Origin of the sequence: Bradyrhizobium sp. UNPF46 (genome assembly GCF_006658625.1) — a bacterium.
Lineage (GTDB): Bacteria > Pseudomonadota > Alphaproteobacteria > Rhizobiales > Xanthobacteraceae > Bradyrhizobium > Bradyrhizobium nitroreducens.
Genome location: NZ_LFJB01000021.1, coordinates 169,739 through 227,409 on the forward strand (window position 1 = coordinate 169,739; position 57,671 = coordinate 227,409).

The window sequence follows — 57,671 nt, forward strand, 5'->3', positions numbered from 1 at the left end:
TGACCCAGCACTTCTCGTCCTTCTTCTGAAGATCGAGCAGCGAGGTGAAGCCGGGGTCGTCCAGCCCCTTCCCGGCCTGCACCGTCCCCATGTGATCGATCACATAAGGCGTCGGCAGCGCAGTGAGGATCGGCGCGAACTCGGCGATCGTGCCCGGCTCGAAATAGACGTCGATGTGCCAGCCGAGTTCGGCAACGCGATGCACGATGCGCTGGAACTTGTTCATGTCGCCGACGCCGCCGAGGCGCTTGAGGAAGGCGAAGCGGCAGCCGCAGATGCCGGCCTGGTCGAGCGCCCCCAGTTCCTTCTCGGTCATCTCGTCGTTGACGTTGGCGATGCCCTTGTAGGCGCCCTCGCTTCTAGCGATGGCATCGGTGACGACGCGATTGTCGGTGCCGTGCACGGTCGCGTTCACAATTACGCAGCGCTCGACGCCGATCTTCTCATGAACGATCCGGAACATCTCCAGCGGTGCATCGGCCGTATTGTAGGGCCGCTTCTCCGAGAAGGGATAGCGCGACGCCGGCCCGAAGATGTGGGTATGGCTGTCGCAGGATTTCGGCGGCAGCTTGAACGACGGCGTTTTGGGATTCGGGTCCGGCGGCGTAATCGTCGGCATCGCCTTCGGCTCTTCCGCGCGCACCTCGCCCGTGAGCACCGCGCCTGCCAGCCCGGTCAAGAGATGCAAGCACTCCCGCCTGTTCATGTTTCCAACACCCTGTCACATCATCCGCCTGCAAGCGGAAGCGCGGTTGCGCGCCTCCCCTCGGGCGGCTGTTCTTCAAGTCTTGCTGCTGACGACCGGCCGCCGCCGTGCCGGCGCGGCCTGATCGAGCGCCGGCGCCTGGAACGCGGCGACGGTGGCCTGCACCAATTGCTCGATCGCATTGGCGGGATCGCTGCCGTCGGCCTCGCCGCGCGACAGGCGCGAGACCCGGTCCGGCGTCACCAGCGAATAATAAAGCGCGCCGAGCAGGAAGTGGCTACGCCAGACGATGTCGGTGCGCGGAATGTGTGGCAGGCTCTCGTGGATCGCGTCGATGAAGGCGTGGCTGGTGTCGTCGAAGGTCTGCGCGATGATCTTTCGCGCGACCTCGTTACCCTCGGCCGACATCACGGCGCGCAGCCGCGTGAAGCGCGCCCCGCCGCCGGCAAGATCGCTGCCCGAGGTGAAGGCCGGCACCACATAGGCGCGCACGATCGCCTCCAGCCGGTCCTGCAGATCGCGCACGCGCTTTGCCGCCGCGAGCAGCTCCGAACGGCGCAGGTTCATCGGCCCGCAATGGCGCCGATAGATCTCCAGCAGCAGGCCGTCCTTGGTCTTGAAATGATAGGTGACGCTGCCGGGATTGGCCCCGGCCGCTTGCGCGATGTCGCGCACCGAGACGGCGTTGAAGCCGTTGGTGGCGAACAGCTCCTCGGCCGCGGCGAGGATCGCCTCGCGCATGTTCGGCTTGCGGGCCGATTCCTTGCTGGTGGGCTTGCGTACCATGTGATTTGTACTATCGTACAAAAGATCAGGTCTCGTCAACAAAAACCATGGGCGGCGTCTGAGCGGGTCGGAAGACCGGCCGCAAGCACGCAAACGCCCGCAAGGAGTGCTGGGAAATGCTGGGTTTGAACAAGATGATCGGCGGTGTGATGCTGGGCGCTGGTTTGCTGCTGGCAGGCGGTGCCGCGCACGCGGCCGACGCTTATCCGAGCAAGCCGGTCCACATTCTCGTCCCCTACGCCGCCGGCGGCGCGGTCGATGTGCTCGCGCGCACCCTCGCCCAGGCACTGGTAAAAACCTGGGGCCAGCAGCCGGTGGTCGACAACCGCCCCGGCGCCGGCGGCATCGTCGCCTCGCAGGCGCTGACCCAAGCCGCGCCCGACGGCTACACGCTGATCCTGGTCGCGAGCGGCCATCCCCTCAACCAGTTCATCTATCCGAGCGTGCCTTATGACACATTCAAGGATTTCACGGCGATCACGGAAGTGGCGTCCTCGCCGCTGGCGATCGTGGTGGCCAAGGACAGTCCGTACAAGACGCTCGGCGATCTCCTCGCCGCCGCGAAGAAGGAGCCGGACAAGCTCTCCTACGGCATGTCCGGCAACGGCACCTCGGCGCATCTCGCCGGCGAGCTCTTGAAATACATGTCCGGTACCAAGATCGTCTCGATTCCCTACAAGGGCGGCGCGCCGGCGCTGACCGCCGTGATATCAGGCGAGATTCCGCTCAGCATCAATCCGCTCGCCGAAGCCATCGGCCAGCTCGAAGGCGGCCCGGTGCGCGCGCTCGCGGTGACCTCGGCTGAACGTTCGAAGGCGCTGCCGGATGTCCCGACCGTCGCCGAGGCCGGCGTGCCCGGCTATGACGTCTCGGTCTGGTGGGGCGTCCTCGGCCCAGCCAAGACGCCGCCGGAGATCGTTGCGAAGCTCGAAACCGACCTCAAGGCCGCGCTGCAGGATCCGAACGTGAAGTCGACGCTCGGCAAGATCGGTGCTGCCCCGGTGGGCTCCTCGTCCAAGGATTTCGACGCCTACATGCATGCCGAAGCGACCAAATGGGAGCCGGTGCTGAAGGCGGCCAACATCCGCGCGCAGTGAGGCGCGCATGAAGATCTGCTCCGGACGTTTCGCGCGCACCGCCCTGCTCGCGGTTACATTCCTCGGCCTGGCCGACGCGCCCGTGCGCGCCGACGGCGAAGCAAAGCTGCTGGCGCCGAGCGGCACCTTGCGCGTCGGCATCTATCCGGGCAGCCCGACCTCGATGGTGACCGATGCCGCCGGCAAGCCGCACGGCCTTGCCTACGACCTCGGCGGCGAGCTGGCAAAACGGCTCGGCATCGGCATCGACTATGTCAGGTTTCAGCGCGTCGCCGACATCGTCACCGCGATCCATGACGGCAAGGTCGACTTCACCGTGACCAACGCGACGCCGGCCCGCGCGGGCGAGGTCAGCTTCAGCCAGCCGGTGCTGGCGATCGAGCTCGGCTTTCTCGTCCCGGCGAAGTCGCCGATCGACAAGGTCGAGGATATCGACAAGCCCGGCGTGAAGATCGGCGTCACCAAGGGCTCGACCTCCGAGCGTACTCTGCCGACGAAGTTCAAGAACGCCACCGTCGTCCCGGCCGAAAACGTCAAGGCCGCCATCGGCATGCTTGGCCGCGGCCAGATCGATCTCTATGCGACCAACAAGCCCACGCTGTTCGAGATGTCCGACCAGATGCCGGGTGCGCGCATCCTCGACGGCAATTGGGGGCTCGAGCACATGGCAATCGCGATCCCAAAGGGGCGCGAAGACTCTCTCATCATGCTCAACCGCTTCGTTGCGGACGAGCAATCCTCCGGCGCGCTCGACACGATCCAGCAGCAGGCGGGCCTGCGCGGCGCGATCAAGGCCAAGCGCGAATAGCTCACTGATCCGCTGGCGCACGCGTGCGGGCGCGCAGAGCACGCCGACATGTTGCGCGCGCGACTCCAACACCGTCGACCCATCTCGCAGCGAACTTTAATTCCAGTTGCTGCAAGTCAACGCAACAACATGGACAAAGCGTCATTTGTGTTCCGCACGGCCCTGCGCGAGCAAGGTCTGGAGAACACTAAGGACGACGCATGAGCAAACCCGCATTGTTGAGACTTCATCGCTGGATCACTCTGGTCTTTGCTGTTCCGCTGTTCGTGATCATCGCCACCGGTCTGATCCTGTCCGTCGAGCCGCTCGTGCAAACGAGTGGCATTGGCGGTGGCGCGATCGATGCGGGCCGTGTCATCGAGTTAGTGAAACGGTATGATCCCGACGGCAAGGCGCGCGGGCTTTCCATCAACGCGGCCAGCCGGCGGATCACGCTGCAGGGCACGAACGTGCCTGCGATCGATCTTGCCACCGGCGAAGCTGCATCGGTGAGTTCGACCGTGTCGGACATCTTCCTCTGGGCGCGTTTCACGCACGAGAGGCTCATGGGACAGGCCTGGCTGGTGACTGCATCCACGCTGGCGATGGTGATCGTCCTGGTGCTTGGCATCGTCATGGGGCTGCCGCGGCTGCGCAACACGCTCTCGGGATGGCACAAGGGGACCGCCTGGTTCACGCTGCCGCTGATCCTGCTCAGTCCATTGACGGGCCTGTGCATGGCGTTCGGCCTGACCTTCCAGACGGCCGCTCCTCCAACCGCGGGCGGCCGCCCTCTGGTCCTGCCGGACGCGATCCGCATGGTCGCATCCTCGCATGAGCTGTCGCACGTCATCTCGATCGGCACCCGCGGCGGCCGCATGATGGCAAGGCTTTATGACGGCGGAGAGTTGCGCGCCTATGCCATCACCTCCGCGGAGGTCACGCCGCTGCCGCGCAACTGGCCGCGCCTGATCCACGAAGGAAACTGGTCGGCCATGATCGCCTCGCCGCTCAATGTCGTAACCTCGATCGCGCTGCTGACGCTGCTGTCGACCGGGCTGCTGATCTGGGCGCGGCGAACGCTGCGCAAGCCGCGGCCCCGCGCGGGACGACCGGCCGACGCGGCCGTGGCCGGCGCCGGCTGATCGCGTCGAGCATCAGTTGCGGGCATTTGCCCTCATCTTCTCCGGTGGCGCAGGCCGTCGCAGGAAATCAGCGTCAGCGTCGGCCGACGGGATCAGGATCGCGCGCTCGCGCGGCAGCGCCTCCGGCATCTCGTCGCGAATGAAGGCGACGAGCCTCTCCCTGATCTCGCAGCGCAGGTCCCAGGATTGCGGCGCGTTCCGCGCGCTGACCAGCGCCCGCAGCTCGATGGTGCGCGAATCCGCGTCGATCACCTGAAGGTTGACCACGGCCCCGTCCCAGAGCTTGGACTGCTTCACGGCGTCCTCCAGCCAGCGCCGGATGCGCGGGACGTCGGCACGGTAATCGACGTGGAGCGCGATCACGCCGATCAGCGAAGCGGTGTCGCGGGTCCAGTTCTGGAATGGCTTCTCGATGAAATAGGACAGTGGCACCACCATGCGGCGCCAGTCCCACAGCCGGATCACCACATAGGTCGAGGCGATGTCCTCGACCCAGCCCCACTCGTTCTCGATGATCACGGCGTCCTCGATCCGGATCGGCTGGGTGATCGCGATCTGCAGGCCGGCGATCAGATTGCTCAGCAGGGGCCGGGCAGCAAGACCGACGATGATACCGGCCGCGCCGGCGGAGGCGAACAGGCTGACCCCGTATTGCCTCACCGAGTCGAACGTCATCAGCGCGGTCGACACCGTGATGATGACGATGATCGTGTCGGTGACACGCTTGAACACGCGGACCTGCGTGACGTGCTTGCGCGCGACGAAGTTCTCGGAGACATCGCGGAAATTCTGCAGATAGCGCGCCGCGCTCATATCGACGATCCGGATCGAGATCCAGCCAATCAGGGCGATGACGGCCACGACGAACAGGCGCATCAGCGGCGTGCGGATCGTGTCGTCGAGCGGCGCGAGTGGCAAGACCAAAGCAACGGCGGCGAGGCATAGCGCCAGTCGGGCGGGACCGGCAGTCCGGTCGATGAAGAGGCCCAACAGCGGAAGCCGGGTTCCGAAGGCGCGAGTGAGCAGCCACATCGCAAGCCGATAGGCGAACAGTGCAAGCAGGATGGCGCCGACAACGAGGCTGAGACCGACAAACCACGACGGTATCCACCCGAGCATCCCATCGATCTCGGCCATGAGGGCCTGCCAGTTCATTCCTGTCCCCGAGGTTGCATTCACACAGCGGGCTCAACGCCTCCCGGCGGGCTTCGCTCCCCCGCCCCGTGCAACGCAGCATTCCGCTGGTGCAACCGTCGCCGGACTGCGCTAATGTCACTGCATTCATGACTCGACGTAGCGGCAGCGCCGATCTTCCCTTGCACACCGGCCGGGTTCCGCCCTGGCTGGCCAGCCGCATGGCTTCACTCGGGGCGATCGTCACACAGGCGATCGTGCATCATTACGGCCGCGATGCATTTCTGCAGCGGCTGTCCCATCCCTTCTGGTTCCAGTCGTTCGGCGCCGTGATGGGAATGGACTGGCACTCCTCGGGGATCACGACCTCGGTGATCGGCGCACTGAAGCGCGGGCTCGGGCCTCTCCAGGACGAGCTCGGGATTTACGTCTGCGGCGGCCGCGGCCAGCACTCGCGCAAGACGCCGGACGAGCTGATGCAGCTCGGCGACCGCATCGGCTTCGACGGCGCGAAACTCACCCGCGCCAGCCGGCTGGTGGCGAAGGTCGACAGCGCCGCCGTGCAGGACGGCTTCGATCTCTATCTCCACGGCTTCTTCGTCACCGCCGACGGCAAATGGACGGTGGTGCAGCAGGGCATGAACGGCGACAAGCGCCAAGCTCGACGCTATCACTGGCATTCCGAGGCGCTGAAGAGCTTTGTCGATACGCCGCACAGCGCGATCGACGGCCCGCAGCAAGGTGAGATCGTCAATCTCACCGACCACCGCGCCGAGATCTCGCGCACCGCACAGCTCGATCTGTTGGATGATCTCGGCCCCGATCGCATCGTCTGCGAATTCGAACGGCTCATCGGAACTGCGCCTGAGCCGGCGCAGGCCATGCTCCCGCATCTGATCATGCCCGCGCATCACGACGTCAGGCCGAAGGACGTATTCGCGCGCCGCCTGCACGGCACGCTTGCGGCGGCAGCCGAGCGCGGCCCGGTCGATTTCCCGGAGCTGCTGCTGACGCCGGGCGTCGGCGCCCGTACCGTGCGGTCGCTGGCGATGGTCGCGGAAGTCGTGCATGGCGCGCCCTACCGCTTCGCGGACCCCGCGCGATTCTCGCTCGCCCATGGCGGCAAGGACCGGCATCCCTACCCCGTCCCGATCAAGGTCTATGACGAGACCATCCGCGTGCTGAAGGGCGCGATCCAGAACGCAAAGCTCGGGCGCGAGGAGGAGCTGCAGGCGATGAAGCGGCTCGACGATCAGGCGCGGCGGCTGGAGCGAACCGCGCGCGGGCCTTCCGTCGAGACCTACATCGCGGGTGAACGCGCCGCCTCGCCCGATCTCGACGGCCGCTCGGTGTTCGGCTGGGAGCGCGATCTGACGGAAACAAAAAAGCGGACCGGCTGAACACCGGTCCGCCAAGGCCTGTCGTGTTCAGCTCGCCGCAGTCAGCGAACGGACGATGCTTGCTTCGCTGCGCGCAGTTGCCCTTGTTCCCCGCCCCTCGGCCGTCACGGGAAGCATCGCGATCGCGCGCAAGCCCGGTCGCCTGCGCCAGTGAACGTCGGCGGGATCGACGGCCAATCCGAGTTTCGGCCAGCGCACGAACAAAGCTTCCAGCGCGCAAGCCGCCTCGATCCGCGCCAGCTGATGGCCGAGGCAGAAATGGATTCCCGTTCCGAACGACATGTGACGGTTCGGCTTGCGTTCGAGATCGAGACTGTCAGGGCGATCATGCATCGCCGGATCCATGTTCGCCGCGGCGAGCATCACCATGACGCGATCGCCCTTCTTCAGGCGCACGCCTTCGACCTCGATATCCCGCCGCACATAGCGCGGCTTGGAGAACTGCACCGGCGAGACGAAGCGCAGGAACTCCTCCACGGCGAGTCCAACACGGCCCCAGTCTTGCCCCAGCCAATCGCGTAAGTCCGGATTTCTGAGAAGCTCGTAGGCAGACCCGCTGATGAGATGCGTGGTCGTCTCGGAGCCGGCGGCCAGCAGCAGGAACACCATGGAGACCATCTCATCCGGCGTGATCTCGCCGCCCTCGCGCTCGACCTGGATCAATTCGGCAATCAGGCCCTCGCCGCCCCTTTCGCGCGCGATCTGCAATTGTCGTGCGAGATAGGCGCGCATCTTGCGGAACGCCCACAACAGGCGAAAGAAGCTGAGGACATTGGTCAACGAGGACATCTCGTTGGCCCAGGCGATGAATTTCGGACGGTCGGCCCGCGGCAGGCCCAGCAGCTCGGAGATCACCGCGAGCGGCAGGATGCGTGCGTAGCGCTGGACGAGATCAGCCGGGTTTCCCTTCGCGAACAGCTCGCCGGCCAGATCGTCTGCGATGGCGCGGATGCGAGGCTCCATCGCGACGATCGCGCGGCGGCGAAAGGCCTCGTCCACGATGCTGCGCAGCCTGGTATGGTCCGGCTCGTCCATCGTCAGCATGTTGTTGGCGATGGTCCTGACGTATCGCGGCATCCACCAGCGCAAGCCGGCGACGTCGCCATCATCCTTGCGCAGCGTGAAGGTCGTGCTGTCCTTCAGGACCGCTGCGGTCGCGTCATGCGTGGTCGTGATCCAGACATCGCCGACGAGAGGAAATCGCGTCGCGACCACGGGGCCGGACATGCGCAATGCCGCGATCGCCTTGGGCGGATCGCGAAAGAAGGCCTCGCTGGTGAAATCGAGGCGCGGTGTCATGGGATCACCGGTGTGATTGGTGGCGCTTCAGGCAGATGGGATGCGGCGCGGCTCGCGCAAGGGCCGGAACCGCTCTCGTCTCGCGAGAACGGACGCTCGAAACGCGCCTATCCGCGCCCCGGCGAACGCTGGCCGGTCTTGCGCTGCTGCTGGCTGGTGTAGGAATCCCAATGGCTCCAGCTGCCATTGCTCAGGCTCTGCAGATCGGTGCCGAGCGGGCGGCGTGTGCGCTTGTCATGATCGGCGATCACGCGCTCCGACAGCGCGATCTTCCGCTTGAGTTCCGCGATGGTCTTCAGGGTCTGGCCGTTCCGCTTCGACGAAGCGATTTCGCCGATCGTGAAGCGCGCGGTCTCCACCGCCTTCAACTCGGCGCGGTTCTTCTTCAACTGAACCCGGTGCCAGGCGATGTGGCTGTCGCTGTCCGCAACCATGTGGGAACTCCGCTGATTCGCTCCCACAGTGTATCAAGCGCCGAATCGGCGCCGCAACGCCCGGCAGGCGGCGAAAATGCGGTCTTATTGCGCAAGAGGACCGACTTAACGTTCGGCGAAGGCCTTTTCGACCACGAATTGGGCCGGCTCGCCGTGATTGCCCTCGACAAAGCCGCGCTCGCCCAGCAGCACGCGGGTGTCCGCCACCAGCGCCGGACTGCCGCAGATCATGACGCGGTCATGGGCGGCTTCCAGCACCGGCAGGCCGATGTCGCTGAACAGCTTGCCCGAAGTGATGAGGTCGGTGATACGGCCGCGGTTGCGGAAGGGATCGCGGGTCACGGTCGGGTAGTAGATCAGCTGGTTCTGGATGTACTCGCCGAGCAGTTCGTCCTTCGGCAGATGCTCGGTGATCATCTCGCCATAGGCGAGCTCCTTCACGTGACGGCAGCCGTGCAGCAGCACGACCTTCTCGAACCGCTCATAGGTCTCGGGGTCCTTGATCACGCTCAGGAACGGCGCAAGGCCGGTCCCGGTGCCGATCAAATAGAGGTTGCGCCCCTCTTCCAGATTGTCGATGACCAGCGTGCCGGTGGCCTTGCGGCTGACGATGATCTCGTCGCCTTCCTTCAAGTGCTGAAGGCGCGAGGTCAGCGGACCGTCCGGCACCTTGATCGAGAAGAACTCGAGGGTGTCCTCGTAATTGGCGCTGGCGACACTGTAGGCCCGCAGCAGCGGCTTCTCGCCGACCTTGAGCCCGATCATGGTGAATTCGCCGTTGCGGAAGCGGAAGGTCGGGCTGCGGGTGGTCTTGAAGGAGAACAGCGTGTCGGTCCAATGGTGGACGCTCAAAACGCTTTCCTGATTGAAATTGCTCATCTCACCCTTCCGTGTCGCTCGCTTGCGGTTCCGAGGCGGTCAGCTATGCGTCGTTTGTACACGATCATTCGTATACTAATGAATAATCCTGCTTGATCCCGGGGTCAAGGCTGCCCAAGATCGACAGCGTTGCAGTTAGGAATAAGGAGCCCCTTCCATGGCGCATGACGCACCCCAGGCCACCGGACCCTCGAAGCTCGTGATCCGGAATATCGGCCTGATCCTGTCCGGCGCCCTGGAAAAGCCGATCCTGGACGGCGACACCATCGTCGCCGAGAACGGCAAGATCACCGCGATCGGCCGCTTCAAGGACGTCGACATCGAAGGCGCGACCACCATCGTCGACGCCCAGGGCACCACGGTGGCGCCGGGCCTGATCGACAGCCATGTCCACCCCGTCGCGGGCGACTGGACACCGCGCCAGAACCAGATCAACTGGATCGACAGCTATCTCCATGGCGGCGTCACCACCATGATCTCCGCGGGCGAAGTGCACATGCCCGGCCGCCCCCGCGACGTCGTCGGCCTGAAGGCGATGGCCGTATTCGCCCAGCGCGCATTCTGGACCCTGCGTCCCGGCGGCGTGAAGGTTCATGCCGGCGCGCCGGTGATCGAATGCGAAATGGTCGAGGAAGACTTCAAGGAGATGGCCGCCAACGGTGTCAAGCTGCTCGGCGAGGTCGGCCTCGGCGGTGTCAAGGACGGCCCGACCGCACGCAAGATGGTCGGCTGGGCGCGCAAATACGGCATCCAGAGCACGATCCACACCGGCGGCCCCTCGATCCCCGGCTCCGGCCTGATCGACAAGGACGTGGTGCTGGAGGCCGACACCGACGTGGTCGGTCACATCAACGGCGGCCACACCGCCCTGCCCGACGACCAGATCCGCTGCATTTGCGAGGGCTGCAAGCGCGGCCTCGAGCTGGTGCACAACGGCAACGAGCGCTCGGCACTGTTCACCCTGCGCACAGCGCGCGAGATGGGCGACCTGCACCGCGTCATCCTCGGCACCGACGCCCCCGCCGGCTCCGGCGTGCAGCCGCTCGGCATCCTGCGCATGGTCTCGATGCTGTCCTCGCTCGGCGAGCTGCCGGCCGAGATCGCGTTCTGTCTCGCCACCGGCAACACTGCACGGATGCGCGAGCTCGATTGCGGCCTGATCGAGGTCGGCCGTTCCGCCGACTTCGTCATCATGGACAAGGCCCAGCATTCGCCCGGCAAGAACATCCTGGAGAGCGTGCAGCTCGGCGACCTCCCCGGCATCGGCATGACCATCATCGACGGCATCGTGCGCACCCAGCGCAGCCGCAACACCCCGCCGGCCGGCAAGGTGCCGGAGGTGGTGGCGAAGTGACGCAGCCGGAGCGGCTCGCCGCTCCGCATCGCCCCTCGATGGCGTTGAACAAGTCTGCGGCCTGCTGCGTCTAACGCAGGCAGCCCTCGGCGGCGGCAGTTCATTGCTGGACCATCGAGGAGACATGAAGAATTCATCACGGATAGCCGTCGGCGTTGTCGGCGCGGTGACGGGCTACGTCGCCACTTTCGTGCTGTTGTCCTTGTTCGATTTCGGCAACCGGGCCGACCCCATCACATCGGGGCTGCTGGGACTGTTCGTCTATTCCCCCATCGGCGCGATCGCCGGCGCGGTGCTCGTCAACTGGCTGATGGGACGCTCCGACAAGGCCACCAGCAATGGCAGCGTCGCGCGCAACAGCCTGAAGTCGCTCGGAATCGTCGCCCTGCTCTGTGTTGCAGGTATCGGGATCTACATTGCCTACGCCTATGCGACTGCGACGCCCTGGCTCAACCGGAACGGCGCCAATCCCCTGCTTGTGTTCGAAGTCCGTTTTCCCGCCGGCGTCACGGTGCCGACGTCGACCCAGGGCATCACCATCGAATTGCAGACCGACCTCAACACCATGCCGGGCGAAGTGACCCCCGCCGCGTTCCATCGCGACGGCGACCAGGCCGTGATCGCCGGCGAAGTCGAGCTGGCGTTTCGAACCTCGCACCGGCAGCTCGCCGTCACCATCCAGGGCCAGCCGAGCCGAACCTATCCGATCGACTTGACGGCCCGGGCGCCGCATACGCCGGAGTTCGGCACGTGGCGGCGGATCGGCGACGGCAGCGAGATCCGCTACCGCGCCAAATGGCCAGGCAAGTCGTGAGCGCTGGGATTAACAATCTTCCGATTTCGCAGCGCATATAGGTCTGGCGCTTAGGTAGCCGACCACACCGTCTTCATCGATATCAGTCGCCAGTCCCCGCGCCTTGTTCAACTGCCGTGGTGTGGGCAAAGGCGCGAAGCGCCGTGCGCACGATCTCTTCCTGACCGAGAAAGATGGTGGGCACGCTTCGCTTTGCCCCCCCGACTGCACCGCTACGGCACCGCCCTCGACGGCACCGTCACCTTAGCTTGTTCAGCAGCGCCATCAATGTCTCGCGCTCCTTGGCGTCGAGCGGCGCCAGCGTCTCGCGCGTGATGGCGAGTGCATTCGGGGCAAGCTTTTCCGCGAGCTGTTGACCGGCGCGCGTGAGGCTCACCAGAAGCCGCCGTCCGTCCTCGGGATCCTGGCTGGTCTCGGTGAGGCCCCGCGCCGTCAGGCGGTCGATCACCCCCTTGATGGTCGCAACGTCCATTGCCGTGAGCCGGCCGAGCTGGTTCTGCGAGCACGCACCTGTCTCGGCGAGCTTCGACAGCGCCGCCCATTGCGTCGGAGTCAGATTGGTGCCGATATCACGGGAGAAGATCGAGCTGTGGCGCTGCCAGACCTGACGCAGGATGAAGCCGACCTGCTCGTCGAGCACGTAAGGCGGCTTCTGCAACGATTTTGCCGATTTGATGCTCTTCTTCGCCGTGACGCTTCTCGCCATCCGCTCGCCGCCCCTTCCCTTCGCCTTCACAACGACAGATGCGCGTCGCGGATATCCGGACGCGCGTCGAGCTCGGCCATGGTGCCCCCGAAGCAGATGCGGCCACGCTCGATGATGTAGGCGCGATCCGAGATCAACCGCGCGAAATGCAGATTCTGCTCGGAGACGACGATGCTGACGCCCTCCTTCTTCATGGTCAGGATGGCATCGACCATCTGCTCCACGATCTTCGGTGACAGGCCTTCCGACGGCTCGTCGAGCAACACCAGCGACGGATTGCCCATCAACGTGCGGGCAATGGTAAGCATCTGCTGCTCGCCGCCGCTCATGCGGCCGCCCGGACGGTTCTTCATCTCGCCGAGATTTGGAAACAGCGCGAACAGTTTTTCGCGGGTCCAGTATGGCGCGTTCGGACGCTTGGGCTGCTTGCCGACTTCGAGATTTTCCTCGACCGTGAGATCGGTGAAGATACGCCGCTCCTCCGGCACGTAGCCGAGGCCCTCGCGGACGATCTCGTGCGTCGGCTTTGCCGAGACGTCCTTGCCCTCGAACGTGATGCGGCCGGAGCGCTGCGCCACGAGGCCGACGATCGAGCGGAACGTGGTCGACTTGCCCGCGCCGTTGCGGCCGAGCAGCGCCACCACCTCGCCCTCGCCGACCTCGAAGCCGATGTCGAACAGGATATGCGCCGGGCCGTAATGGCTGTTGAGGCCCTCGACAGTCAGCTTCACACTGATGCTCCCTCGCGATGGCGGGCATCGTAGACGAGGCCTTCGCCGAGATAGACCGCCTGGACCTGCGGATTGCCGCGCACCTCGGCCGGCGTGCCCTCGGCGATCAGCGTGCCGCGGTTGAGCACGATGATGCGGTCGGCATGCTCGAACACCACGTCCATGTCGTGCTCGGTGAAGAGCACGCCGATCGACTTCTCCCGCGCGATCTGCGCGGTGAGCCGCATCAGGTCGACGCGCTCGCGCGGCGCCATGCCGGCGGTCGGCTCGTCCATCAGCAGCAGCTTCGGCTGATTGGCGAGCGCAACCGCAAGCTCGAGCCGCTTGAGGTCGCCATAGGCTAGCTCGCCGCAGGGACGGTCCGCGTAGCCGCCCATGCCGACCAGCTCGAGCAGACGGCCGGCCTCGGCGCGGTCGAATTTCGGCGCCGAGCCGAACAGATTGAACAGCTGCTTGCCATGCGAGATCAGCGCGACCTGCACGTTCTCGCGCACGGTCATGGTGGCGAAGGTCGCAGTGATTTGAAACGTGCGCCCGACGCCGAGCCGCCAGACCTCGCGCGGCTTCCTGCCGGTGATCTCCTCGCCGAGCAGCCGAACATGGCCGGTATCGGGCTTGTTCTGCCCGTTGAGCATGTCGAAGCAGGTGCTCTTGCCCGCGCCGTTCGGACCGATCAGTGCGAGGATCTCACCGGCGCGCAGCGAGAACGACACGCCGCGGACGGCGTGGATGCCGCCATAGGATTTGGTCAGGCCTTCGACCGCGAGAAGTGGAGATGCGACGCTCATTCGGCAGACTCGATCGGCTTGGCAATCAGAGGTGATCCCGGCGGCGATGCCTTTCGCCGGCGCTGCGCCAGCATCTCCAGCACGCCGACGATGCCCTTGGGGAAGACGACGACGATCAGCATGATGAAGCCGCCGAGCACGAGCTTCGACAGATCGGTCTGGCTGACCAGCCAGATGTTCAGCGCCTTGTAGACGATGGCGCCGACCACCGCGCCCGACACCGTCTCCACGCCGCCGAGCAGCACCATGACCAGTGCATCGACGGAGAGCGAGATACCGAGATTGTCGGGGAAGACGCTGCCCTTCAGATACGCGAACAGCGCGCCGCCAATGCCGGCGGTCGTGCCTGCGATCACGAAGGCTGTCCACTGGATGCGCTTGGCGTTGATGCCGATCGCTTCGCTACGCAGAAGCGAGTCGCGCGTGGCCCGTAGCGCGTAGCCGAATGGCGAGAACACCATGGCCCGCAGCGCGATGGTCACCAGTGCCGCAACGCCGAGCGCCAGCCAATAGAAGTGCGACGGGCTCGCCGCCCATTTCTCCGGCCAGATACCCAAGATGCCGTTGTCCCCGCCGGTGACGCTCACCCATTGGAACGCGATCGACCAGACGATCTGTGCGAAGGCGAGCGTCAGCATGGCAAAGTAGACACCGGAGAGCTGAACGGCGAAGAAGCCGAACACGGCGGCGCCCATGCAGCCGAGCAGCGGCCCGAGCAGCAGGCAGACGATCATCGGCAGCCCCGCCATCTTGGCAAGGAAGGCGACGCCGTAGGCGCCGAGGCCGAAATAGGCGGCATGGCCAAAGGACGCGAGGCCGCCGACCGACATCAGGAAGTGCAAGGAGACGGCGAAGATCACGAAGATCGCGATCTCCGAGCCGACCGTCAGCGCGTAGTTGCCGGCGAACAGCGGCAGCATCGCCGCGACGACGAGGGCCGCCAGCGAAGCAAGGCGCTCGTTCGACGTCAACGGCCGCCAGGGATTGACAGTGAGGCCCGGCGTCTTGCGCGCGGCCGCCTCGGGCTTGCCGAACAGCCCCCAGGGACGGACGATCAGCACCACCGCCATCACCAGGAAGACCAGGATGATGGAAATCTTCGGAAAGATCAGGATGCCGAAGGCATTGAGCTCGGAGACCAGCACCGCCGCGACGAAGGCGCCGACGATGCTGCCGAGGCCGCCGATCACGACCACGACGAAGACCTCGACGATGATGCGCAGGTCCATGGCGTGATGCACCGCGTCACGCGGGATTTGCAGCGCGCCGCCGAGCGCAGCGAGGAAGACGCCGACCGCGAACACCGATGTGAACAGCCATTTCTGATTGACGCCGAGCGCTGCGACCATGTCGCGGTCCTGCGTCGCCGCGCGCACCAGCACGCCCCAGCGCGTGCGTTGAAACAAGAGCCAGAGGATGCCGAGCACGACGGGGCCGAGCACGATCAGGAACAGATCGTAGCTCGGGATGTTCTGGCCGAAGAAATCCACCGCGCCCTTGAAGCCCGGTGCGCGGCGGCCGACGAGATCGTCAGGCCCCCAGATCAGCACCACGAGGTCCTCGACCATCAGGGTCAGGCCGAAGGTCGCGAGCAGCTGGAACAGCTCGGGTGCGTGATAGATCCTGCGGAGCAGCACCATCTCGACCAGGACGCCGATCAGCGCCACCGCGAGCGCGGCCAGCACGATGCTGCCCCAGAAGCCAAACGCGCCTGAAAGCCGCTCGGTCAGCGTGAAGGCGATGTAGGCGCCGATCATGTAGAAGGCGCCGTGCGCGAAGTTCACGATCCGCGTCACGCCGAAGATGATCGACAGGCCCGAGGCCACCAGGAACAGCGACGCCGCGCTGGCGAGACCGGTCAGAAACTGTACGACGTAAAAGGCCATCGGCGGTCCGGGTTAGGTGTTGCATGCCGCGGCACGCGGGTCCTGGTTCACCTCTCCCCGCTTGCGGGAGAGGTCGAATTGCGGAGCAATTCGGGTGAGGGGGAGTCTCCGCGAATCGTCTGTCACCTCCCTCGCGGAGGCTCCCCCTCACCCCAACCCTCTCCCCGCAAGCGGGGCGAGGGAGAAGGAAGCGATCAATCCTTCGGACGCATCTTCTCGACTTCGGCATCGCCAGGCAGATAGTCCGAACCCTTCTTGTAGGACGAATCCACCATCACGCCCTTGCCGTCCTTCAGCGCGGTCTTGCCGACATACGCGCCAAGCGTCGATTGGTGGTCGATCTTGCGGAAGGTGATCTCACCGAACGGAGACGGCACCGAGAGGCCTTCCGCCGCAGCGATCAGCTTCTCCGGATCGCTCGAGCCGGCTTTCGCCAGGATGGCAGCCGCCGACTTGATGGTCTGGTAGCCGACGATCGAGCCGAGGCGCGGATAGTCGTTGTACTTGGCCTGGTAGGCCTTCAGGAACGCATCGTGCTCCGGGGTCTTGATCGAGTACCAGGGATAGCCGGTGACGATCCAGCCCTCGGGCGTCTCGTCCTTGAGCGGGTCGAGATATTCCGGCTCGCCGGTCAGGAACGAGACGACCTCGCGTCCCTTGAACAGGCCGCGGGTGTTACCCTCGCGCACGAGCTTGACGAGATCGGCGCCGAAAGTGACGTTGAGGATAGCTTCCGGGTTCGCGGCGGCAACCGCCTGCACCACTGGGCCCGCGTCGATCTTGCCCTGCGGCGGCCATTGCTCGTCCACCCACTGGATATCAGGACGCTTCTCGGACATCAGCTTCTTGAACACCGCGACCGCCGACTGGCCGTATTCATAGTTCGGCGCGATCGTCGCCCAGCGCTTGGCGGGCAGCTTGGCGGCGGCCTCGACCAGCATCGCCGCCTGCATGTAGTTCGAGGGACGCAGGCGGAAGGTGTATTTGTTGCCCTTCGACCAGGTGATGGCGTCCGTCAGCGGCTCGGCCGCGAGGAAGAACACCTTCTTCTGGTTGGCGAAGTCGCTGACGGCAAGACCGATGTTCGACAGGAACGTGCCCGCGAGCATCGCAACGCCCTCGCTCGACACCAGCTCATTGGCTGCGGTCTGCGCATCGGCCGGCTTGCCGCCATCGTCCTTGGAGACGACGACGAGCTTCTTGCCGTTGATGCCGCCGGCCGCGTTGACCTCCTCGACCGCGAGCTGCCATCCCTTGCGATAGGGCTCGGTGAAGGCCGGCAGCAGCGAGTAGCTGTTGATCTCGCCGATCTTGATGTCCTGCGCCAGGGCCGACTGAGCCATGCCGCCCGCCAGAAGCGCGAAGGCCGCGCCCACAAAATAGTCTCTCGCTCGCATCCCAACCTCCAGTTTTGAACTCTACGTCTTCAGCGTGTCTTGTCGGGGAAGCTGTGTCCGCCTCCCCGGTTCAAACCTATCTCAGACCGTCTTCGCCCTTGATCTCCGCGACCGTCAGCCCGCCGACGCGCGGCAGCGGCCGGCCGCTGTCGGTGACGGCGACCGCGACCATGATCTCGTTGGCGCGCGGCGCGTCGTTGATCTGCACCTCCATGCCATCAAAATGGCTACGCACGAAGGCGGCGTCCTTGTGCCCCAGCGGAATGTCGAGCGTCGTGCCCGGCCCGCTGCGCTTCTTCGACGACGGGATCAGCGCCGCGCCCTTACCCAGAACCTTGCGTACCGGCGCGCCCATTTTCGGATGCAGGATCGCGGCGGCATGTTCCAATTCGCCGTTCTCGCCGACGGCCGCGGCCTTGCCATAGCTCTGCGCCTTGGCGCCGTCGATGCCAAGCGCGGCCACCGCACGCTTCGACAGGAGCTCGCCGAGCTCCTCGCCGATCGCGATCAGCGGCGAGAGGTCCTCGACATATTTCCCGGCAAAGGGATTTTCGATGACGGCGATGGCGGCAGCGCGCCGGGTCGGCGGCGAGACCTGGCGGCCCATCTCCATCTGCGTCTCTTCGACGACGGTGACGATCTTGCGGATGATCGCGCTCATGTCTCGCTTCCCTGTTCAGGCACCGACCGCGTTCTCCAGCAGACGCGGACGCGTTCCTTGCTGTTCTATATCCTTAGCTCCGATGACAAGCATATCACCACAAAGCCGCAGCACGGCATCCTCAATCAATCCGCGATCGAACAATCGACGTGCACATTCCGCGCCAGATTCGAGGGCGGCCGCGATCTCGTCCCGTGACAGTTCGCCGACATGTCGGGTGACAAGGCGCGCGCCGAGATCGCTATCGGGCTGAAGCTCGCAGGCGGGCTGCCTGACGATGGCGGGATGCCCCGGCAGATCGACGGCGTTGGCGATGACCGTCGCCGCGGCATCAGCCCGTGACGCGGTCGCGGCCAGCACCGTCACCGCGTCGGCAATCCCGAGCGAAAAGCTGCGGCCGTGGCGTCCGCTGGTCGCGATGCCCCGCACCGGATCGTCCGCATCGACCCTCATGGCGCGCATCACGCCGTCACGATCGGGGCGATCCATCAGACCGATCGAAAAATGCTCGCCTCCGCCCAGATGAAGCGCGATGTCGCCGCCATTGTTGACATAAGCCTGATCCAGCGTCGCAGCGCCCAGCATGGCGGCGAGAATTTCCTCCGCCACGCTGCCGGCAACGGCAGCCATCGGCGTGATGAAACCGTCAGCGGCAAAGGGCGCGACCGCGGCGTGCATCCTGCGCGCCACCACGCCCTGTAGCGAGGTCCACTCCTCAGCAGCCGCCCGAAGCGCCGGCAGCTCCGCACAGAGCTCGTCGAGCAACCCGTTGAACCGCTGCGCCGCAGCCTCGTAAGCCGCACGCACCGCGTCCGCGCGCCCCCTCGCCTCGATGATCAGATCAATCGGCCCATCCTGCAAATGCAGCCGCCGACCATCAGACAGCAATGCGATTTGCGGGAGCCTTGTCATGTCCGCGGTCCCGGAATCGGGTTCTGCCAGGGCAACTGCCTGATATCCTCACCGTTCTGCACTTCGGACAACGGCTTCACATGATCCATGTGACCGCCGAGCGCGGCGTAGTCGGACAGCTTCATCGTGAACTCGATCGGCGCGACCAGCGCCGGCGTCGGCACATAGCCAAACGCGCCTGCCGGCATCTGCGTGACATCGACCATGTAGGTGATGCCGCCGCCGGGCCAGACATAGACCGGCGCGCCGCCGCTGGTGACGCGGGTCAGCGCGTCCTTCACCGAGCGGGTCAAACGCACCGGATTGTCAGTGACACCGGCGCGCAACGAACCACCCGCGCCCGCCATGAACAGAACCGTGCACAGCGCCGGCTCGCAATTTTCCTGGATGCGCTCGACCGAGAACTTCAGGTCGGCCGGCATCTCGGTTTCGACCGGGTTCAGGGCCTCATCGAGCACGTAATAGGACGAATGCTCGCCGGTGGTGGAGACCATCAGCATGGTCAGCCCGGCCTTGGCTTCCTTCTTGTCGAAGGGCCCGAGAATCGCCAGCGGATCGGAGATGTTGGTACCGCCCCAGCCCGTGCCGGGATCGGCGACCTGGAAATAGCGGCCGGGCGTCGAGCGCCGGCCCTTCATCTTGATGCCGGTGTCGGCGATGTCGAGCAGCTTGCCGGCCTGATGCTCCGAGAGCACGCCGGTGATGTGGTCGTCGACGACCACGACCTCGTCGACCTTGCCGTGCCATTGCTTGGCGAACATGCCGATCGTCGCCGAGCCGCAGCCGACGCGCATGCGCTCTTCCCTCACGCCGTTGACGATCGGAGGCTGTCCGGCCTGCACCACGACGCTCGCGCCGCCGTCGATGGTCAGTTCCACCGCCTTGCAATTGGCGAGGTCCATCAGCGTGTCGCAGGTGACGCGGCCCTCCTTCTTGGAGCCGCCGGTCAGGTGATGCACGCCGCCGAGCGACAGCATCTGCGAGCCGTATTCGCTGGTGGTGACATGGCCGACCGCCTCGCCTTGCGCGCGCACGGTCGCGGTCTCCGGTCCGAGATAGCGGTCGGTGTCGATCTTCACCTTGACGCCGCAATAGGAGAAGATGCCTTCGGTGACGACTGTCACCATATCGACGCCGTCGACCTCCGCAGAGACGATGAACGGCGCCGGCTTGTAATCGGGATAGGTGGTGCCTGCACCGATCGCGGTCACGAAGGTCGAGGGCTCGTGGACGATCTTGCCGTCCCAATCTTCCGTCCGGCTGAACGGGACCAGCTTGCCGCCATGGGAGACCGTGCGCTCCAGGATCACGTGTGGATCGACGCGGACGAGCTTGCCGTCGTGATTGGCGTAGCGGTCGCAGGCCCCCGCCGCACCCGGCTTGATGTAGCACATCACCGGACAAGCATCGCAGCGGATCTTGTCGATGACGGCGCTCGTGGTTTCAGTCGTCATGTCGGAGCCAGCGGACTTGCGGTTATCATTCGTATACGAACGATGTTGCGCGCTGATCCCTGGAACTGTCAAGCGGCGGTGCAGTGCAAAAGATACAGCTGCCGCATAAAACCTCATTTGCCTATCCGCGCTGTCCACAAAGAAGGCAGCCGCGCTGCAGTGCGGCATGCGCGGCTTGCACGTTTGTGTACAAACGGTATCGTCGCGATGTCGAATTTTATGCGGGCTTGGGACGAGGGATGACGCAAACACCGATCCGCTTCACCGTGAACGGCAGGATCCACGAGGTCACGGCAGGGCATCAGACGCCGCTGCTCTACGTGTTGCGCAACGATCTCGCGCTCAACGGCCCGAAATACGGCTGCGGCCTTGGCGAATGCGGCACCTGTACTGTCCTGATCGACGGCGCCGCGGCGCGCTCCTGTGTGATTCCGGTCGGCGGTTGCGCCGGCCGCGATATCGTGACGCTCGAAGGGCTCGGCACGCGCGACAAACCCGATGTGGTGCAGCAGGCCTTCATCGACGAACAAGCCGCGCAATGCGGCTATTGCCTCAACGGCATGATCATGACCACCAAGGCCCTGCTCGCGATCAACCCGCAGCCGACCGAACAGGAGGCGCTGTCGGCGCTGCGCTACAATCTCTGCCGTTGCGGCACCCATGTCGAAATCCTGCGCGCCGTGATGCGGGCATCGGGCCAGCTCGCCGAGGCCGCGGACTGATGGCCTCCCCTGTTTCGAACGGAGCTGAGCGCCAATCCGGTTCGCTCGTCGTCGTCCGCACCGCGGACGAGGTCACATCCGAGACCTTCATCCGCATCACCGCGGACGGTTCGGTCTCCGCCTATAACGGCCACGTCGATCTCGGCACCGGCATCCGCACTGCGCTCGGCCAGATCGTGGCCGAAGAGCTCGACGTGTCCTTTGCGCGCGTCGTCGTCGTGCTCGGCGACACCGCCTTGGTGCCGAACCAGGGCGCGACCATCGCCAGCGAAACCATCCAGATCACCGCAGTCCCGCTGCGCAAGGCCGCGGCCCAGGCGCGGCAGTTCCTCATTGCGCGCGCGGCGGAGCAGCTGGAGCAGCCGGAGGGCGATCTCAGGATCGAGGACGGCCTCGTGCGCGGGCACGACAACCGCAGTGTCAGCTATGGCGAACTGATCGGCGGCGAAGACATCCGGCTCGAGCTTGCCGACGACGTCACCGTCAAGGCGGTCGGCGACTACGCCATTGTCGGCCAGTCGGTCCCGCGCGTCGATCTCCCGGCCAAGGCCACGGGCGAATTGACCTTCGTCCACGACATCCGCGTGCCTGGCATGCTGCACGGCCGCGTGGTGCGGCCGCCCTATTCCGGCGTCGATGCCGGCCCGTTCGTCGGCACAAGCCTGATCGCGGTCGATGAATCATCGGTGCGCGACATTCCGGGGCTCGTCGCCGTGGTGCGCATTGGCGACTTCGTCGGAGTCGTCGCAGAGCGCGAGGAGAATGCGATCCGCGCGGCGGAGCAGCTCAAGGTGAGCTGGAAGCCGACGCCCAGCCTCACCGATCTTTCCGACGTCGAGACCGCGCTGCGCGCCAATCCGTCGACCCCGCGCACGCTGATCGACAAGGGCGACGTCGATGCGGCGATCTCAGGCGCGGCCAAGCGGATGCAGCGCACTTATGTGTGGCCGTATCAGATGCATGCCTCGATCGGCCCGTCCTGCGCCGTTGCCGACGTCCAGGACGGCAATATCCGCGTCTGGTCGGGCACGCAGAACCCGCACGTGCTGCGCGGCGACCTCGCGCTCCTCGTGGAGCGTCCCGAGAGCGAGGTCGAGGTCATCCGGCTCGAGGCCGCCGGCTGCTACGGCCGCAACTGCGCCGACGACGTCACCGCGGACGCCCTGTTGCTGTCGCGTGCGGTCGGCCGCCCCGTGCGCGTACAGCTGACGCGCGAGCAGGAGCACGCCTGGGAGCCCAAGGGCACCGCGCAGCTCATCGACGTCAATGGCGGGCTCGATGCCAGCGGCGGCATAGCCGGTTACGATCTCGCCACGCGTTATCCCTCGAACGCCGCGCCGACGCTGGCGCTGCTGCTGACCGGTCGCATCTCCCCGGAGCCGGCCGTGCTCCAGATGGGCGACCGCACCGCGATCCCGCCCTACGACTACGACCACATGCGTGTCGTCGCCCACGACATGGCACCAATCGTGCGGGCCTCCTGGTTTCGCGGCGTTTCGGCGCTGCCGAACACCTTTGCGCATGAATCCTACATCGACGAGGCCGCCACTGAAGCCGGCGTCGACCCGATCGAATACCGCCTGCGCTATCTGAAGGATCCGCGTGCCGTCGATCTCGTCAACGCGGTCGCCGAACGCGCGGGCTGGACCCCGCGCCCGGTGCGCGAGGAGAAGGACGGCGAGGTCGTGCACGGGCGCGGCTTTGCCTATGCGCTCTATGTCCACAGCAAGTTTCCGGGCTATGGCGCGGCGTGGTCGGCCTGGGTCACCGACGTTGCCGTGAACAAGACCACCGGCGACGTCAGCGTCACCCGCGTGGTCGCGGGGCAGGACTCCGGATTGATGATCAACCCGGACGGCGTGCGCCACCAGATCCACGGCAACGTCATCCAGTCGACCAGCCGTGCGCTGATGGAGGAGGTCTCGTTCGAGCGCGGTGCGGTGGTGGCGCGCGAATGGGGTGCCTATCCGATCATTCCCTTCCCCGACGTCCCCAAGATCGACGTCTTGATGTTGCCGCGGCAGGACCAGCCGCCGCTCGGCGTCGGCGAGTCCGCCTCGGTGCCGAGCGCGGCGGCAATCGCGAATGCGATCTTCGATGCCACCGGCGTGCGCTTTCGCGAGCCGCCGTTCACGCCGGAACGCATTCTGAAAGGGTTGCACGGCGAGACACCGGCGACGCCGAAGGCTTTGCCCGCGTCCATATCGCCGCCGTCCCGCATCTGGGAGAACCCGTTCGCCAAGCGCGCCGGCATCTTCGCGGCGATTGCGGCCGTCTGCACCGCCGCGATCGGCATCGGCGCGGCGCTACTGCCAGGGCGCGCCATCGCGCCGATCGCGCGGCCCGATGCCTCGGTCTATTCCGCGGCGACGATCGCGCGCGGCCAACAGCTTGCCGCACTCGGCAATTGCGCGGAGTGCCACACCAACATTGGCGGTGTACTCAACGCCGGTGGCCGCGCATTGGAGACGCCGTTCGGCACGATCTATTCGACCAACATCACGCCCGATGTCGAGACCGGCATCGGTGCCTGGTCCTATCCCGCCTTCGAGCGAGCGATGCGCGACGGCCTGCACCGCGATGGGCGGCAGCTCTACCCTGCCTTCCCTTACACGCACTTTGCGAAGACTGGCGACGCCGACATGCAGGCGCTCTACGCCTATCTGATGGCGCAACCTTCGGTGCGCGCGACGGCGCCGACGAACGAACTCGCATTCCCGTTCAACCTGCGTCCTCTTCTGGCAGGCTGGAATGCGCTGTTCCACGACACGAAGGAGTTCAAGCCGGATCCCGCAAAATCGGATGCCTGGAATCGCGGCGCCTATCTCGTCGAGGGTCTCGGCCATTGCAGCGGCTGCCATTCGCCGCGCAACGCGCTCGGCGCCGAGCAGCGCAATGCCTATCTCGCCGGCGGCTTTGCCGAGGGCTGGGAAGCGCCGCCGCTGACCTCGCTCTCGCACGCGCCGATCCCGTGGAGCGAGGACGAGCTGTTCGCCTATTTGCGCACCGGCCATTCGCGCTATCACGGCGTCGCCGCCGGCCCAATGGCGCCTGTCGTCAGGGACCTCAAAGCCTTGCCCGACCAGGACATCCGCGCGATGGCGGTCTATCTCAATTCCTTCAACGACTCCGCCGCCGATGCACCCGCGCTCGCCGCAAAACTCGAAAGCGCGACGCAAGTCACCGTCGCCTCGTCCACCGGCGCACGGCTCTATCAGGGCGCCTGCGCCGTCTGCCACGAGGTCGGCGGCCTGCCGCTGTTCGGCAGCCGGCCCTCGCTCGCGCTCAACAGCAATCTGCACAGCGCCACATCGGACAATCTCGTGCAGGTGATCCTGCACGGGATCGCTCATCCCGTGTCGAGCGATCTCGGCTACATGCCCGCGTTTGGGAATAGCATGAGCGATGCGCAGGTCGAGGAGCTGGTCACGTTCCTGCGCAAGCAGTTCGCGCCGGACAAGCCGGCATGGACCGGCGTGCGCGAGACGATCGCGCGCGCGCGGGCGTCGGCGCACTAACGTTCTTTCCGTCATTCCGGGGCCCGAGCGTAGCAAGGGAGCCCGGAATCCATAATCACCAGCCGGGGTTATGGATTCCGGGCTCGCCGCTTCGCGTCGCCCCGGAATGACTCGAAACACCAGAGCGTTTTCGAGCGAAGCGGACACCGGTTCGCGTGAGGAAAACGCGTCAAAACAAGAATCTAGAGCTTCGGTTCTGATTCAACCAGAACCGAAGCTCTAGCCGTGCTTTTTCAACTCCACCGGCGGCGTGCCGTGGGTGTGGAAGGATTCGATGGTCTTCAAGCCCCAGGCCTGGCCCTTCTTGCGCTCCTCCTCGGTCCACACGATCGGCTTCCAGTCGGGCGCGAGAATGAGGCGCGCGCCGGCATTGGCGACTTCGACGCGGTTGCCGCCGGGCTCGTAGACGTAGAGGAAGAAAGTCTGCTGGATCGCGTGCTTGTGCGGCCCGGTCTCGATGTGGATCCCGTTCTCCAGGAAGATATCGGCCGCGCGCAAAATTTCCTCGCGGCTGTCGAGCGCGTAGGTGACGTGGTGAAAGCGGCCGGGCACGCCGGAATGGTCGAGCGAATAGGCGAAGTCGTAGCTCTTGTTCGACATGGTCAGCCACATCGCCGCTTCCCGGCCGTCATTGAGCACGATCTGCTCGGTGAGCCGGCAGCCGAGATAGTTCTCGAAGAACTCGCGGTTGGCCTTGATGTCCACGGCAAGGCAATTGAGATGGTCGAGACGCCGGACGTTGACGCCGCGCGCAGGAAAGCGCTGCGCCTGGTTCTTCAGCGCAGGTCTAAGCTCCGGCGGCGCCTGATACCATTCGGTCTCGTAATAGAGCTCGACGATGTGACCATCGGGATCGCGGCAGCGGAAGGTCGGGCCCTGCCCCATGTCGCCGTCGATCCAGCCGATATCGAAGCCGGATCCCTTCAGCGCCGCGACACGGCGCTCCAGCGCCTGCTGGCTGCGCGCGCGCAAGGCCATGTGCTCCATGCCCGAGGTCTTCGACGCCGTGAGCTTGAGCGAATAGCGCTCGTAATCGTCCCAGCCACGCAAGTATACCGACTCGCCCTTCTGGCCGCTGACCGTCATGCCCATGACGTCGACGAAGAATTTCAGGCTCTCGTCGGGCTTCGGCGTCAGCAGCTCCATGTGGCCGAGATGGGCGAGATCGAGGATCGGTTCGGGCTGCATGATGTCCTCCAGGCACAGCAAGCGATCCTCAGGCCGGATCGCGTCATCGGACGCCGAGCCGCAACGCGCTCACACATCCGAAGGCGGCGCCGAGGCCGCCCCTTTATTTGTACTAATGTACAAATGATTAGGTCTCGTCAACAAATCAAACACTCTACCTCAACTGGACGAGGCTACGCCGAGACCAATGTCCTGCGAACGGAGGGCCCAGCCTCGCCGGATGGTAAAATATTCCTTAACTGCCGGCGGCTCCAACGCCCTGGAATTGCAGCATTTTCCTGCATTTTCTGCCCAAAACCGTGCCATCGGAACAAAGTTATTGGCCGAATTGTCGCGGATTTAACGAAGCGGCCGCGGCTGCCGTTTAACCGTTTGTGCAGCCGGGCCCCGCATAGTCAGGATTAAACTCCTCGCTCATGCCAGGTTCATTCATCGTGACATCCTTTGGACGCGTGATTTCGGTTCGCGGATCGCTCGCCCGGGTCGGGCTGCTGGCGGAAAGCCAGATGCCGATCTCGGAAGTTCGGGCTACCGTCGGCCGCTTCGTCAGCATTCGCTGCGCCAGCTCGGTCATCGTCGCCATGATCACCGAGGTCTCCTGCGAAAACCTGTCGAGCGCCGACAATTACATCGCCATCGCCTCGGTCGACCTGCTCGGCGAGATCCTCAACGCCGCCGACAAGGCCAAATTCCAGCGCGGCGTCACCAACTATCCGACCATCGGCGATTCCGTCGACCTGATCACCAGCCAGGAGCTTCGCACGATCTACGCGCCGACCGGGTCGGACCAGATCAATGTCGGCTTCCTGCAGCAGGACCGCTCCGTCATTGCCTATGTCGACGTCGAGGAAATGCTGTCCAAGCATTTTGCGGTGCTGGGATCGACCGGTGTCGGTAAATCGACCGGCGTCTCGCTCCTGCTCAACGAGATCCTGAAGGCGCGGCCGAACCTGCGCATCTTCCTGCTCGACGTGCACAACGAATACGGCCGCTGCTTCGGCGATCGCGCACTGGTGCTCAACCCGCGGAACCTGAAACTGCCGTTCTGGCTGTTCAATTTCGAGGAAATCGTCGACGTGCTGTTCGGCGGCCGCGCCGGCGTTCCGGAGGAGCTCGACATCCTCGCCGAGGTGATCCCGATCGCCAAGGGCGTCTATACCCAGTACCAGAACGCCGACCGCATCGGCCTGAAACGCATCGACCCCAAGCAGATCGGCTACACCGTCGACACGCCGGTGCCCTATCGCCTGGTCGACCTGATGTCGCTGATCGACGAGCGCATGGGCAAGCTCGAGAACCGCTCCTCGCGCATCATCTATCACAAGCTGATCTCGCGCATCGAGGCGGTACGCAACGATCCGCGCTACGCCTTCATGTTCGACAACGCCAATGTCGGCGGCGACACCATGGCCGAGGTCATCAGCCATCTGTTCCGCCTGCCCGCCAACGGCAAGCCGATGACGGTGATGCAGCTCGCCGGCTTCCCGGCCGAGGTGATCGATTCCGTCGTCTCGGTGCTGTGCCGCATGGCGTTCGACTTCGGCCTTTGGAGCGACGGCGTCTCGCCGCTGCTGTTCGTCTGCGAGGAAGCGCATCGTTACGCCTCCGCCGACCGCAATGTCGGCTTCGGGCCGACCCGCAAGGCAGTGTCGCGCATCGCCAAGGAAGGCCGCAAATACGGCGTCTATCTCGGCCTCATCACCCAGCGTCCGGCCGAGCTCGATGCCACCATCATCTCCCAGTGCAACACGCTGTTCACGATGCGCCTCGCCAACGAGCGCGACCAGGCGTTGCTGCGCGCCGCGGTGTCCGATGCCGCCGCGAACCTGCTGTCCTTCGTACCCTCGCTCGGCACGCGTGAGGTGCTGGCCTTCGGCGAAGGCGTCGCGCTGCCGACGCGCCTGCGCTTCAAGGAGGTGCCGCCGCACCAATTGCCGCGCGGCGAAGCCACCATCTCGAGCGTGCCGTCGGTCACCTCGGGTCACGACATGCATTTCGTCAGTGCCGTGCTCGAACGATGGCGCGGCGCCACCTCGCAGCGCGACGTGCCGAACGATCCGGTGTTCTCGGCCCCGCCCGCCAAGACGATGTCCAGCGTCGAAGCCCCGATGCTGCAGCCCTCGATGGGGCTCGATCCCGACCGCTTCTCGCTCTTGAAGAAGCCGCTGCGGTAACCCGCTGACCGGTCCCGGACGCGCCGCGGCGTGCACGCCGCCGCGCAGAGCCGGGACCAACGCCGCAATCACCGTCCTCATCAGCGGAGGCCTTGCCATGCCTCTGGAGCGGCTCGCCCGCATGGACTAAGTATTGCCGGCTCGAAGCCGGCTTTCCGGCCCATGCCGACGAAGCGACGGACAGGACATGACCCAACTGGATTGGCCAGAAATTCTGCTGCGCCTCGGAAGTGCAGCGCTCGCCGGAAGCGCGATCGGCCTGAACCGCGATCTGCACGGCAAGCCGATCGGGCTGAAGACGCTCGGCATCGTCGGGCTCTCCACCGCGACCGTGGTGCTGCTCGCGGTCCAATTCGCCGAGCCCGGCAAGATCACCGATGCGGCAAGCCGTGTGATCCAGGGCATTCTGACCGGCATCGGCTTTCTCGGGGCCGGCGTCATCGTCCACGAGAGCGACCGTTTCCGCGTACGGGGCCTGACCAGCGCGGCCTGCACTTTTCTCGCCGCCTGTCTCGGAATTACCTGCGGCGCCGGCGAATGGAAGATCGTCCTGGTCGCACTGGTCTTCGCTTTTGTTCTGCTCACAATCGGCCGCCGCGTCGAACGCTGGCTGCACCGGATGCTTGGCGGCAAGGATGATCCGCACCAGGCGGAGGCTTCACCGAAGACTCAGGACCGCGGCTAGAACCGCAACCGCCGCGCCCAAATCGGCTTTAGCAGCTCGAGCACCGTCAGCAGCAGGAGTCCCGCGCCGAGCGTAACCATGAGGTCGTCCAGATGCAGGGGACCGAACCGAAACAGGCTGGACGCCGGCGGCCAGAACAGAGCAGCTGCCAAGATGGATGCGATCGATACGAAGATCCAGAGCAGTGCCGGGTTCGGACGGAAGAATGCGGACAGGAACGATGCGCTGAACGACCTGTTGGCCAGCACCAGCGCGAGGACGCAAGTGACGAGCGCGATGAAGGCGAGCGTGCGCGCCTCGTCGGGCGGAACGCCGGAACGAAGCGCGACGACGAAGATCGCGGCAATCAAAGCAAATGCCATGGCACCCTGGAGAACGCTCCAGCCAACCAGGGCCCAGGAGAACAGCTCCGCATCGGCGCGCCGCGGCGGGCGGGCCATGACATCGCGTTCCTCCCGCTCGGCTTCGAACACGAGCGAGCAGACGGGGTCGATGATCAGCTCCAGAAGCGCGATGTGGACGGGACCGAGAATCACGGGCAGCCCGAACACCAGCGGAAGCAGCGCGAGCCCCGCGATCGGAACGTGGACGGCGAAGATGAAGGCCATCGCCTTGCGGAGATTGTCGTAGATCCGGCGTCCCAGGCGGATGGATGCAACGATGGAGCCGAAATCGTCGTCGAGCAGGACGATCGAGGATGCCTCGCGGGCGACATCGGTGCCACGGCCGCCCATCGCGATCCCGATATTCGCAGCCTTCAGCGACGGCGCATCGTTGACGCCGTCTCCGGTCATCGCTGCGATCTCGCCGCTGCGCGTCATGGCCTGAACGATCCGCAGCTTCTGCTCCGGCAGGATCCGCGCAAAGATGTTCACGCTCCTGACGAGTGCCTCCAGCTCGCGATCGTCGGCGAGCTTGATCTGCTCGCCGGTTACGACGTCGTTGACGTCGAGCCCGGCCTGCCGGGCGATCGCCATGGCGGTCGCCGGATAGTCGCCCGTGATCATGACGACGCGAATGCCGGCCGAGCGACATTCGGCGACGGCTTCGGGGACGTGCGGACGCAGCGGATCGGCCAGCCCGACGAGACCGAGGAAGTGAAACGCAAAGCCTTCGTGCGCGGCCGGCAGAGCCTCACCGTCACAGGTCGCGGCTGCCACGCCCAGCACGCGAAGACCATTTTTCGCCATCGCGGCGACCGAGGCCTGCATCGCCGCCTGCTGCGCACCATCCAGCTTGCACAGCCGTGCGATCGCCTCGGGGGCACCCTTCGCCGAGACGAAGGCTCCCTCGCGATGTGGCAACTGCCAAACCTGGCTCATCGCCAGCAGTTCGGGACGCAAGCCGTAGGTGCGGATCAAAGTCCGGGCGCCCGCGGTTTCGTCCTCCTTCGGCAGACCGGCCTGCACGAACGCGTGCAGGGCCCTCTCCATCGGGTCGAAGGGTTCCGGCGAGCTGGCCAGGACGCTGCAGCGCGCCAGCTCGAAGAACTCTGCGCCCACAGGAGCGGGCTGTAGCGAGGCAACGCGCAGACTCGTCCCATCGCGCAGCCTCAGCTCCGCGACCGACATCCGGTTCTGCGTCAGCGTGCCCGTCTTGTCGGTGCACAGCACCGTGGCCGAGCCAAGCACCTCGATCGCGGCCGCGCGCCGCGTCAGCACGCGCGCCTTCGAGATGCGCCAGGCGCCCATGGCCATGAACACCGTGAGGACGACGGCAAACTCCTCGGGCAACATGGACATGCCGATGGCGATGCCGCCGAGCAGCGCCTGCAGCCAATCCCCGCGCAATGTTCCGTAGAGCACGACCGCGGCCAGGCTGATCGCAGCGCCGCCGAGAAAGCAGAGCCGCACGAGCCGTGCAGTCTGCTGTTGCAGCCGCGGCGGCTCCGCCTGCAGGCCATGCAGCGACAATCCGATCTTTCCGATCTCGCTGCGAGGGCCCGTCGCCTTGACCTCGGCCAGCCCCTCGCCGCGTACCACCAGCGAGCCTGAATAGACGAAGGGCAAGTCATCGCCACCCGGACGATGGTCAGCGAACGCGGCATCGGCGATCGGCATCTTGACGACCTGCTTGCGCACCGGGACCGACTCTCCGGTCAGCAGCGACTCGTCGACCGCCAGATCCTGCGCTCTGACGAGCACCGCATCTGCCGGAACCCGGTCGCCTTCGGCCAGGACAAGGAGATCGCCACGGACGACCTCGCGGCCGGCGATCCGCTGCCGCTCACCGTCCCTGACCACAAGCGCTCGCGGACTGGTCAGCTCCCGCAGGGCTTCCAGCACGCGTTCGGTGCGGGTTTCCTGCACGATGGTGATCACGACGGAGATGGCGCCGAACGCCAGGAGCAGCAGCGCCTCGCGGAGGTCGCCGAGCAGCAGGTAGACCAGCCCGCCGCACAGAAGCAGCGCGAGCATCGGCTCGCGCAACACCTCGATCACGATGCGCAGCGGCGTGCGCCGTTCGGCCCGAGGCAGTTCGTTGAAACCGTCCTGTTGCAGTCGCAGCCGGGCCTCGGCTTCGCTGAGCCCGGATGACCTGCCGCGTTCTTCCTTGCTCACGTCTTCCGCCGCAGGCTCCAGAGGCTGCCCGCCCCGACGATCGCGGTGACAAGCAGGACAGCGACGAAGGTCTGGATGATGGTGAAGTTCAGGGCGTCACGCGCGACGAACAGCGCGGTGACCGCGCCGGCGATGATAAAGACGATGCGAAAGATGATGCTCATGGCCGTGCCTCCAGTCCTGCATGACTTGGAGCCCGGGCCCTCGACGTCGGGGCGCAACGCTGCCTCTGCAACCATGCAGGCAAACTCTAGCCGGTCACCGCTGTGCAGATTTGCGACAGGTCAAGCCTGCTCCGGCCATCGCCGCATCTGACCGATCGGCGGGTGCGACCCGATGTCCCGCGGCGGATCGCTCAGCCGCGGCATCGCTCATGGCGGCAAGGCGCCATGCAGCTAGCGCTTCGCCATCAACTCCAGCGCGGGCGCAAAGCGCTCCGCGAACGTCAACGACTTGGCGTGGTGGACTGCGGCAAACGATGCCGAGATTCCTGCCGAAGCGACCGCGAGCAATGCAATGACGAAAACCAGACGGCGCATGTCCGCCTCCTGTGTGAGCTCGACTACCCCATAGAGATGGGACGGCTGTGTTTCAGGACGGTTTCATGGGCGCGGAAATTGATTTCGCTCAAGCGCCTGTGATGGGATTCGGCTTATCTGGGCACAAGCGATCACCAACTAACAGAAATCGACGTGTCTTGCAGCGGAGCGCCGGTCGAGTCGGGAATTTTCCACCCGCGGCAGCGATCCTAGGCAACGCGACAAACCGCACACGTGGGAACGTGGAGACACCGAGGACTACGCAAATGAAGATCGTGATCCAGAAGCTCAATGGCCTGTGGCACCTCATCGTCGGGTCGTACCAGATCCGAACGCCCTTCCTGGACACCCAGGACCGCGCGCTGGTGGTCACTTACGCCCGCCGCGCCTACCCCGGCGCCCGGATCTTCCAGCGCGACTGATGAGCGATTGCCCCTAATCTTCATCCTCCGGGCCGCACCAGCCGGGCAGATAGATCGCATCCTTGCTTTTCGCCGCGGACATCGCCTTCTCCAGCGCCTTGTCGAAATCGGCCGCGATCACCTTTCGCGAGACCTTTCGGCGCAGGAAGTCGGCCCACAGGAATTCGGAGAACGGCGTGGTGTCCTTGGCGAAACCACCCATGCGGCGCAATTCGCCGGCGAGACTGCGGAACGGATCGTCCGTGAGATCGGCGATCGATTTCGGCAAATCGCGGAACGACCGCCGCTCGCCCTTGGCGTCGTAAGGGTAGACCCAGCGCTTGTTGTCCATCACGCCCCAGAACGCCTCGCGCTCGACCATGCGCAGGTCGCCGACGACGGTCACCAGCACCTCCTTGACACCCTCGTCGTGCAGCGCGCGGCCGAGATGATGATGGTCGATCACGTAATAGCGCGCGTCGGGGCCATAGACGACGGGGATCATATGCTTGCCGAGCAGATCGGCCTGCTTCTTCTTGTCATGCTCGCGCCAGCGCTTGCGCTTCTCCTGGACCTCGCGCATGCCGACCGTCATCTGCGTCGGCCGGAGCGACAGGATCGGGACCGGATGCACTCTCGGCTCGCGCGCGTTGGTCGTGGTCATGGTCGAAGGCCCCTCGGATGGATGCAACTGACGGCTCAGGTTCCCTGACTATGACATGGGCCCCGCGGCGGCAAAACGTGTTCGGAAGGGCGCGCAGATCACAAGCCGATGTAGAGCAAACGAAGACGTGAACTTCATTGCCGTTGCTCTGCCGGTTATTGCAGCGCAACGCCCGCCGACCTCGCGGCCGGTTCCGCGACCGCTGCACACCGATCCATGTAAAAATAGTGCGAGGCAACGAATACACGCCTGCATTGAAAAGATTTTCTGCAACGCGTTTATCCCGTATGCTATCTAAAATCGCTGCTTCGGAGTGATCCCCACCCCATGAACAACCAGCGGCCCATAAGCTCTGACGACGAGCACCGGGTGCTCCAGTTCAGGCCGCGCACCTCGCCTTCCCCTGCGGTCCACCGCGGCAGCGGTACCGTGCAGCCGTTGCGCGTCGCGCCCGAACCGCTCGACTTGTCACGCTACGAGCAGCCCCGCCCCGAGCCGGACGATTTCCGCCATCGCATGCTCGCCAATATCGCGGCGCTGGCCTTCACCATCGCGCTGACGGCCATCGGAATTTGGCTCGCGGTCAGCATCGCCGACCTGCGCCGAACCCAGGATTGCGTGCTGATGGGCCGCCGCGACTGCGTCAAGATCACGACGCCGCATATCTAGGCCCGATCCGGCCGATCGGTTTGGCGGAAGGGGCTCGGGCGGGCATCCCCAGCTCCGTCTCCCCACCTGCCCGGCTCCATTGAACTCGGGGCGGCGCTCCGATATACGGGCTTTCGACCCGGCCAGAGGGGGGTTGAGGGCGTCATCAGGGGCGCGATGCCCACCCACCGTGCCACTCTGGATAATCTGACAAATATCCGCAATATATCAAAGGCTTAGTGATGTCCTCCACATTCGATCAGGTCGCCACGATCATCGCTGAAACCTGCGACATCCCGCGCGACACGATCACGCCGGATAGCCATGCCATCGACGATCTCGGCATCGACAGCCTCGATTTCCTGGACATCGCATTCGCGATCGACAAGCAGTTCGGCATCAAGCTGCCGCTGGAAAAGTGGACCCAGGAGGTCAACGACGGCAAAGCGACCACCGAACAGTATTTCGTGCTGAAGAACCTGTGCGCCCGCATCGACGAACTGGTTGCGGCCAAGGGCGCGAGCGCCTAAGCGCGCGGTCATGCAACTCGAATACTTCCACATGATCGATCGGATCGTCGACCTCAAGGTCGACGAGAAGACGATCGTCGTCGAAGCCCAGGTCCCCAAGGAGAGCACCGTCTTCGAGGGGCACTTCCCGGGCTATCCCCTGATGCCCGGCGTGCTCCTGATCGAATCGATGGCGCAGGCCTCGGGTTTTCTCCTGCTCGGCGTGCTCAAGTTCGAGCGCATGCCTATCCTTGCCGCCGTCAAGGAGGCCAAGGTACGGGGTTCCGTGTTCCCCGGCGATCTCATGAGCATCGAGGCGAGCCTGACCCACGAAGGCTCCGGCTATGCCATGACCGAAGCCAAGATCAGGGTCGGCGGCAAGATCCGCGCGAATTCCTCGCTGACTTTCACGCTGATCCCCTTCCCCAACGCGGATATGCGCGGATACATGGCGAAGGTCGCCGAGCGCGTCGGCTTTCCGCAACAGGTCGTATCGCCATGACTGACACCGCTTCGAAGCCCGGCCAGACGGAAGTCTGGATCACCGGCATTGGACTCGCGACCTCGCTCGGCGAGGGCCTCGAGGCCAATTGGGCCGCGCTTTCCGAGAAGCGCATCAACGTCGACGACAAGGGCTTTGCGCCCTACATCGTGCATCCCCTGATGCCGGTCAGCTTCGACGCCCAGATCCCGAAGAAGGGCGACCAGCGCCAGATGGAAGCCTGGCAGCGCATCGGCACCTATGCCGCCGGCCTGGCGCTCGATTCGGCCGGCATCAAGGGCAACAAGGACATCCTGTCGAAGATCGACATGGTGGTGGCCGCCGGCGGCGGCGAGCGCGATCTCAACGTCGACACCGGCGTCCTGACGGCCGAGGCCAAGGGCGCCAACGCGCCCGGCTTCCTCAACGAACGGCTGATGAGCGATCTGCGCCCCACTCTGTTCCTGGCGCAGCTCTCCAACCTGCTCGCCGGCAACATCGCCATCGTGCACGGCCTTGGCGGCACCTCGCGCACCTTCATGGGTGAAGAGGTTGCCGGCGCCGATGCCGCCCGCATTGCGCTGGCGCGCATCGCCTCGGGCGAGAGCGACATCGCGCTGGTCGGCGGCTCGCACAATGGCGAGCGCAAGGACTTGCTCGTCCTCTACGAATTCGGCGATTTCAACCTCAAGGACAAGTTTGCGCCGGTATGGGCGCGCAAGGATCACCCCGGCTTCGCGCTCGGTTCGGCTGGCGCGTTCCTGGTGCTGGAATCGAAGGCCCACGCCGAAGCGCGCGGCGCAAAGCCGTTCGCGAAGCTGTCGAGCGTCGTCGCCGACCTCGCCCGCCGCAAGCAGCCCGGCGACATGACCGCGACGCTGGAAAAGCTCTGGGCCAAGCTGCCGAAGCGCGAAGGCAAGGGCGCGATCATCACGGGCGCGACCGGCGCGGAGCCTGCGACCTCGGAGGAGCGTGGCTTCCTGAAAGGCCATTCCGACTTCCCGGTGCGCTCCACCGGTACGATGTTCGGGCACACCATGGAGACGCAATTCCCACTGGGAATCGCGCTCGCCGCGCTGTCGATCTCGCGCGGCGCCCTGTTCCCGCCGAACGATTCGACCGGGACCGAGATTGAAATGCAGGGGGCGCCCACCCAGATTGTGGTCGTGGGAGCCGGACACTGGCGCGGCGAAGGCATGGCGCTGGTCGAAGCTGTCGGCTGAAGCGCAGCGCGCTTCGGCCGGATGTTGTTTTGAGCATGATCTCGTCGGACAACCGCGTCACACTTTTCCGGATCATGCTTTAGCTCTATCGGGGGATCGACATGACTGCACCACGCGACAAACTCGGGCGCCCCGTCGTCGTCGTTACCGGCATGGGCCTCATGACCTCGCTCGGTGCCGGCAAGGCCGACAATTGGGCCAAGCTCGTGGCCGGCGAATCCGGCATCCGCACCATCACGCGCTTTCCGGTCGACGGCCTGAAGACCACGATGGCCGGTACGGTCGACTTCGTGAACGTCGAACCGTTCTCCTCCACCGGCCTGTCGGAGCGGATGGCGGAGCTGGTGACGGATGAAGCGCTTGCGCAAGCCGGCATCGGCGCCAAAGGCGACTTCCCGGGTCCCCTCTTCCTGGCGGTCGCGCCGGTCGAGGTGGAATGGCCGCAGCGCCGCGAGCTCGGCCGCGCCGTCGGCAAGCCCGACTTCACCTATGACGACCTCCTGCGCATCTCCGGCGGCGGCAAGTACAGCGCCTATCATCATCGCTTCATGTTCGGTTCGGTCGCCGCATACCTCGCCGAGACTTTCGGCACCAAGGGCTCGCCGATCTCGCTGTCGACGGCGTGCGCCTCCGGCGCGACCTCGATCCAGCTCGGCGTCGAGGCGATCCGCCGCGGCGAGACCGACGCCGCGCTGTGCGTGGCAACCGACGGCACCGTGAACCCGGAAGCGCTGGTGCGCTTCTCGCTGCTCTCGGCGCTGTCGCAGCAGAACGATCCGCCGCAGGCGGCCTCCCGTCCCTTCTCCAAGAACCGCGACGGCTTCGTCATGGCGGAAGGCGCCGGCGCGCTCGTGCTGGAAAGCTATGAGGCCGCCACCGCGCGTGGCGCAAAGATCCTTGGCGTCATCGCCGGCTGCGGCGAGCTCACCGATTCCTTCCATCGCACCCGTTCGTCTCCCGACGGCAAGCCGATCATCGGCTGCATGAACAAGACGCTGGCCGACGCCGGCATGACGCCGGACCAGATCGACCACATCAACGCGCACGGCACCGCGACGCCCGAGAACGACAAGATGGAGTACAACACGACCTCGGCCGTGTTCGGCGAACTGCTGCAAAAGATCCCGGTCACCTCCAACAAGTCGATGGTCGGCCACACCATCTCGGCCGCAGGCGCCGTCGAGGCGATCTTCTCGCTGCTCACGCTCGAGCATCAGCGCATCCCGCCGACCATCAACTACGACACCCCGGATCCCACGATCCTGTTCGACGTGGTCGGCAACAAGGCGCGCGACGCCCGCGTCACCGCAGTGATGTCGAACTCGTTCGGCTTCGGCGGCCAGAACGCCTCGCTGATCCTGACCCGCGAACCGGCCTGACCGGACGCAGCATGGCGCTGATTTCTATCAGCACGAAGATTCGCGCGCGCAACGCAGTGAAATCGCTCGGCGGCAGCTTGATCGGCGCCGCCACCGTCGGCATGCTGCGTACCACGCGCTATTTCGATCCGGTCAAGACCTCGGACTTTTTCGCACGCGCAACCAAGCTGATCGGACCGCGGCTGCGCGAGCACCGCATCGGCCGCGCCAACCTCACCGCGGCCTTCCCGGAAAAATCGCCCGAGGAGATCGAACGGATCCTGATGGGCGTGTGGGACAATCTCGGCCGCGTCGGCGCCGAATTCGCCCACATGGACCACGTCTGGGATTACGACCGCACGCACCCGGAGCGCAGTCGGATCGAATTGCCGCCGCGCACCGTCGAGCTGTTCGATCATATCAGGGACGACGGCAAGCCGGCGCTGATCTTCGCCGCGCATCTGGCCAATTGGGAATTGCCGGCGCTCGCCGCCGTCGCGCACGGGCTGGACAGCGCGATCCTCTATCGCCGGCCCAACATCGCCTCCGCCGACCGCATCATCCAGGAGATGCGCCAGGTCAACATGGGCACGCTGATCCCGGCGGGCCGCGACGCGCCGCTGCGGCTCGGCCAAGCGCTGAAGGACGGCAAGCACGTCGCCATGCTGGTCGACCAGTATCTGACCGGCGGCGTCGAGGTCACCTTCTTCGGCCGCAAGACCCGCGCCAACCCGATGCTGGCGCGTCTCTTGCGCCAGGTCGAATGCCCGATCCACGGCGTCCGCATCATCCGCCTGCCCGGCTTCCGCTTCCGCGCCGAGCTGACCGAAGAGATCCCCCCGGTGCGCGATGCCGAGGGCAAGATCGACATCCAGGGCACGACGCAGGCGGTCACGAGCGTGGTGGAGAGCTGGGTGCGAGAGCATCCGGAGCAGTGGCTGTGGCTGCACAGAAGGTGGCGATGATTTCTACTGCTCCGGCAATCCCGCATCCACCATTCCCTGAACGATGCGATCGGCGGCTGCGAGATAAACCGGGCTCGCATTCTTCGCCGGCGGCGCGACGTTGAGTCTGGTCGTGCCGGGCTGCAGCTTCAGACCCTCCTCGATCGCAGCCTTTGCCTCCTCGAACCGCCCCGATCGCTGGTAGGCGACGGCGAGCAGCATGTGCGAGCGTCCGGTTGCCGGCGTGATCGCGATCGAGCGCTGGATCCAGGGCACCGCCTCTTCGCCCTGCCCCTTCAGAAGCGTCGCCCAGCCCGCGCCGAGCAGCCAGGTCCAGCGCGAGGCCGGCGGCGTGTCGTAGCGGTCGGCCAGCCGAAACGTCGCGAGCGCATCGTCGAACCGGCCGAGAAAGACCTGCCCGAGGCCAATCAGATAGAGCGCGGACCCGTTCCAGGGATCGAAGCTCAGCGCCTTGCCGCAGGTCACGAGACTTTCCACGAAACGATTGGTGGCGCTCTGGAAGCGGCAATAAGCCTCGAGCGCCGGAATCGAATTGGGCCTCGCCCGCAACGCCTGCTCGAGGGTCGCACTGGCCCCGGCCTCGACCGCAACGGCTTCATCCGGGCTGAACCACCGCATCTGGATGCCGCGCATCTGAAGCGAAGCGAGCGCAACCGCGATTTCGAGATTGTCGGGATCGTCCGTGCGTGCCTTTTGCAGCATGGTCTGCGCCGCACCAAAGCGCTCGCGCGTGGTCTGGTTGATCGAGGCGAGCGCCTGCTCGACGGCGACCTTGTCACCGCCCGCAGACGAGCCGGTGCTGCTGGAGCGCACCGAGCCCGGCGCCAGGATCTCGTTGAGGCGGCGTGCAAGCACATGACCGACGCCGGCGACGAGACGCGACTGCGCGAGCTGCGGGTCCGCCTCGTCCGCGGCGACGGAAGCTGTGACGACCGACTGCACCTCGCCGGTGGCCGCCTTGATGATGCGAGCACGCAGCGTCCACGATTGATCGCGACGCTCCAGCTCGCCGCGCAGCTCGTAATCGGATGATGCGGTGGAGGCAGCGCTGCTGTCGCCGCCCCTGGCCGCCAATCGCGGCGCAACCACGCTGATGTTCTGAATCCTGGCAAAACCATCGGTGAGGCCAGCGGTGACTTCGGCCGCCAGCACCGCGCCGCGCGCGTCCTTGCTGTCGTCAACGATCGGCATCACCGCAAGCCGCGGCGGCGTTCGCTTGAACAAGAGGTCCGGTTTCAGCACGGGCGCGGCAACCGCAAGGCCCATGACGATCACGCAGAGCCCGGCCACGGCGGCGACCGTTGCCTGCCGGCTCAAGCCGAACCAGGCGCGCTGTGGTCTTGCGGCGGCGATCTCGGCGGGCGGCGGGGACGCGACCTCGCCGGCCAGGGCTGGCCGGGCCTCCTCGGCCGGCGCCGGGTCGGCGGCGAGCGCAGCCACGACCTCCGTCGCCAGCAGGTAGCCGCCGCCGGAGGCGAGCTTGATCAGCTGCCGCCGCTCGTCGCCGAGCGCGGCGCGGAGCTCGCGGATACACTGGAACAGGCTGTCCTCGCCGACATGGACGTTCGGCCAGACCGCCTCCATCAGCTCCTGCTTGCTCAGCACGCGGCCGCCACTGGTAGCGAATAGCCGGAGCATCTCGAAGGTCTTGGGCCGGAGCTTGATCGGCGTGCCATCGGCCCCGCGCAGCTCCGCGCGCTGCTGGTCCAGCTCGAAGCCGGCGAAACGAAGCAAGCTAACCCCCAACACGTCTCTCAAGGCGGCTCATATAGCGGAAGTCTGGCGAATATGCCCGAAAATCGGCTCTGAAGCGCAAATATCAGAAACTTTCAGAAGTGAGCCAACCCCTTATCAGGACACCCCTCCCGCCCGGTGCGAAGAATCCCGTCGAGGACTCGGGACCTGTGTGTTGGGGGAAGTGGTGAAGACGGGGAAACATTATTTCAAAGCGACCCGCCACCTGCGGGCCGCGCTGCTGACGTCGTCGGCACTGGCCCTGGCCTGGACCCTGCCAGCCGGGCCGGCGCGCGCTGCGTCGAATGGCACCTGGCTCACCTCCCCCGGCAGCAACGACTATGGCACCGGCTCCAACTGGGACGGTGGCTTCGTGCCTGTCGGCACGGCCTCCTTCGGCACCTCGGACACCACCGGCCTGGCGATTTCAAGCGTCAGCGTCGGCGGCTGGACGTTCAACGCCGGCGCCTCGAACTACACGTTTGACGTCAGCGGTCCGTTGAATTTCACCGGCACCGGCATCACGGTCAACGGCGGCAGCGTTACGATCAACTACGCCATCGGCGCGGCCCTCATCACGTTCAGCGGTTCAAGTACCGCCGGCAGCGCCACCATCAACAACAGTGGAAGCCTATGGTTCACACAGGGCAGCACGGCCGGCAGCGCCACCATCAACAACAACGGTGAGTTAGTCTTCTTTGGTTCAAGCACCGCCGGCAACGCCACCATCAACAACAATAGCGACCTCCAGTTCGTGGACAACAGCACGGCCGGCAATGCCACCATCAACAACAGCAACATTGGCAGCATACTAAGCTTCTACAATTCAAGCTCGGCCGGCAGCGCTACCATCACCAACAATTACATCGTGCGGTTCCGGGACAACAGCACGGCCGGCAATGCCGCCATCATCAACAATGGCGGCGGCTCGGTCGACTTCTCCCTCACCACGGGGTTGAACGGCGACAACAAGATCAGCGCCGGCTCGATCGCCGGGGGCGGCTCTTACAACCTCGGCGCCAATGAGCTGACGGTCGGCTCCAACAATGCCTCGACCGAGGTCAGCGGCGTCATCTCAGGCGCAGGCGGCTCGCTGGTCAAGATTGGCACCGGCACGCTGACCCTGACCGGCGCCAACACCTATACCGGCGGCACCACCGTCAACGGCTTTGGTAGCGAACTATGGCTTGGCAATAACACCGGTGGGGTTGGCTCCATTCTGGGGGCGGTCACCGTCAGTGGTGGAGGCACGTTCAGGATCCTCAACGCCGACACAAGCGGCATCACGACGATCACCAACAATGCCCACACGTATTTCTACAACACCAGCACGGCCGGCAGCGCCACCATCACCAACAACAGCAGCCTGGGTTTCCTAAACACCAGCACGGCTGGCAGCGCCACCGTCACCAACAACAACATCCTGGAGTTCTTTGGCACTAGCACGGCGGGCAACGCCGCCATCACCAACAACGGCACGCTGTATTTCTACGCCTCCAGCACGGCAGGCAATGCCGCTATTGCAAACAACTCCATCCTGACTTTCAACAACACCGCCACGGCGGGCAGCGCCACCATTACCAGCAGTAACGCCTCCAGCCCGATCTTCATGTATTTCTACAGCAACAGCACGGCTGGCAGCGCCACCATCACCAACGGCAATAATTCTTATCTGAACTTTTTCGGCAACAGCACGGCGGGGAGCGCCAGCTTCACCAACAACTCCTATATGTACTTCAAGGAGTCCAGCTCCGCCGACAACGCCACCATCGATAACACCAACGGCACGACGTTTTTCTACAACAACAGCACGGGCGGCAACGCAACGATCACCAACAATGCCGGCGGCAAGACCTATTTCTACGAGAACTCCACCGCCGGCAACGCGCAGTTGATCAACAACGCAGCAAACGCGGTCTTCGATTTCTCCTACGGCGCCGGCCCGAATGGCGACAACAAGCTCTCGGCCGGCTCGATCGCTGGCAACGGCACGTTCTCGCTCGGCGCCAACGCGCTGACGGTCGGCGGCAACAATCTGTCGACCACCGTCAGCGGCGTGATCGCCGACGGCGGCGCCAATGGCGGCACCGGCGGCTCCCTGGTCAAGACCGGCACCGGCACACTGACGCTGTCAGGTGCCAACACCTATACCGGCGGCACCATCTTCGCCGGCGGAACGGTGAGCGTCTCCTCGGACGCAAATCTCGGCGACCTCGCGGGGGGCCTGACCTTCAACGGCGGCACGCTGCAGATATCAGGCACGGCTTTCAACGCCACCACGCGCAGCATCTCCTTCGGTGCCAGCGGCGGCACGCTGGAGATTGCAGCGGCAGCCAACAATTTCGTCATCAGCCAGAATCTCAGCGGCGGCGCGCTGACCAAGTCCGGCGCCGGCACGCTGACCTTGACCGGCGCGGACAATTTGTCCGCCCTGACGGTTTCCGCCGGCACGCTGGTGTTCAGCGGCAACGCTACCGCCGGCAGCACTCAGATCACCAACAGCGCGCAGCTGACGTTCGATACCAACGCCACGGCCGGTAGCGCCACCATCGCGAACAGCGGCAACGTGCTGTTCGACGGCAACGCCACCGCCGGCAGCGCGCAGCTCGTCAACAGTACGCCGGGTGCCGTCTTCGACTTCTCGATGAGCACCGGCCCGAACAGCGACAACAAGCTCAGCGCCGGCTCGCTCGCCGGCGGCGGCACCTTCGACCTCGGCGGCAAGGAGCTCACGGTCGGCAGCGACAACCTGTCGACCAATGTCACCGGCGTGCTCGCCGACGGCGGATCCGGCGGCGGCGCCGGCGCCTCGCTGGTGAAGGTCGGTACCGGCAAGCTGACTCTTTCGGGCGTCAACACCTACACCGGCGCCACAACGATCGATGGCGGCACGCTGGCGGTGAATGGCGATATCACGGCCTCGAGCGGCGTCACAGTGAATGCGGGCGGTGCGCTCGGCGGCACCGGCATCGTCGGCAACACGACGATTGCGAGCGGCGGCACACTGGCGCCGGGCAATTCCGTGGGCACCCTCACCGTCAGCGGCAACCTCGCTTTCAGTGCCGGTAGCTTCTACACGGTAGAGGTCTCCACGTCCGCGGCCGACCGCGCCAACGTCTCGGGCACCGCGACGCTCACCGGCGCCATCGTGCAGGCGGCAGCGATCCCCGGCAGCTTCCGCAGCCAGACCTACACCATCCTCAATGCGACCGGCGGCTTTGGCGGAACGCAGTTCGCCGGGCTGAGCGTCAGCGGCAGCTTCAGCCCCGCGCGCAATCCGCATCTCACGTACGACCTCAACAACGTCTACCTCGTGCTCGATCCCGGCGCGATCGCGCTGCCGGCGGGCACCGGCGCCAACCAGAGCAATGTGGCCGGCGCCATCAACGGAGCCGTCGCGAGCGGCGGGACGCCGCCGGCCGGCTTCGATGCCCTGCTCAACATGGGCCAGCCGCAGCTCAACCACGGGCTCAGCCAGGTCTCCGGCCAGCCCGGCGCCGCCGGGACGCAGGCCTCGTTCAACGCCATGCAGCAATTCGTCGGCATGCTCGATCCCTTGGGCGGTGGCGGTACGGATGGCGAGCGCGGCGGCACGGCTGGCGACGGCGGGACGCTGGGCTACGCTTCCACCGCACCAGAAAACGCCAGGGTACGCGAGGCCTACGCCGCGGTGACGCCGCGCGAGGCGAGCGGCGAAGTCATCGACCGGCGCTGGGGCGTGTGGGCTTCCGGCTATGGCGGCGCCAGCACGCTGAACGGCAACGCGGCATCGGGTTCGAGCACCACCACCAGCCGCATCTACGGCACCGTGGTCGGCGCCGACTATCGCGTCTCGCCGAATACCCTGCTCGGCTTCGCGCTCGGCGGCGCCGGCTACAATTTTGCGCTGTCCGACAGTCTCGGCAGCGGCCGCGCCGATCTGTTCCAGGCCGGTCTCTATGCCCGCCACAATTTCGGACCGGCCTACCTCTCTGCGGCGCTCGCCTATGGCTGGCAGGACGTCACCACAGATCGCACCGTGACGGTGTCGGGCACCGACAAGCTCACCGCCAATTTCAAGGCCAGCACCTTCTCGGGCCGCTTTGAGGCCGGCTGGCGCTTCGCACCGATCCCCGCCTCCAGCTTCGGCGTGACGCCCTACGCGGCCGTGCAGGCCACGACCTTCCACCTCCCCGGCTACGGCGAGACCGCGATCGTCGGCAGCAACCAGTTCGCGCTGTCCTACACCGCGCAGGACACCACCAATGTGCGCACCGAGCTCGGCGCCCGCACCGACCAGCGCTTCCTCGTCAATGACGGCGTGCTCACGCTGCGCGGCCGGCTCGCCTGGGCGCATGATTCCAACACCAACCGCCTTGTCAGCGCCGCCTTCCAGACGCTCCCGGGCGCCGCCTTCACGGTCAACGGCGCGCAACCGGCGGCGGACTCCGCACTCGTTGGAGGCCGCGCCGAGATGAAGTGGAGGAACGGCTTCTCGCTCGCAGGCACCGTCGAGGGCGAGTTCTCGCAGAGCACGCAGACTTACACGGGCAAGGGCACGGTGCGATATGAGTGGTGAGCGGCGATGCGACGCGCCGCGCGTGGTGTTGCGCCCGCGCGTCGATTAAGCCAAACCGCGCTACGACTTATGCGGCGTCGCCGCCCGCAACGCGCGCGTCACAGTTCTACTGTGCATGGGGTTGTTTTGCTGATTTTAGTTCCGGCCAGGTTCGGAAGTGACTACCGCCCCGTCTTCACCCTGGTCCAGAGCCGGTTGATGATGCGCTGGGTTGCCGGCTCACGCGCCGTGATCACGAACAGTTTTGCGAGCGTCGCCTCGTCCGGATAGATGTTCTTGTCACCAAGGATTGTTGGATCGACCAGCTTCTGGCTGGCGAGATTGCCGTTGGCGTAGGACAGGAAGTCCGAGTTCTTGGCGGCGACATCCGGGCGATAGAGATAGTTGATCAGCTCGTAGGCTTCCCTAACGTTCTTGGCATCCGCAGGGATTGCGAGATTGTCGAAGAACATCTGCGCGCCCTCCTTCGGAATGGTGTAGCCGATCTCGATGCCGCTTTTGGCCTCGGCCGCGCGGGCACGCGCCTGCATGATGTCGCCGGACCAGCCGACCACGAAGCAGATCTCGCCGGTCGCGAGCGCGCTGAGATATTCGGACGAGTGAAACTTGCGCACGGACGGGCGGACCTTGGCGACGATTTCGGCGGCCTTCTCGAGGTCGGCCTGCTTGGTCGAGTTCGGATCGAGCCCGAGCCAGCTCAGCGCCGCCGGAAAGATGTCGTCGGCGGAGTCGAGCATGTGGACGCCGCAGTCTTTGAATTTTGCCAAATTCTCCGGCTTGAAGACGATGTCCCAGCTATCAATCTTGGCGTCAGCCCCGAGGATTTGCTTCACCTTGGCGACGTTGTAGCCGATGCCGGTCGTGCCCCACATGTAATTGGCGGCATAGACGTTGCCGGGATCGTAGATGCCGAGGCGCTGCGTCACGACAGGCCATGCATTGGCGAGGTTCGGCAGCTTCGACTTGTCGAGCTTCTGGAAGATGTTCGCCTTGATCTGGCGCTGCAGGAAATAGGCCGTGGGCACCACGACGTCGTAGCCGGACTTGCCGGCCATCAGGCGCGTCTCAAGCGTCTCGTTGGCATCGAAGGTGTCGTAGACGACCTTGATGCCGGTCTCCTTGGTGAAGGCCTCAAGGACGTCAGGCGCCATGTAGTTGGACCAGTTGTAGAAGTTGACGACGCGCTCCTCGGCCCCGGCGGCAGGCGAGAGCAACGTCAGCGCGGCGGCGATCGCGAAACCAATCCCGGAGCGGCTGACGTTCGTCATCTCTGTCTACCTCTTGCGTCCACGCACCGCGTCCGACAGCCGCTCCAGCGCGGTGTCCAGCGTCTGGTCCTTCTTGGCAAAGCAGAAGCGCACCACCGAGGTCACCGGGTCCTGTTCGTAGAATGCCGAGACCGGGATCGCGGCGACCTTGTAGTCCTTCACGATGCGCCAACAGAACTCGGTATCGCTCTCGTTGAGGCCGAGCGGCGACAGGTCGACGGTGAGAAAGTAGGTGCCTTGCGACTTCAGCACGGGGAAGCCGAGGCTCTCCAGCCCCTTGGTCAGGCGGTCCCTGCTCCGCGTCAGGTCCTTGCGCATCGACAGAAAGTAGTCGTCGGTCTTGCCGAGGCCGTAGGCGACGGCGGCCTGCAGGTTCGGCGCGGTGGTGAAGGTCAGGAACTGGTGCACCTTGGCGGCGACGCGCAGCAGCGGCGGCGCCGCGCAGACGAAGCCGATCTTCCAGCCCGTCAGCGAAAAGATCTTGCCGGCCGAGCCGACCTTGATGGTGCGCTCGCGCATGCCGGGGATGGTGATCAGCGGGATGTGCTTGTGCTCGTCGAAGGTGACGTGCTCCCAGACCTCGTCGCAGATCGCGATGACATCGAACTCCTGGCAGTAGCGCGCCAGCAGTTCGAGATCCTCGCGCGGATAGACCACCGCCGACGGATTCAAGGGATTGTTGAACAGCACCGCCTTGGTCTTTGAATTGAAGACGCTTTTCAGCATGTCCTCGTTCAGCCGCCAGTGCGGCGGCTCCAGGCGAACCAGGCGCGGAATGCCGCCGGCCTGGCGGATGATCGGCAAATAGGAATCATAGACCGGCTGGAAGCAGACCACCTCGTCGCCGGGCTGGACCACCGCGAGGATCGCCGAGGTCAGCGCCTCGGTCCCGCCGGAGGTGACCATCACCTCGCTCATCGGATCGAGCTTGAGGCCGTGCCAGTGGCCGTAATGGGTCGCGATCGCCTGGCGCAGCTCCGGCAGGCCCATCATCGAGGGGTACTGGTTGTAGCCGTTCAGCGAGGCCTCGGCCGCAGCGCGGCGGATGTCCTCCGGACCTGGATCGTCAGGAAAACCCTGGCCGAGATTGATGGCGTTGTTGTCGCGCGCGGCCTGCGACATCGCCTCGAAGATGGTGACGGGAAGGTCGGCGAAGACCTTGTTCAGGGACGAGCTTTTTGACATCGGCCGGATCAGCCAACCTTGGTGGGAAGACCCGCCGCCTTCCAGCCGAGCATGCCGCCGGCCAGATGCTTGTCGTAAGGCAGGCCCACCGCCTGTGCCGCGAGCGAGGCCGTCACCGAGCGTTTGCCCGAGCGGCAGGCGAACACCACCTGCTTGCCCTGGGGATCGGGGATCGCCTTGGGATCGAAAGTCGAGAGCGGCACCACGACGCCGTAAGGATAGGCTTCGGCCTGCACCTCGTTCGGCTCGCGAACGTCGACCAGCAGATAGCGCCCTTCCGCGACACCCTTGGAGACCTCGTCCGGGGTCAGATCCTGCACCTGGTTTGCCACATCATCCTCCAACGTCGCGAGCCGCATGCCGGGGGTCCCCGGCCGGCGGCAACCTCGCCTCTCAGGCGGCGAAAATCAAGCGCTACAAAGGCTTGAGCCGCGTGGCGCAAGTTAAAGCTAAATCGCAGCGACTTGAAGTCCGCTTTGAATCCCCGGCCCTAGATCGCCACCTGGGTGCCGACCTCGACCACGCGGCCAGAGGGGATCTGGAAATAGTCCGTGGCGTCGTTGGCGGAGCGGCTGAGCGAGATGAACAGCCGGTCCTGCCAGCGCGGCATGCCCGAATGGGCGGCCGGCTTCAGCGCCCGCCGCGACAGGAAGAACGAGGTCGACATGATGTCGAACTGCCAGCCGAGTTTGCGGGCGATGGCCAGCGCCTTCGGCACGTTGGGCGATTCCATGAAGCCGAACTTCAGCGTCACCTTGGAGAAGGTCGGTGAGATCTGCTCCAGCTTGACCCGCTCGGACGGATCGATCCGCGGGGTCTGCGCCGTCTCGATGGTGAGAATGACGTTCTTCTCGTGCAACACCTTGTAGTGTTTCAGACTATGCATCAACGCGGTCGGCGCGCTGAGCGGGTCCGACGTCAGGAACACGGCGGTGCCAGGCACGCGCTGCGGCGGCCGCTTCTCCAGCATCGCCACGAGGTCGGCGAGCGGGAACTCCAGCTTGCGCGACTTCTCGAACAAGAGCCGGCTGCCGCGCCGCCACGTATACATCAGGATGATCATGAGCGCGCCGAGCGCCAGCGGCACCCAGCCGCCATCGAACACCTTGAGCAGGTTCGCGGTCAGGAAGGTCAGGTCGAGGAACAGGAACGGGGCGATCAGCGCCGCGGCGGTCAGCGGCTTCCACTTCCAGCCCTTCCAGATCACGACAAAACCCATCATCGCCGTGACAACCATGGTGCCGGTGACGGAGATGCCATAGGCCGAGGCCAGCGCGCTCGAGGAGCGGAACAGCAGCACCAGCAGCACCACCGCAACCAGCAGCAGTTGGTTGATGCGCGGGATGAAGATCTGGCCGGAATGGGCTTCAGACGTATGGCGAATTTCAAAGCGCGGCAGCAGCCCCAGCTGAATCGCCTGGCGCGTCAGCGAATAAGCGCCGGTGATGACGGCCTGGCTTGCGATGACGGTCGCGGCCGTGGCGAGCACGACCATGCCGCCGCGGATCCAGCCTTGCGGGAACAGCTGGAAGAACGGGCTCTCGATCGCTCCGGGATCGCCGAGCACGAGCGCCCCCTGCCCCAGATAGTTCAGCGCCAGCGACGGCAGCACGATGAACAGCCAGGCGGTCTGGATCGGCCGCTTGCCGAAATGGCCGAGGTCCGCATAGAGCGCCTCGGCGCCGGTCACCGCCAGGAACACCGCGCCCAGCGTCACGAAGCCGATGATGCCGTGGTGGAGCATGAAGGACACGGCGTAGAACGGGTTCAGCGCGAACAACACCTGCGGCTGCTGGGTGATGGGATGGATCGCCGCCACCGCAAGGACCGCAAACCAGACGCACATCACCGGACCGAAGAACGCCGCGACGCGGGCGGTACCGCGCGACTGCACGGCGAACAGACAGACCAGGATGATCACGGTCAGCGGCACGATGTAGGGCTCGAACCGCAGCGTGACGTCTTTCATGCCTTCGATCGCCGACAGCACTGAAAGTGCGGGGGTGATCACGGCATCGCCGTAGAACAGCGCGCCCGAGATGATGCCGAGCAGGACGATGGTCGCCCCGCCGGTGCCGACCGCGCGCTGGGCCAGCGCCATCAGCGCCAGCGTGCCGCCCTCGCCGTTGTTGTCGGCGCGGAGCAGGATCACGACATATTTGAGCGTCACCACGATGATCAGCGCCCACAGGATCAGCGAGAGCACGCCGAGCACGGCCGCCGGCGAGGCGACCCCTTCGGCGCCCGAGGCGGCCATCACCGCTTCGCGGAACGCGTAGAGCGGGCTGGTGCCGATATCGCCATAGACGACGCCGATGCTGCCGAGCGTCAGCGCACCGAAACCGGCGGTGGTGTGGGCGTCGCCATGCCCATTGGCCGCCGCCGTTTCCGGGGCGGGAACTGCTACGTCACTTGTCATGGGAGAGCCCAGTGGCCTCTAAAAATGCTTCACTGCACAACGGCGGAAGAGCGCGCGGCTTATAGTCCTGCGCTGCCGGCATAGCCTAGCCCGATTCCGGGCCCTCACCATGCAAATTTTGCATAGGTTCGCCAGTTGCGCTTCAGATAGTGACCTGGGTTCCAACTTCAACCACCCGCCCCGTGGGAATCTGGAAATAGTCGGTGGCATCGTTGGCGGACCGGCTCAGCGCAATGAACAAATGGTCCTGCCACAGCGGCATGCCTGACTGTGCCGAGGCCTTCAGCGACCGTCGCGACACGAAGAACGACGTCGACATGATGTCGAACTGCCAGCCCTGCTTGCGCGCGATCGCGAGCGCCTTGGGGACGTTCGGCTGCTCCATGAAGCCGAAGCGCAACCGGACCTTGGAGAACTTGTCGCTGACCTTCTCCATGCGGAATCGCTCCGCCAAGTCGACCCGCGGCGTGTGTGCGGTCTCGATGGTCAGGATCACGTTGTGCTCGTGCAGCACCTTGTTGTGCTTGAGATTGTGCAGCAGCGCGGTTGGCACGAAGGCGGGATCGCTGGTCAGGAACACCGCGGTGCCCTTGACGATGTGCGGGGGCCGCTTCTCGAGGCTCCGGATCAGATCATCGAGCGGCACCTCGATCCGGCGCGTCTTCTGGATCAGGATTCCGGAGCCCTTCCGCCAAGTCCAGATCGTTCCGGCCATGGCGGCGCCGAACAGCAGCGGCACCCAGGCACCCTCGAGCAGCTTCAAGAGATTGGCGCTGAAGAAGCTCAGATCGACGACGACAAAGGGCATGATCACGGCGGCAGCGGTGGCCGCGCGCCAGTTCCACAACTTCCAGATCACGACGAAGCCCATGATGCCGTCGGCGACCATGGTGGTGGAGACGGCGATGCCGTAGGCCGAGGCCAGGTTGCTGGGCGTGTGAAACAGCAGCACCAGCAGCATCACGCCGATCAGCAGCAGCCGGTTCACCCGCGGGAGATAGATCTGGCCGGCATGGGTCTCGGACGTGTAACGGACCTCGAAGCGCGGCAGCAGGCCGAGCTGCACCGCCTGATAGACCAGCGAATAGGCACCGGTGATCACCGCCTGGCTCGCGATCACGGTGGCCGCGGTCGCAAGCCCGACCAGCGGCAGCACCAGGCCCTCGGGCACCATGCGATAGAAAGAGTGCTCGATCGCGCTCGGGTCGGACAGCACCAGCGCACCCTGCCCGAAATAGTTGATCAGGAGCGCGGGCAGCACGAAGAACATCCAGGCCGACTGGATCGGCTTGCGCCCGAAATGACCAAGGTCGGCGTAGAGCGCCTCGCCGCCGGTAACCGCCAGGAACACCGCGCCGAGCGTCACGAGGCCGATCGTGCCGTGCGACAGCACGAACTGCACCGCGTAATAGGGATTGATCGCCGCCAGCACGGAAGGATCGTCGACGATGTGGACAGCGCCCATCACCGCGATGACGGTGAACCAGACCACCATCACCGGCCCGAAGGCGGAGGCGACCAGCGCGGTCCCCTTGCTCTGCACGGCGAACAGCAGCACCAGGATGAGGACGGTGAGCGGCACGACGTAGTGCTCGAGCGCGGGGGCTGCGAGCTTCAAGCCTTCCACTGCCGATAGCACCGAGATCGCCGGCGTGATCATGGAATCGCCGATGAACATGGAAGCGCCGACGACGCCGAGGGCGAGCAGGAACCAGCTCCGCCGCCCGAGCGCACGCTGGCCGAGCGCCATCAGGGAGAGCGTGCCGCCCTCTCCGTTGTTGTCCGCCCGCAGCAGCAGCAGGACGTATTTGGCGGTGACGACGATGAGCAGGGCCCACAGGATCAGCGAGAGCACGCCGAGCACGATGACGCGCGAGACCGGCTCGCCATGCGCCGCGCCCCTGACAGCCTCGTGGAATGCGTAAAGCGGCGAGGTGCCGATATCGCCGAAGACGACGCCGATGCTCCCGAGCGTAAGGGCCCAAAAACCTGAGGTGACCGGCCCTTCCTGGGTCTCGGCCTGTGTGATGCTCGCCGTCATGAAGGTGGAAAACGCTTCTTCCCTGGAATTGATCCGGCGCCTTTTGACGCTTCCGGTGCGCCTGTCAATCGGCGCACCACCATAGCAGGCGCCGAGCCGGATGCTGTGACGCCGCAGCCACGCTCATCGCCAGCGCGACGACATGCCTCAGGTAGAATGGTAGCGCAAGGGGACCTATTTTCCGAGCAGGATCCCGTCCGAAAACCCGGTGCTCACCGTGCCCGGGTGATGCTCACGGCTTCAGATTCGGCGGCAGTGGCGGATCCTCGCGCATCAGGGTGATAGTCACCCGCCGGTTGGCCGCGAGCGACGGATCGTCCGGAAACAGCGGCTGGGTGTCCGCCTTGCCGGAGACGGCGAAGATGTGCGACGGCGGCAGGCCCTCGCGTTCGAGGATCTGACGCACGGCATTGGCGCGGTCGGCCGACAGATCAAAGGCGCCGTAGTCGCTGCGGTTCGGCACGAAGCCGGCCGCGGTATGGCCGGCGATGGAGACGCGGAGCGGCGTCGCCTTGAGCGGGATCGCGAGCTTCTCGACCAGGCGGCGGGTGCGGTCATAAGGCACCTTGGAGCCGTCGGCGAACATCGAGCGGCCGTCCTGGTCGACGATTTCGAGGTTGAGACCCTGCTTGGTTTCCTCGAACATGATGTGCTTGGACATCTCGGTCAGTTCCGGCATGTCCTGCAACGCCTGGCGCAGCGAGGCTGCGGCGAGCGCGAAATTGCGGTCGATCTTGATCTTCGCGCCCGACGTCTTGTCGCGATCTTCCTGGTCCGGGGTCGGCGTGTTGGAGGCGTCCTCGGGCTGGATATGGTCGACGTTCTTCAGCCGCGGACGGGTCGGCAAACCGTCGGACTCCACGATGCCGGCATAGCGCGCTTCGCTCTGCACGCCGAAGGCGTCGCGCATCGAGCCGGCGACGATCTTCAGCTTGTTGGCGTCCTGGGTCGAGAACGCCACGAGCATCACGAAGAAGCTCATCATCAGGCCCATGAGGTCGGCGAAGGTCACGAACCAGCCGTGACCGCCTCCATGCGCATCGCCGCGTTTCTTCTTGGCCATGTCTCGGATCCCGGCGGGCGGCTTACGCCGGCACCGGCTCGCCCTCGGCGTGACGATGCTTCTCCGGCAGGTAGGCCAGCAGCATTTCGCGCACGAGCGTCGGGCTCTTGGAGTCGCGGATCATCAGGATGCCGTCGATGATCAGGGTGCGGTTGGTCTCCTCGTCCAGCAGCTTGCCGTGCAGCTTGTCGGCGATCGGCAGACAGAACAGGTTCGCGACCAGCGCGCCGTACAGCGTGGCAAGCAGCGCGGTCGCCATGAACGGGCCGAGCTTGGAGGGGTCGGTCATGTTGGCGAACATCTGCACCATGCCGATCAGGGTGCCGATCATGCCGAACGCCGGGGCGCAGTCGCCGATGGCGCGGTAGATCTTGCTGCCCTCGTCGAGGTGCATCAGGAAGTTGTCGCGGTCGCGCTCGAGATTGTCGCGGATGAAGTCGAGATCGTAGCCGTCGGCGACGTAGCGGATGCCCTTGGCGAGGAACGGCTCGTCGGTCTCGACCTTTTCGAGGCCGACCGGGCCCTGCTTGCGGGCGATCTCGGCGATGCGGGCGAGCTCGTCGACGAGGTCGTGCGCCGACAGCCGGCTCATGGTGAAGGCGAACTTGGCGCCAAGCGGAAGGCCGTGCAGCAGCGCCGAGAGCGGAAAGCGGATCATGGTGGCGGAGATCGAGCCGCCGAAGATGATGATCATCGCATGTTCGGAGATGAACATGTGGAGATCGCCACCCATGAAGATCATTGCGGTGATGACGATGATGCCCGCCGTGAGCCCGACGCTCGTCATGATATCCATGGGATACTCCAACGCGTACGCAACAACGGCCGTCCTGGCCGCTGGCGCGGCCCAACCCCGAACCGCATCGGAAACCCTAGAGCGCCGCCCTTAAAGCCGCGTAAAGGTTAAGTTGCGCAGGCGCGTCAGACCGGCGCATCGCGGCCCGGAGGATGCCGGCTTTGCTGCTTGCCGACACGAATCTCAACACATTGCTAACCATAATTGCGGCAGCGGACGATGATGTCCTCGCGGCACGGACCGCGGACTCGTCAACGCGCGGTCGTATAGGCTGATACAAAGCGTCGAGGTGTCCTCCCATGGTTTTCTGGCTAGCGAGCGCGATCGGATTGGCCTCCGCCTATCTTTTCGGCTCTGTGCCCACCGGCTATCTGGCGGGGAAACTGCTGAGGGGGATCGACATTCGGGAGCACGGCTCCAGATCGACCGGCGCGACAAATGTGTTGCGCGTCCTGGGAAAATGGCCTGCGCTGGTCGTGCTTCTGGTCGATGTGTTCAAAGGTGCCGCGGCAATCGCCTTCGCCCGCTGGTTCTTTGGCCAGGTCTTCACGTTGCCATCGGGCACGCCACCGTCCGCGCTTGATCCGCGAAGCTGGATGGACTGGGGCGTGTGCGTTGCTGGACTTGCCGCGCTGCTCGGGCACGCCCTTTCGATCTGGCTGAACTTTACGGGCGGCAAATCCGCTGCGACGGGGCTCGGCGTCCTGCTGGCATTGTCGTGGCCAGTCGGCCTCGGGGCTGCAATCGCTTTTGCCATTGCGCTGGCTGTATCTCGCATCGTGTCGCTTGGCTCGATCTTGGCGGCGCTGACGGCGATCGTCCTCGTCTGCGGCCTGGAGCAACCGCTGCCCTATCGGCTGCTGGTGATTGCAGGCGGCATCTACGTGATCGTGCGCCATCGCGCCAACATCCAGCGACTGCTGGCGGGGACGGAGCCGCGGTTCGGACAATTCAGTCCAGAACCGAGGACGGAGGCGTAGGGCCACTCGTTGATCGTCGAAGCTGCCCCCCAAGCTAACGCATATTGAGAGCGCCAGCCGGCGAGCGACTGCGGCCCTGCGCCACGGGCGAAATGAAGGACGATTTGGTATTCTACGGCTCTGCGGCAGGCTCGACCGCGGGAGCAATTTGCCATGTTGACGCTGTTCAGTCTTCTCACCGCGTTGCCTGCGGTGCTGGCGCTCCACCTGCTCGAGCCGGCGCTCGTCCTGCCGGCCTTCAGCCTTGCGCTGTTTGCCGAAGCCGCTTTCGCGGTGATCGCGGCGCGGTTGATTCACAGCCCCGACAGCACGGACGACATCACGCTGTGGGATCTTGCTGGCGGCTTCACCCTGATCGGATGCGCCGCCGCGATGTTCGGAGAACCGGATCAAGCTGCCCTGTTCCTGACCGAACAAGGCAGCTCGAGACCGGCGTCGTCGCCTTAAGCTTCAGTGGATCTCGGCCGAGCGCTTCAGCGCGGCTTTCAGCTTCTCCAGCGAGAAGTCGGGGCTGCGGGCGATCTCGAGGATCGGCGTCTCGCGGCGGCCGCAGAGCTCGGCGGCTTCGGGCAGCTTTGCCGCGACGTCGAGCGGGATCACGATCGCGCCGTGCTGATCGGCGTGGATCAGGTCGTCCGACCTCACGGTCATGCCGGCGACGCGCACCTCGCCGCCAAAGCTCTCCGCATGCACCCAGGCATGCGACGGGCCGATCGAGCCGGCCAGCGCCTGGAAGCCCGGCGCCCATTGCGGGATGTCGCGGATCGAGCCGTCGGTGACGACGCCGAGGCAGCCGAGCGCCTTGTGCACGTTGCTCTGCACCTCACCCCAGAACGCGCCGTAGCCGACGTCGGGACCGTCGATGTCCTGGATCACCGAGATGCGCGGCCCATGGCCGGTGCCGACATATTCGTAATACTCGATGCGGCGCTTCGACTGCTCTTCGGGTGCAAGCGAGGACTTCAGCACCGAGCGGATCGCAACCGTCCGGGCGTAGCCGACGATCGGCGGCAAATCGGGGAACGGGCAAACCAGCTGCTTGGTGGTATAGCCGATCAGCCGGCGCTCGGGCGCGACGATCTCCATGGCATTGCAGATCGTCGGCGTGTCATAGCGGCCCAGCGCTTCGAGGACGGAAGCGGGCAGCGGCCCGGTCGCGGAATTGGTCACGGCGTTCTCTCCCAGATTGGCGGCGGTTGATTGTGCGATGCCGCCGGCATCAGGGCGATATAGCCGAGATCGGGTCTCGACCCAACTCAGCACGCCATCATGGCAGATATCCGCGCCTCGCCGCTCAGTGCAGCCGTCCGGGCCGGTCGTCGTCGTGCGGCGGCTCCGACAAGTTCGCCAGCGTCGGCGCCGAGGGCGGCGACGAGACCTCGTCTCCCGATGGCGCAGCCGCCTCCATCGCGCGTGCCTGATCGCGATAGGATTTGTAGCCGAGCGGCAAAGCGAGAAGATACAGCACCGTGCCAATCGACAGCACGTGCCAGGGATAGGCGATCAAGAGCGCGATGAAGACGATCACCGCAACGAAGGCCGGAAGCACCAGCTCCGGCGGCACGCGCATGCGCATGCTCTTGCCGGAGAACACCGGCAGGCGCGATACCATGAGAAACGCAATCAGCAGCGTGTAGGCGGCCGTCAGCGCCGCCGGCCAGCGTCCCACATCGAGGAAGACCGCATAGATCGGCAACATCACTGTGATGGCGCCGGCCGGCGCGGGCACGCCGGTGAAGAAGTTGGCGGCAAAGGCCGGCTTGTTCGGATCGTCCAGCGTGGCGTTGAAGCGCGCGAGCCGCAGACACATCGAGATCGCGAACACCATCGCCGCAATCCAGCCGGCATTGCCGAGCTCGTGCAGCTGCCAGAAATACAGCATCAGCCCGGGCGCCACGCCGAAATTGACGAAATCGGCGAGACTGTCGAGCTCAGCACCGAACTTGGACTGGCCCTTGATCATGCGCGCGATGCGGCCATCGATGCCGTCGAGCGCGGCGGCGAACACGATGGCATAGACCGCGAGCGACATCCGCCCCTCGATCGACAGCCGGATCGAGGTCAGGCCGGCGCAGATCGCCAGCAGCGTGATGACGTTGGGCACCAGCATCCGCACCGGGATCGGGCGGAACCGGCGGCGGCGTATGTCGGGATCTCTCAAATCGTAGGGCGTCATGGCGGTCCTCACCTCAAGGCGAGATATAGCAAGCCGCGCCCTCCTCCGCCATTGCTGCGGAACCCGCTCGCAGGCCGACTATTGGTTAATTGGCGCGGAAGGCGCGGCTGGGGTCGTCGCCGGCAAGATCGGCCAAAATCGTCTCGCCGGCGATGGCGGTCTGCCCTTCCGAGACCAGCGCCTTGGTACCCACAGGCAGATAGACGTCGAGCCGCGAGCCGAAGCGGATCAGACCGAAACGCTCGCCGGCGCCGATCGCCTGCCCCTCCCTGACGAAACAGACGATGCGCTTGGCGACGAGGCCTGCGATCTGAACCACGCCGATGCGAGCGGTCGGCGTCGAGATGACCAGCGAGTTGCGCTCGTTGTCTTCGCTGGCCTTGTCGAGCTCGGCATTGATGAAGAGGCCGGGACGGTACGCGATGCGGTCCACCCTGCCTGCTACGGGCGCGCGGTTCACGTGGCAATTGAACACGCTCATGAACACCGAGATGCGAGGCAATGGCCGGTCCCCGAGCCCGAGTTCGGCCGGCGGCAGCGCCATGGTGATCATCGAGACGCGGCCGTCGGCCGGCGACACCACCAGCCCCTCGCGCACCGGCGTCACGCGCACGGGATCTCGGAAGAACAGCGCGCACCACACGGTCAGGATCGTGCCGATCCAGCCCAGAGGCGACCACAGCCAGAACAGGATCAGGCTTGCCAGCGCAAAGCCGCCGATGAAGGGATAGCCCTCCTTGTGGATCGGCGGGATCTGACGCTGGATCGAATCGAGAATGGACATCGCTATCTGCCGCTGAAAGGGTTGACGGCGCGCGGGTCGCCCCGTGCGGTGGGGATGTTTAGGCCAGAGTTGGGACCGGAGACAAGGTCACACCTCCGCAGGCGCCGTCAGGGCGTCATCGACCGGGGGCGGCTCCCGGTTGGGCGCCTCGCTTGTGTCGGCCATCTTGGCCAGTTTCTCGCGCGCCTCCTCGGCCTCGCGCTGCCTGTTCCACATGCTGGCGTAGAGACCGCCATGTGCGAGGAGCTTGGCGTGGGTCCCCCGCTCGGCGATCCGGCCCTGGTCCAGCACGATGATCTCGTCGGCCCCGACGATGGTCGATAGCCGGTGCGCGATCACCAGCGAGGTGCGGTTCTTCGCGACCCGATCGAGCGCGCCCTGGATCTCGTGCTCGGTGTGGGTGTCGAGCGCCGAGGTCGCCTCGTCCAGCACCAGGATCGGCGGCGCCTTCAAGACGGTGCGCGCGATCGCAACGCGCTGCTTCTCGCCGCCCGACAATTTCAGCCCACGCTCGCCGACCTGGGTTTCGTAGCCCTTCGGCGCCATGCGGATGAAATGATCGATCTGCGCGAGGCTCGCGGCCTCCTCGACCTCGGCATCGCTGGCGTCCCAACGGCCATAGCGGATGTTGTAGCGGATGGTGTCGTTGAACAGCACGGTG

At 65.3% G+C, this 57,671-nt stretch carries 51 protein-coding genes (2 of these 51 running past the window's edge); 20 read left to right on the plus strand and 31 right to left on the minus strand.

What is annotated here, in order from left to right; translation table 11 throughout:
• Together UNPF46_RS10400 and UNPF46_RS10405 are read right to left on the minus strand one after the other, a co-directional pair.
• On the minus strand, positions 1–706 hold the 5' portion of the coding sequence (locus UNPF46_RS10400) for an amidohydrolase family protein (protein WP_142249952.1). It extends 248 nt beyond the left edge of the window; 706 of the gene's 954 nt are visible here — the first part of the coding sequence; its start codon is at positions 704–706; its stop codon lies beyond the left edge, outside the window.
• A 75-nt stretch (positions 707–781) separates the two neighbouring features.
• Positions 782–1,492 (minus strand): TetR/AcrR family transcriptional regulator, encoded by a 711-nt coding sequence (locus UNPF46_RS10405; protein ID WP_142249953.1) that lies wholly within the window; start codon positions 1,490–1,492, stop codon positions 782–784.
• Between the two features lie 116 nt (positions 1,493–1,608).
• On the opposite strand from UNPF46_RS10405, the gene UNPF46_RS10410 reads away from it, so the two are divergent.
• The 3 genes from UNPF46_RS10410 (at position 1,609) to UNPF46_RS10420 (ending at position 4,521) form a co-directional block, all read left to right on the plus strand.
• The gene (locus tag UNPF46_RS10410) at positions 1,609–2,589 is read left to right on the plus strand and encodes a tripartite tricarboxylate transporter substrate binding protein (RefSeq protein ID WP_142249954.1); all 981 of its coding nucleotides are present in this window, start codon (positions 1,609–1,611) and stop codon (positions 2,587–2,589) included.
• A 7-nt stretch (positions 2,590–2,596) separates the two neighbouring features.
• Entirely contained in the window at positions 2,597–3,397 is an 801-nt protein-coding gene (locus tag UNPF46_RS10415; RefSeq protein ID WP_142249955.1) for an ABC transporter substrate-binding protein, read from the plus strand.
• Positions 3,398–3,597: 200 nt separating this feature from the next.
• Entirely contained in the window at positions 3,598–4,521 is a 924-nt protein-coding gene (locus UNPF46_RS10420; RefSeq protein ID WP_142249956.1) for a PepSY domain-containing protein, read from the plus strand.
• A 12-nt stretch (positions 4,522–4,533) separates the two neighbouring features.
• Here the strand turns inward: UNPF46_RS10420 and UNPF46_RS10425 are convergent, their stop codons facing one another.
• The gene (locus UNPF46_RS10425) at positions 4,534–5,676 is read right to left on the minus strand and encodes a mechanosensitive ion channel family protein (RefSeq protein WP_142249957.1); all 1,143 of its coding nucleotides are present in this window, start codon (positions 5,674–5,676) and stop codon (positions 4,534–4,536) included.
• Positions 5,677–5,804: 128 nt separating this feature from the next.
• Between UNPF46_RS10425 and UNPF46_RS10430 the strand changes: the two genes are divergently transcribed.
• On the plus strand, positions 5,805–7,055 hold the full coding sequence (locus UNPF46_RS10430) for a DUF763 domain-containing protein (RefSeq protein WP_142249958.1): 1,251 nt from the start codon (positions 5,805–5,807) through the stop codon (positions 7,053–7,055).
• A 27-nt stretch (positions 7,056–7,082) separates the two neighbouring features.
• Here the strand turns inward: UNPF46_RS10430 and UNPF46_RS10435 are convergent, their stop codons facing one another.
• From UNPF46_RS10435 to UNPF46_RS10445, 3 genes are all read right to left on the minus strand, one after another.
• Entirely contained in the window at positions 7,083–8,354 is a 1,272-nt protein-coding gene (locus UNPF46_RS10435) for a cytochrome P450 (RefSeq protein ID WP_142249959.1), read from the minus strand.
• Positions 8,355–8,461: 107 nt separating this feature from the next.
• Complete coding sequence (locus tag UNPF46_RS10440) at positions 8,462–8,788, minus strand: hypothetical protein (RefSeq protein ID WP_142249960.1); 327 nt, start codon at positions 8,786–8,788, stop codon at positions 8,462–8,464.
• Between the two features lie 105 nt (positions 8,789–8,893).
• A complete protein-coding gene (locus UNPF46_RS10445) occupies positions 8,894–9,667 on the minus strand; it encodes a ferredoxin--NADP reductase (protein WP_100180460.1) in 774 nt (257 codons plus the stop codon).
• Positions 9,668–9,824: 157 nt separating this feature from the next.
• Here UNPF46_RS10445 and UNPF46_RS10450 point away from each other — a divergent pair, with 157 nt between their 5' ends.
• Both UNPF46_RS10450 and UNPF46_RS10455 read left to right on the plus strand, forming a co-directional pair.
• Positions 9,825–11,021, plus strand: a complete 1,197-nt coding sequence (locus UNPF46_RS10450) for an amidohydrolase family protein (RefSeq protein WP_100180459.1) — start codon at positions 9,825–9,827, stop codon at positions 11,019–11,021.
• A 124-nt stretch (positions 11,022–11,145) separates the two neighbouring features.
• On the plus strand, positions 11,146–11,835 hold the full coding sequence (locus UNPF46_RS10455; RefSeq protein WP_100180458.1) for a hypothetical protein: 690 nt from the start codon (positions 11,146–11,148) through the stop codon (positions 11,833–11,835).
• A 238-nt stretch (positions 11,836–12,073) separates the two neighbouring features.
• Here the strand turns inward: UNPF46_RS10455 and UNPF46_RS10460 are convergent, their stop codons facing one another.
• The 8 genes from UNPF46_RS10460 to UNPF46_RS10495 all read right to left on the minus strand — a co-directional run bounded on the left by UNPF46_RS10460 (position 12,074) and on the right by UNPF46_RS10495 (position 20,370).
• Complete coding sequence (locus tag UNPF46_RS10460; protein WP_100181531.1) at positions 12,074–12,541, minus strand: MarR family winged helix-turn-helix transcriptional regulator; 468 nt, start codon at positions 12,539–12,541, stop codon at positions 12,074–12,076.
• A 26-nt stretch (positions 12,542–12,567) separates the two neighbouring features.
• A complete protein-coding gene (locus UNPF46_RS10465) occupies positions 12,568–13,272 on the minus strand; it encodes an ABC transporter ATP-binding protein (protein ID WP_100180457.1) in 705 nt (234 codons plus the stop codon).
• Complete coding sequence (locus UNPF46_RS10470; protein ID WP_142249961.1) at positions 13,269–14,060, minus strand: ABC transporter ATP-binding protein; 792 nt, start codon at positions 14,058–14,060, stop codon at positions 13,269–13,271. Before UNPF46_RS10470 ends, UNPF46_RS10465 begins: the two co-directional genes overlap by 4 nt.
• On the minus strand, positions 14,057–15,946 hold the full coding sequence (locus UNPF46_RS10475; RefSeq protein WP_142249962.1) for an ABC transporter permease: 1,890 nt from the start codon (positions 15,944–15,946) through the stop codon (positions 14,057–14,059). The genes UNPF46_RS10470 and UNPF46_RS10475 overlap by 4 nt, the downstream gene beginning before the upstream one ends.
• A gap of 194 nt (positions 15,947–16,140) precedes the next feature.
• Complete coding sequence (locus UNPF46_RS10480) at positions 16,141–17,343, minus strand: ABC transporter substrate-binding protein (RefSeq protein ID WP_100180454.1); 1,203 nt, start codon at positions 17,341–17,343, stop codon at positions 16,141–16,143.
• A 76-nt stretch (positions 17,344–17,419) separates the two neighbouring features.
• On the minus strand, positions 17,420–18,004 hold the full coding sequence (locus tag UNPF46_RS10485; RefSeq protein ID WP_024338309.1) for an amino acid synthesis family protein: 585 nt from the start codon (positions 18,002–18,004) through the stop codon (positions 17,420–17,422).
• Positions 18,005–18,019: 15 nt separating this feature from the next.
• Complete coding sequence (locus UNPF46_RS10490) at positions 18,020–18,916, minus strand: UPF0280 family protein (RefSeq protein ID WP_142249963.1); 897 nt, start codon at positions 18,914–18,916, stop codon at positions 18,020–18,022.
• Positions 18,913–20,370, minus strand: coding sequence for a 6-hydroxynicotinate reductase (locus UNPF46_RS10495; protein WP_100180452.1), 1,458 nt, complete (start codon positions 20,368–20,370; stop codon positions 18,913–18,915). Before UNPF46_RS10495 ends, UNPF46_RS10490 begins: the two co-directional genes overlap by 4 nt.
• Positions 20,371–20,609: 239 nt before the next feature.
• On the opposite strand from UNPF46_RS10495, the gene UNPF46_RS10500 reads away from it, so the two are divergent.
• Both UNPF46_RS10500 and UNPF46_RS10505 read left to right on the plus strand, forming a co-directional pair.
• On the plus strand, positions 20,610–21,092 hold the full coding sequence (locus tag UNPF46_RS10500) for a (2Fe-2S)-binding protein (protein WP_142249964.1): 483 nt from the start codon (positions 20,610–20,612) through the stop codon (positions 21,090–21,092).
• Positions 21,092–24,610, plus strand: coding sequence for a molybdopterin cofactor-binding domain-containing protein (locus tag UNPF46_RS10505; protein WP_142249965.1), 3,519 nt, complete (start codon positions 21,092–21,094; stop codon positions 24,608–24,610). Before UNPF46_RS10500 ends, UNPF46_RS10505 begins: the two co-directional genes overlap by 1 nt.
• 219 nt (positions 24,611–24,829) lie before the next feature.
• Here the strand turns inward: UNPF46_RS10505 and UNPF46_RS10510 are convergent, their stop codons facing one another.
• Positions 24,830–25,798 (minus strand): catechol 2,3-dioxygenase, encoded by a 969-nt coding sequence (locus UNPF46_RS10510; protein ID WP_142249966.1) that lies wholly within the window; start codon positions 25,796–25,798, stop codon positions 24,830–24,832.
• Between the two features lie 416 nt (positions 25,799–26,214).
• On the opposite strand from UNPF46_RS10510, the gene UNPF46_RS10515 reads away from it, so the two are divergent.
• Positions 26,215–27,972, plus strand: a complete 1,758-nt coding sequence (locus UNPF46_RS10515; protein WP_100180449.1) for an ATP-binding protein — start codon at positions 26,215–26,217, stop codon at positions 27,970–27,972.
• Between the two features lie 187 nt (positions 27,973–28,159).
• Positions 28,160–28,657, plus strand: coding sequence for an MgtC/SapB family protein (locus tag UNPF46_RS10520; RefSeq protein WP_100180448.1), 498 nt, complete (start codon positions 28,160–28,162; stop codon positions 28,655–28,657).
• Here UNPF46_RS10520 and UNPF46_RS10525 read toward each other — a convergent pair.
• The 3 genes from UNPF46_RS10525 to UNPF46_RS37395 form a co-directional block, all read right to left on the minus strand.
• Positions 28,654–31,218, minus strand: a complete 2,565-nt coding sequence (locus tag UNPF46_RS10525; RefSeq protein ID WP_142249967.1) for a cation-translocating P-type ATPase — start codon at positions 31,216–31,218, stop codon at positions 28,654–28,656. The two genes, UNPF46_RS10520 and UNPF46_RS10525, sit on opposite strands and share 4 nt — an antisense overlap.
• Complete coding sequence (locus tag UNPF46_RS37390; RefSeq protein WP_181769877.1) at positions 31,215–31,382, minus strand: hypothetical protein; 168 nt, start codon at positions 31,380–31,382, stop codon at positions 31,215–31,217. The genes UNPF46_RS10525 and UNPF46_RS37390 overlap by 4 nt, the downstream gene beginning before the upstream one ends.
• Positions 31,383–31,613: 231 nt before the next feature.
• Positions 31,614–31,757, minus strand: a complete 144-nt coding sequence (locus UNPF46_RS37395) for a hypothetical protein (protein ID WP_167443344.1) — start codon at positions 31,755–31,757, stop codon at positions 31,614–31,616.
• 266 nt (positions 31,758–32,023) lie between these two features.
• Between UNPF46_RS37395 and UNPF46_RS37400 the strand changes: the two genes are divergently transcribed.
• Positions 32,024–32,179 (plus strand): hypothetical protein, encoded by a 156-nt coding sequence (locus tag UNPF46_RS37400; protein ID WP_174719233.1) that lies wholly within the window; start codon positions 32,024–32,026, stop codon positions 32,177–32,179.
• A gap of 13 nt (positions 32,180–32,192) precedes the next feature.
• Here the strand turns inward: UNPF46_RS37400 and UNPF46_RS10530 are convergent, their stop codons facing one another.
• A complete protein-coding gene (locus UNPF46_RS10530; protein WP_142249968.1) occupies positions 32,193–32,822 on the minus strand; it encodes a ParB-like protein in 630 nt (209 codons plus the stop codon).
• A 327-nt stretch (positions 32,823–33,149) separates the two neighbouring features.
• On the opposite strand from UNPF46_RS10530, the gene UNPF46_RS10535 reads away from it, so the two are divergent.
• The 6 genes from UNPF46_RS10535 to UNPF46_RS10560 all read left to right on the plus strand — a co-directional run bounded on the left by UNPF46_RS10535 (position 33,150) and on the right by UNPF46_RS10560 (position 38,006).
• Entirely contained in the window at positions 33,150–33,491 is a 342-nt protein-coding gene (locus tag UNPF46_RS10535; RefSeq protein WP_142249969.1) for a hypothetical protein, read from the plus strand.
• A gap of 221 nt (positions 33,492–33,712) precedes the next feature.
• Positions 33,713–34,000, plus strand: coding sequence for an acyl carrier protein (locus UNPF46_RS10540; RefSeq protein ID WP_007592476.1), 288 nt, complete (start codon positions 33,713–33,715; stop codon positions 33,998–34,000).
• 10 nt (positions 34,001–34,010) lie between these two features.
• Complete coding sequence (locus UNPF46_RS10545) at positions 34,011–34,481, plus strand: 3-hydroxyacyl-ACP dehydratase FabZ family protein (protein ID WP_100180443.1); 471 nt, start codon at positions 34,011–34,013, stop codon at positions 34,479–34,481.
• Entirely contained in the window at positions 34,478–35,683 is a 1,206-nt protein-coding gene (locus UNPF46_RS10550) for a beta-ketoacyl-ACP synthase (protein ID WP_142249970.1), read from the plus strand. Before UNPF46_RS10545 ends, UNPF46_RS10550 begins: the two co-directional genes overlap by 4 nt.
• A 101-nt stretch (positions 35,684–35,784) precedes the next feature.
• On the plus strand, positions 35,785–37,062 hold the full coding sequence (locus UNPF46_RS10555; protein ID WP_142249971.1) for a beta-ketoacyl-ACP synthase: 1,278 nt from the start codon (positions 35,785–35,787) through the stop codon (positions 37,060–37,062).
• An 11-nt stretch (positions 37,063–37,073) separates the two neighbouring features.
• Positions 37,074–38,006 carry a lipid A biosynthesis lauroyl acyltransferase gene (locus tag UNPF46_RS10560; RefSeq protein WP_100180440.1) on the plus strand — a complete coding sequence of 311 codons (933 nt, stop codon included), beginning with the start codon at positions 37,074–37,076 and terminating at the stop codon, positions 38,004–38,006.
• A 3-nt stretch (positions 38,007–38,009) separates the two neighbouring features.
• Here the strand turns inward: UNPF46_RS10560 and UNPF46_RS10565 are convergent, their stop codons facing one another.
• Positions 38,010–39,740, minus strand: coding sequence for a winged helix-turn-helix domain-containing protein (locus UNPF46_RS10565; protein ID WP_142249972.1), 1,731 nt, complete (start codon positions 39,738–39,740; stop codon positions 38,010–38,012).
• A gap of 187 nt (positions 39,741–39,927) precedes the next feature.
• On the opposite strand from UNPF46_RS10565, the gene UNPF46_RS10570 reads away from it, so the two are divergent.
• Positions 39,928–44,298 carry an autotransporter outer membrane beta-barrel domain-containing protein gene (locus UNPF46_RS10570; protein ID WP_181769878.1) on the plus strand — a complete coding sequence of 1,457 codons (4,371 nt, stop codon included), beginning with the start codon at positions 39,928–39,930 and terminating at the stop codon, positions 44,296–44,298.
• 161 nt (positions 44,299–44,459) lie between these two features.
• Here UNPF46_RS10570 and UNPF46_RS10575 read toward each other — a convergent pair whose 3' ends face one another.
• The 7 genes from UNPF46_RS10575 to UNPF46_RS10605 form a co-directional block, all read right to left on the minus strand.
• A complete protein-coding gene (locus UNPF46_RS10575; RefSeq protein ID WP_142249974.1) occupies positions 44,460–45,566 on the minus strand; it encodes a polyamine ABC transporter substrate-binding protein in 1,107 nt (368 codons plus the stop codon).
• 6 nt (positions 45,567–45,572) lie between these two features.
• On the minus strand, positions 45,573–46,751 hold the full coding sequence (locus UNPF46_RS10580) for an aminotransferase (RefSeq protein ID WP_100180436.1): 1,179 nt from the start codon (positions 46,749–46,751) through the stop codon (positions 45,573–45,575).
• A gap of 8 nt (positions 46,752–46,759) precedes the next feature.
• Positions 46,760–47,083: a rhodanese-like domain-containing protein gene (locus UNPF46_RS10585; protein ID WP_174719232.1), complete on the minus strand. Its 324-nt coding sequence runs from the start codon at positions 47,081–47,083 to the stop codon at positions 46,760–46,762.
• A gap of 158 nt (positions 47,084–47,241) precedes the next feature.
• The gene (locus UNPF46_RS10590; RefSeq protein WP_142249975.1) at positions 47,242–49,170 is read right to left on the minus strand and encodes a potassium transporter Kup; all 1,929 of its coding nucleotides are present in this window, start codon (positions 49,168–49,170) and stop codon (positions 47,242–47,244) included.
• A gap of 142 nt (positions 49,171–49,312) precedes the next feature.
• Complete coding sequence (locus UNPF46_RS10595) at positions 49,313–51,211, minus strand: potassium transporter Kup (RefSeq protein ID WP_174719231.1); 1,899 nt, start codon at positions 51,209–51,211, stop codon at positions 49,313–49,315.
• A gap of 232 nt (positions 51,212–51,443) precedes the next feature.
• Positions 51,444–52,274 (minus strand): OmpA/MotB family protein, encoded by an 831-nt coding sequence (locus tag UNPF46_RS10600; RefSeq protein WP_100180432.1) that lies wholly within the window; start codon positions 52,272–52,274, stop codon positions 51,444–51,446.
• 22 nt (positions 52,275–52,296) lie between these two features.
• Complete coding sequence (locus UNPF46_RS10605; RefSeq protein WP_063195489.1) at positions 52,297–53,070, minus strand: motility protein A; 774 nt, start codon at positions 53,068–53,070, stop codon at positions 52,297–52,299.
• Between the two features lie 299 nt (positions 53,071–53,369).
• On the opposite strand from UNPF46_RS10605, the gene plsY reads away from it, so the two are divergent.
• Positions 53,370–54,050: a glycerol-3-phosphate 1-O-acyltransferase PlsY gene (plsY, locus tag UNPF46_RS10610; protein WP_100180431.1), complete on the plus strand. Its 681-nt coding sequence runs from the start codon at positions 53,370–53,372 to the stop codon at positions 54,048–54,050.
• Between the two features lie 153 nt (positions 54,051–54,203).
• A complete protein-coding gene (locus UNPF46_RS10615) occupies positions 54,204–54,497 on the plus strand; it encodes a hypothetical protein (protein WP_100180430.1) in 294 nt (97 codons plus the stop codon).
• A gap of 3 nt (positions 54,498–54,500) precedes the next feature.
• On the opposite strand, the gene UNPF46_RS10620 is transcribed toward UNPF46_RS10615, so the two are convergent.
• The 4 genes from UNPF46_RS10620 to UNPF46_RS10635 all read right to left on the minus strand — a co-directional run.
• Positions 54,501–55,220, minus strand: coding sequence for an RraA family protein (locus UNPF46_RS10620; protein ID WP_142249976.1), 720 nt, complete (start codon positions 55,218–55,220; stop codon positions 54,501–54,503).
• A gap of 124 nt (positions 55,221–55,344) precedes the next feature.
• Positions 55,345–56,226, minus strand: coding sequence for a CDP-alcohol phosphatidyltransferase family protein (locus tag UNPF46_RS10625; protein ID WP_142249977.1), 882 nt, complete (start codon positions 56,224–56,226; stop codon positions 55,345–55,347).
• 85 nt (positions 56,227–56,311) lie between these two features.
• Positions 56,312–57,016, minus strand: a complete 705-nt coding sequence (locus tag UNPF46_RS10630) for a phosphatidylserine decarboxylase (RefSeq protein ID WP_283811659.1) — start codon at positions 57,014–57,016, stop codon at positions 56,312–56,314.
• Between the two features lie 81 nt (positions 57,017–57,097).
• On the minus strand, positions 57,098–57,671 hold the end of the coding sequence (locus tag UNPF46_RS10635; protein ID WP_142249978.1) for an ABCB family ABC transporter ATP-binding protein/permease. 1,379 nt of this gene lie beyond the right edge of the window; 574 of the gene's 1,953 nt are visible here — the last part of the coding sequence; its start codon lies beyond the right edge, outside the window; it ends in the stop codon at positions 57,098–57,100.

Coding starts and splice junctions, on each gene's coding strand:
- UNPF46_RS10475 (WP_142249962.1), bottom strand. CDS start 15,946: ATGGCCTTTTACGTCGTACAGTTTCTGACCGGTCTCGCCAGCGCGGCG.
- UNPF46_RS10410 (WP_142249954.1), top strand. CDS start 1,609: ATGCTGGGTTTGAACAAGATGATCGGCGGTGTGATGCTGGGCGCTGGT.
- UNPF46_RS10530 (WP_142249968.1), bottom strand. CDS start 32,822: ATGACCACGACCAACGCGCGCGAGCCGAGAGTGCATCCGGTCCCGATC.
- UNPF46_RS10425 (WP_142249957.1), bottom strand. CDS start 5,676: ATGAACTGGCAGGCCCTCATGGCCGAGATCGATGGGATGCTCGGGTGG.
- UNPF46_RS10480 (WP_100180454.1), bottom strand. CDS start 17,343: ATGCGAGCGAGAGACTATTTTGTGGGCGCGGCCTTCGCGCTTCTGGCG.
- UNPF46_RS10560 (WP_100180440.1), top strand. CDS start 37,074: ATGGCGCTGATTTCTATCAGCACGAAGATTCGCGCGCGCAACGCAGTG.
- UNPF46_RS10545 (WP_100180443.1), top strand. CDS start 34,011: ATGCAACTCGAATACTTCCACATGATCGATCGGATCGTCGACCTCAAG.
- UNPF46_RS10575 (WP_142249974.1), bottom strand. CDS start 45,566: ATGACGAACGTCAGCCGCTCCGGGATTGGTTTCGCGATCGCCGCCGCG.
- UNPF46_RS10595 (WP_174719231.1), bottom strand. CDS start 51,211: ATGACGGCGAGCATCACACAGGCCGAGACCCAGGAAGGGCCGGTCACC.
- UNPF46_RS10520 (WP_100180448.1), top strand. CDS start 28,160: ATGACCCAACTGGATTGGCCAGAAATTCTGCTGCGCCTCGGAAGTGCA.
- UNPF46_RS10415 (WP_142249955.1), top strand. CDS start 2,597: ATGAAGATCTGCTCCGGACGTTTCGCGCGCACCGCCCTGCTCGCGGTT.
- UNPF46_RS10615 (WP_100180430.1), top strand. CDS start 54,204: ATGTTGACGCTGTTCAGTCTTCTCACCGCGTTGCCTGCGGTGCTGGCG.
- UNPF46_RS10605 (WP_063195489.1), bottom strand. CDS start 53,070: ATGGATATCATGACGAGCGTCGGGCTCACGGCGGGCATCATCGTCATC.
- UNPF46_RS10460 (WP_100181531.1), bottom strand. CDS start 12,541: ATGGCGAGAAGCGTCACGGCGAAGAAGAGCATCAAATCGGCAAAATCG.
- UNPF46_RS10485 (WP_024338309.1), bottom strand. CDS start 18,004: ATGAGCGCGATCATCCGCAAGATCGTCACCGTCGTCGAAGAGACGCAG.
- UNPF46_RS10430 (WP_142249958.1), top strand. CDS start 5,805: ATGACTCGACGTAGCGGCAGCGCCGATCTTCCCTTGCACACCGGCCGG.
- UNPF46_RS10540 (WP_007592476.1), top strand. CDS start 33,713: ATGTCCTCCACATTCGATCAGGTCGCCACGATCATCGCTGAAACCTGC.
- UNPF46_RS10500 (WP_142249964.1), top strand. CDS start 20,610: ATGACGCAAACACCGATCCGCTTCACCGTGAACGGCAGGATCCACGAG.
- UNPF46_RS10435 (WP_142249959.1), bottom strand. CDS start 8,354: ATGACACCGCGCCTCGATTTCACCAGCGAGGCCTTCTTTCGCGATCCG.
- UNPF46_RS10535 (WP_142249969.1), top strand. CDS start 33,150: ATGAACAACCAGCGGCCCATAAGCTCTGACGACGAGCACCGGGTGCTC.
- UNPF46_RS10515 (WP_100180449.1), top strand. CDS start 26,215: ATGCCAGGTTCATTCATCGTGACATCCTTTGGACGCGTGATTTCGGTT.
- UNPF46_RS10625 (WP_142249977.1), bottom strand. CDS start 56,226: ATGACGCCCTACGATTTGAGAGATCCCGACATACGCCGCCGCCGGTTC.
- UNPF46_RS10580 (WP_100180436.1), bottom strand. CDS start 46,751: ATGTCAAAAAGCTCGTCCCTGAACAAGGTCTTCGCCGACCTTCCCGTC.
- UNPF46_RS10555 (WP_142249971.1), top strand. CDS start 35,785: ATGACTGCACCACGCGACAAACTCGGGCGCCCCGTCGTCGTCGTTACC.
- UNPF46_RS10505 (WP_142249965.1), top strand. CDS start 21,092: ATGGCCTCCCCTGTTTCGAACGGAGCTGAGCGCCAATCCGGTTCGCTC.
- plsY (WP_100180431.1), top strand. CDS start 53,370: ATGGTTTTCTGGCTAGCGAGCGCGATCGGATTGGCCTCCGCCTATCTT.
- UNPF46_RS10455 (WP_100180458.1), top strand. CDS start 11,146: ATGAAGAATTCATCACGGATAGCCGTCGGCGTTGTCGGCGCGGTGACG.
- UNPF46_RS10510 (WP_142249966.1), bottom strand. CDS start 25,798: ATGCAGCCCGAACCGATCCTCGATCTCGCCCATCTCGGCCACATGGAG.
- UNPF46_RS37395 (WP_167443344.1), bottom strand. CDS start 31,757: ATGCGCCGTCTGGTTTTCGTCATTGCATTGCTCGCGGTCGCTTCGGCA.
- UNPF46_RS10420 (WP_142249956.1), top strand. CDS start 3,598: ATGAGCAAACCCGCATTGTTGAGACTTCATCGCTGGATCACTCTGGTC.
- UNPF46_RS10490 (WP_142249963.1), bottom strand. CDS start 18,916: ATGACAAGGCTCCCGCAAATCGCATTGCTGTCTGATGGTCGGCGGCTG.
- UNPF46_RS10590 (WP_142249975.1), bottom strand. CDS start 49,170: ATGACAAGTGACGTAGCAGTTCCCGCCCCGGAAACGGCGGCGGCCAAT.
- UNPF46_RS10450 (WP_100180459.1), top strand. CDS start 9,825: ATGGCGCATGACGCACCCCAGGCCACCGGACCCTCGAAGCTCGTGATC.
- UNPF46_RS37390 (WP_181769877.1), bottom strand. CDS start 31,382: ATGAGCATCATCTTTCGCATCGTCTTTATCATCGCCGGCGCGGTCACC.
- UNPF46_RS10470 (WP_142249961.1), bottom strand. CDS start 14,060: ATGAGCGTCGCATCTCCACTTCTCGCGGTCGAAGGCCTGACCAAATCC.
- UNPF46_RS10445 (WP_100180460.1), bottom strand. CDS start 9,667: ATGAGCAATTTCAATCAGGAAAGCGTTTTGAGCGTCCACCATTGGACC.
- UNPF46_RS10440 (WP_142249960.1), bottom strand. CDS start 8,788: ATGGTTGCGGACAGCGACAGCCACATCGCCTGGCACCGGGTTCAGTTG.
- UNPF46_RS10600 (WP_100180432.1), bottom strand. CDS start 52,274: ATGGCCAAGAAGAAACGCGGCGATGCGCATGGAGGCGGTCACGGCTGG.
- UNPF46_RS37400 (WP_174719233.1), top strand. CDS start 32,024: ATGAAGATCGTGATCCAGAAGCTCAATGGCCTGTGGCACCTCATCGTC.
- UNPF46_RS10495 (WP_100180452.1), bottom strand. CDS start 20,370: ATGACGACTGAAACCACGAGCGCCGTCATCGACAAGATCCGCTGCGAT.
- UNPF46_RS10405 (WP_142249953.1), bottom strand. CDS start 1,492: ATGGTACGCAAGCCCACCAGCAAGGAATCGGCCCGCAAGCCGAACATG.
- UNPF46_RS10550 (WP_142249970.1), top strand. CDS start 34,478: ATGACTGACACCGCTTCGAAGCCCGGCCAGACGGAAGTCTGGATCACC.